40 protein-coding genes and 1 pseudogene are annotated in these 57,671 nt (G+C 66.3%); 18 read left to right on the forward strand and 23 right to left on the reverse strand.

The genetic code is table 11. The annotated features are described in order from the left end of the window. Positions 1 to 166: 166 nt before the first annotated feature. From JOL79_RS26580 to JOL79_RS26600, 5 genes are all read right to left on the reverse strand, one after another. The gene (locus tag JOL79_RS26580; RefSeq protein WP_210158633.1) at positions 167 to 472 is read right to left on the reverse strand and encodes a hypothetical protein; all 306 of its coding nucleotides are present in this window, start codon (positions 470 to 472) and stop codon (positions 167 to 169) included. Next, the gene (locus JOL79_RS26585) at positions 469 to 903 is read right to left on the reverse strand and encodes a hypothetical protein (protein WP_210158634.1); all 435 of its coding nucleotides are present in this window, start codon (positions 901 to 903) and stop codon (positions 469 to 471) included. The genes JOL79_RS26580 and JOL79_RS26585 overlap by 4 nt, the downstream gene beginning before the upstream one ends. 38 nt (positions 904 to 941) lie before the next feature. Then, on the reverse strand, positions 942 to 1,340 hold the full coding sequence (locus JOL79_RS26590; protein ID WP_210158635.1) for a hypothetical protein: 399 nt from the start codon (positions 1,338 to 1,340) through the stop codon (positions 942 to 944). Positions 1,341 to 1,807: 467 nt separating this feature from the next. Beyond that, positions 1,808 to 2,557 carry a hypothetical protein gene (locus tag JOL79_RS26595; RefSeq protein ID WP_210158636.1) on the reverse strand — a complete coding sequence of 250 codons (750 nt, stop codon included), beginning with the start codon at positions 2,555 to 2,557 and terminating at the stop codon, positions 1,808 to 1,810. A 1,090-nt stretch (positions 2,558 to 3,647) separates the two neighbouring features. Continuing rightward, positions 3,648 to 4,907, reverse strand: a complete 1,260-nt coding sequence (locus JOL79_RS26600) for an AlbA family DNA-binding domain-containing protein (RefSeq protein ID WP_210158637.1) — start codon at positions 4,905 to 4,907, stop codon at positions 3,648 to 3,650. 381 nt (positions 4,908 to 5,288) lie between these two features. Here JOL79_RS26600 and JOL79_RS26605 point away from each other — a divergent pair, with 381 nt between their 5' ends. Beyond that, entirely contained in the window at positions 5,289 to 6,050 is a 762-nt protein-coding gene (locus tag JOL79_RS26605) for a hypothetical protein (protein WP_210158638.1), read from the forward strand. Here the strand turns inward: JOL79_RS26605 and JOL79_RS26610 are convergent. From JOL79_RS26610 to JOL79_RS26665, 13 genes are all read right to left on the reverse strand, one after another. Then, entirely contained in the window at positions 5,978 to 6,295 is a 318-nt protein-coding gene (locus JOL79_RS26610) for a hypothetical protein (protein WP_210158639.1), read from the reverse strand. The genes JOL79_RS26605 and JOL79_RS26610 overlap by 73 nt on opposite strands. Positions 6,296 to 6,658: 363 nt before the next feature. Continuing rightward, entirely contained in the window at positions 6,659 to 9,268 is a 2,610-nt protein-coding gene (locus JOL79_RS26615) for an AfsR/SARP family transcriptional regulator (protein ID WP_210158640.1), read from the reverse strand. Then, the gene (locus JOL79_RS26620) at positions 9,269 to 9,685 is read right to left on the reverse strand and encodes a pilus assembly protein TadG-related protein (protein WP_142567692.1); all 417 of its coding nucleotides are present in this window, start codon (positions 9,683 to 9,685) and stop codon (positions 9,269 to 9,271) included. Next, positions 9,685 to 10,086, reverse strand: coding sequence for a TadE/TadG family type IV pilus assembly protein (locus JOL79_RS26625; protein WP_208762029.1), 402 nt, complete (start codon positions 10,084 to 10,086; stop codon positions 9,685 to 9,687). Before JOL79_RS26625 ends, JOL79_RS26620 begins: the two co-directional genes overlap by 1 nt. A gap of 107 nt (positions 10,087 to 10,193) precedes the next feature. Further along, on the reverse strand, positions 10,194 to 10,541 hold the full coding sequence (locus JOL79_RS34500; RefSeq protein ID WP_230985547.1) for a TadE/TadG family type IV pilus assembly protein: 348 nt from the start codon (positions 10,539 to 10,541) through the stop codon (positions 10,194 to 10,196). Positions 10,542 to 10,557: 16 nt separating this feature from the next. Beyond that, entirely contained in the window at positions 10,558 to 10,770 is a 213-nt protein-coding gene (locus JOL79_RS34505; RefSeq protein WP_182899775.1) for a hypothetical protein, read from the reverse strand. Between the two features lie 24 nt (positions 10,771 to 10,794). Next, positions 10,795 to 11,676 (reverse strand): type II secretion system F family protein, encoded by an 882-nt coding sequence (locus tag JOL79_RS26635; protein ID WP_210158642.1) that lies wholly within the window; start codon positions 11,674 to 11,676, stop codon positions 10,795 to 10,797. After that, positions 11,673 to 12,503, reverse strand: coding sequence for a type II secretion system F family protein (locus tag JOL79_RS26640; RefSeq protein WP_210158643.1), 831 nt, complete (start codon positions 12,501 to 12,503; stop codon positions 11,673 to 11,675). The genes JOL79_RS26635 and JOL79_RS26640 overlap by 4 nt, the downstream gene beginning before the upstream one ends. Beyond that, on the reverse strand, positions 12,494 to 13,795 hold the full coding sequence (locus JOL79_RS26645; RefSeq protein WP_210158644.1) for a TadA family conjugal transfer-associated ATPase: 1,302 nt from the start codon (positions 13,793 to 13,795) through the stop codon (positions 12,494 to 12,496). Before JOL79_RS26645 ends, JOL79_RS26640 begins: the two co-directional genes overlap by 10 nt. After that, positions 13,795 to 14,517: a CpaE/TadZ family protein gene (locus tag JOL79_RS26650; protein ID WP_210158645.1), complete on the reverse strand. Its 723-nt coding sequence runs from the start codon at positions 14,515 to 14,517 to the stop codon at positions 13,795 to 13,797. The genes JOL79_RS26645 and JOL79_RS26650 overlap by 1 nt, the downstream gene beginning before the upstream one ends. Beyond that, entirely contained in the window at positions 14,511 to 15,131 is a 621-nt protein-coding gene (locus tag JOL79_RS26655; RefSeq protein WP_210158646.1) for an SAF domain-containing protein, read from the reverse strand. Before JOL79_RS26655 ends, JOL79_RS26650 begins: the two co-directional genes overlap by 7 nt. 54 nt (positions 15,132 to 15,185) lie before the next feature. Next, positions 15,186 to 15,827, reverse strand: a complete 642-nt coding sequence (locus tag JOL79_RS26660) for a hypothetical protein (RefSeq protein ID WP_210158647.1) — start codon at positions 15,825 to 15,827, stop codon at positions 15,186 to 15,188. A gap of 197 nt (positions 15,828 to 16,024) precedes the next feature. After that, positions 16,025 to 16,414, reverse strand: a complete 390-nt coding sequence (locus JOL79_RS26665; protein ID WP_210158648.1) for a hypothetical protein — start codon at positions 16,412 to 16,414, stop codon at positions 16,025 to 16,027. Between the two features lie 632 nt (positions 16,415 to 17,046). Between JOL79_RS26665 and JOL79_RS26670 the strand changes: the two genes are divergently transcribed. Beyond that, entirely contained in the window at positions 17,047 to 18,438 is a 1,392-nt protein-coding gene (locus tag JOL79_RS26670; RefSeq protein ID WP_210158649.1) for an NsdA family TPR-like regulatory protein, read from the forward strand. On the opposite strand, the gene JOL79_RS26675 is transcribed toward JOL79_RS26670, so the two are convergent. After that, positions 18,432 to 19,643, reverse strand: coding sequence for a phosphotransferase family protein (locus JOL79_RS26675; protein WP_307848741.1), 1,212 nt, complete (start codon positions 19,641 to 19,643; stop codon positions 18,432 to 18,434). The two genes, JOL79_RS26670 and JOL79_RS26675, sit on opposite strands and share 7 nt — an antisense overlap. 451 nt (positions 19,644 to 20,094) lie before the next feature. On the opposite strand from JOL79_RS26675, the gene JOL79_RS26680 reads away from it, so the two are divergent. From JOL79_RS26680 to JOL79_RS26740, 13 genes and pseudogenes are all read left to right on the forward strand, one after another. Further along, positions 20,095 to 20,418, forward strand: coding sequence for a hypothetical protein (locus tag JOL79_RS26680; protein ID WP_210158650.1), 324 nt, complete (start codon positions 20,095 to 20,097; stop codon positions 20,416 to 20,418). Beyond that, positions 20,415 to 20,750 (forward strand): hypothetical protein, encoded by a 336-nt coding sequence (locus JOL79_RS26685; protein WP_210158651.1) that lies wholly within the window; start codon positions 20,415 to 20,417, stop codon positions 20,748 to 20,750. The genes JOL79_RS26680 and JOL79_RS26685 overlap by 4 nt, the downstream gene beginning before the upstream one ends. Before the next feature lie 268 nt (positions 20,751 to 21,018). Then, entirely contained in the window at positions 21,019 to 22,227 is a 1,209-nt protein-coding gene (fxlM, locus tag JOL79_RS26690; RefSeq protein WP_210158652.1) for a methyltransferase, FxLD system, read from the forward strand. A 58-nt stretch (positions 22,228 to 22,285) separates the two neighbouring features. Further along, positions 22,286 to 22,462, forward strand: a complete 177-nt coding sequence (locus JOL79_RS26695) for an FxLD family lanthipeptide (protein ID WP_142567707.1) — start codon at positions 22,286 to 22,288, stop codon at positions 22,460 to 22,462. 213 nt (positions 22,463 to 22,675) lie between these two features. Beyond that, entirely contained in the window at positions 22,676 to 25,591 is a 2,916-nt protein-coding gene (locus JOL79_RS26700; RefSeq protein WP_230985554.1) for a lantibiotic dehydratase, read from the forward strand. Beyond that, positions 25,588 to 26,823: a lanthionine synthetase C family protein gene (locus tag JOL79_RS26705; RefSeq protein ID WP_210158654.1), complete on the forward strand. Its 1,236-nt coding sequence runs from the start codon at positions 25,588 to 25,590 to the stop codon at positions 26,821 to 26,823. The genes JOL79_RS26700 and JOL79_RS26705 overlap by 4 nt, the downstream gene beginning before the upstream one ends. 18 nt (positions 26,824 to 26,841) lie before the next feature. Beyond that, the gene (locus JOL79_RS26710) at positions 26,842 to 27,669 is read left to right on the forward strand and encodes a thiopeptide-type bacteriocin biosynthesis protein (RefSeq protein WP_210158655.1); all 828 of its coding nucleotides are present in this window, start codon (positions 26,842 to 26,844) and stop codon (positions 27,667 to 27,669) included. Then, positions 27,666 to 28,757, forward strand: coding sequence for a hypothetical protein (locus tag JOL79_RS26715; RefSeq protein ID WP_210158656.1), 1,092 nt, complete (start codon positions 27,666 to 27,668; stop codon positions 28,755 to 28,757). Before JOL79_RS26710 ends, JOL79_RS26715 begins: the two co-directional genes overlap by 4 nt. An 805-nt stretch (positions 28,758 to 29,562) precedes the next feature. Continuing rightward, positions 29,563 to 31,074: a DUF3375 family protein gene (locus tag JOL79_RS26720; protein ID WP_210158657.1), complete on the forward strand. Its 1,512-nt coding sequence runs from the start codon at positions 29,563 to 29,565 to the stop codon at positions 31,072 to 31,074. Then, entirely contained in the window at positions 31,067 to 31,867 is an 801-nt protein-coding gene (locus JOL79_RS26725) for a DUF4194 domain-containing protein (protein WP_210158658.1), read from the forward strand. The genes JOL79_RS26720 and JOL79_RS26725 overlap by 8 nt, the downstream gene beginning before the upstream one ends. Continuing rightward, complete coding sequence (locus tag JOL79_RS26730; protein WP_210158659.1) at positions 31,864 to 35,274, forward strand: ATP-binding protein; 3,411 nt, start codon at positions 31,864 to 31,866, stop codon at positions 35,272 to 35,274. The genes JOL79_RS26725 and JOL79_RS26730 overlap by 4 nt, the downstream gene beginning before the upstream one ends. Further along, complete coding sequence (locus tag JOL79_RS35610) at positions 35,271 to 36,485, forward strand: Wadjet anti-phage system protein JetD domain-containing protein (RefSeq protein ID WP_210158660.1); 1,215 nt, start codon at positions 35,271 to 35,273, stop codon at positions 36,483 to 36,485. Before JOL79_RS26730 ends, JOL79_RS35610 begins: the two co-directional genes overlap by 4 nt. Before the next feature lie 35 nt (positions 36,486 to 36,520). Then, a pseudogene (locus JOL79_RS26740) lies at positions 36,521 to 36,691 on the forward strand (transposase); the annotation flags it as partial. 10 nt (positions 36,692 to 36,701) lie between these two features. On the opposite strand, the gene JOL79_RS26745 reads toward JOL79_RS26740, so the two are convergent. The 4 genes from JOL79_RS26745 to JOL79_RS26760 all read right to left on the reverse strand — a co-directional run bounded on the left by JOL79_RS26745 (position 36,702) and on the right by JOL79_RS26760 (position 45,140). Further along, positions 36,702 to 39,761 carry a hypothetical protein gene (locus JOL79_RS26745; protein ID WP_210158661.1) on the reverse strand — a complete coding sequence of 1,020 codons (3,060 nt, stop codon included), beginning with the start codon at positions 39,759 to 39,761 and terminating at the stop codon, positions 36,702 to 36,704. 79 nt (positions 39,762 to 39,840) lie between these two features. After that, positions 39,841 to 43,293, reverse strand: a complete 3,453-nt coding sequence (locus JOL79_RS26750) for a YhaN family protein (RefSeq protein ID WP_210158662.1) — start codon at positions 43,291 to 43,293, stop codon at positions 39,841 to 39,843. A 5-nt stretch (positions 43,294 to 43,298) separates the two neighbouring features. Further along, positions 43,299 to 44,534, reverse strand: coding sequence for a metallophosphoesterase family protein (locus JOL79_RS26755; RefSeq protein ID WP_210158663.1), 1,236 nt, complete (start codon positions 44,532 to 44,534; stop codon positions 43,299 to 43,301). A gap of 198 nt (positions 44,535 to 44,732) precedes the next feature. Next, entirely contained in the window at positions 44,733 to 45,140 is a 408-nt protein-coding gene (locus JOL79_RS26760) for a hypothetical protein (RefSeq protein ID WP_210158664.1), read from the reverse strand. A 289-nt stretch (positions 45,141 to 45,429) separates the two neighbouring features. Between JOL79_RS26760 and JOL79_RS26765 the strand changes: the two genes are divergently transcribed. The 3 genes from JOL79_RS26765 (at position 45,430) to JOL79_RS26775 (ending at position 57,651) form a co-directional block, all read left to right on the forward strand. Then, positions 45,430 to 50,544, forward strand: coding sequence for a DEAD/DEAH box helicase family protein (locus JOL79_RS26765; protein ID WP_210158665.1), 5,115 nt, complete (start codon positions 45,430 to 45,432; stop codon positions 50,542 to 50,544). Then, complete coding sequence (locus JOL79_RS26770) at positions 50,541 to 53,423, forward strand: DUF8741 domain-containing protein (protein WP_210158666.1); 2,883 nt, start codon at positions 50,541 to 50,543, stop codon at positions 53,421 to 53,423. Before JOL79_RS26765 ends, JOL79_RS26770 begins: the two co-directional genes overlap by 4 nt. A gap of 64 nt (positions 53,424 to 53,487) precedes the next feature. Continuing rightward, positions 53,488 to 57,651 (forward strand): Eco57I restriction-modification methylase domain-containing protein, encoded by a 4,164-nt coding sequence (locus tag JOL79_RS26775; protein WP_210158667.1) that lies wholly within the window; start codon positions 53,488 to 53,490, stop codon positions 57,649 to 57,651. Positions 57,652 to 57,671 lie beyond the last annotated feature (20 nt).

Below are 57,671 nucleotides of genomic sequence, written 5' to 3' on the forward strand. Positions count from 1 at the left end.
TACGGTAAGCGGCACGGGTGTGCCTTCCCGACCGACGTTGGCGCGTCGGCCTTATCTCGAAACCATGATCAGATGATTCGGGAAGGTACACCCTTCCCGGCAGATCCACAGGTTTCGATCATTGCTCCGGTCAGCCGAGGGCATTCGGAATGAGAAAGGGGCGCAGTCAGCAGCGCTCGATGCGCACGCCGCCGCACGGTCCAAGGAAGATCCGCCGATCGGGGTAGTCGAGCCCGTCAGCGGAGCCGTACAGCGTGATCTCGCAGTCGTCCCCCACGCATGGGGTGAGGACGTCGGCGGCCTCACGGCGGGTGAAGGCGAAGCGCGAGCGCTGCCAGTAGCCGTACCGGTGCCGATCGACCAGCGTGCGCCGGGCATCGGCCAGAGAAGAGAACTCCTCCAGATCATCCGGCTGCGGCGCGCCGTACCCGTTGCCGCCGTGCCAGAGCCCGTACCAACGCGCCACGCTCATCCCCCACAACGGGACGGACAGCCGGGCGAGGCGTGGTCGCCGCCGCAGTAGCCGCACCACTCGTCCATCGCGTAGATCGACAGTTCCTCGGCGTACCGGTCGCGCCACTGCACCTGAGCCCTGGTGTAGGAGTCGAAATAGTCGGCGTCGGTGTCGCCCGGTCGCAGTGTCAGGTAGTGCAGGACCGTCCGGGCCGCGCTGATCAGCTCATCAGGCGTCAGAACCGAGCCGACACCTGAGCAGATGTCGGACGCGGCGAAAATCGTGCGTCGGCGCCGAGACAGCCGGTATCGCCAGCGGATCCGGCCTTCATCGGTCCGCCCGGCGGCCTCCACCTCCAACAGGTGATCGGCGTCGATCTGCCACGCGGGCACCAGCCGAGAGCTGATGATCCACCCGGGTGGCAGGGTCAGGGCATGCGTCATCGCCATGGCGACTCCAAAGGTTCAGAAAGATGGAATAGCGGCCGTCAGTACCGGCGACGGCGGGCCAGATGATGCGGTCGTACGGTCGCGCTGACCGCGTGGATCTCGCAGTCCCGGAAATCCAGGGCATCGGTGTAGCACCGTGAGCAGCGGATCAGCCGCACACGCGCCCCGGAAGTCCGGTTGGTGTGCGTGGCGTCGATCCACAGATGGGTCTTGGCCAGGCAGCCCAGACAGGTGATGACCTCGGCATCCTTGGGCATCGCAGTGAGCGCCACCGTCACCACGTACTCACGCGCGCCGCCGGGATCGGCGGCGGGCACCAAAGTCGCGGTGTCCGGGCGCACCTCACCCAACGCGGCCACCCGCATCACGCGGCCCCCGCCGCAGACCGTCAGGTCTCCCACGGACCAGCCGGCCCGGACGGCAGAATTCACCTCCATACGGTTGCCTCCCTTTTCGCGGCGCCTGTCCGGCGGCCTTCGTACGGTCCGGCGGATGCGGGAATCAGGATGCGCTTTCACGTATAGCGGATTCCGCCGTGTCCGGCGCTCTCGCGGCGCGAATTGCGCTCACTTAAATACGGTGGCCGGAACGGCCCGACCGTCCGCACCCGGCGACGTTTTTACCAACGTCACCGCGCACTGTGCGAACAGTCGGCAGACTCCGGCCCGCAACCGTTCTGGGATGTGACAGCGCACAACGCAGAACAGAGGTGAGAGCGAACATCACACCGAACGCGTCAGAGACGCACCGGCGGATTCCGTTCTCACTTAAATACGGGGCGCGCATCGGTCCAAGCGTCCACCCCTCTCATGATTCTTTGTCGTCTTAGGTGGGCGATGATGCGTTCTCACGGCAATAAGAAAGGGCCCCAGAACGCTCTCTGGGGCCCTCTCGCGAGCTTTCCCTAGTCCTCTGCGCTGCATATGCCGCCGTGGACCATCGTGCTCCTGACGTCGTCAAGACGCTCCGACAGTTCCCGCCACTCCGCGCGTGCCGCCTCACGCACCCGGATCACGGCCCGGCGCGACCCGTACGCACCCCCGTAACGTGCCTGAGCAACGCTGCTGAAGATGCCCGCCCGCCCGAGGTCCTCGACATTGGACGCGACATCGATCATGCGCCCGATGGTCGGGAAGTCCCGACCATCCCCGAACGCCTGACGGAACATCTCCGCGCTGTGCTGAGACACACAGAACGCGACGGCGGCCCCCGTGACCGTCTCCGTACGCGGGACACCGCGCATGAGCTGAGCCCCCGGCGTGGCGTCGATCTCATCCGCCGGAACATCGATCCGGTAACCGTTGCGCGCGGCGGCATCGCGAACCGCCCACCGCTGCAGGGTCGTCCGCGTGATGGTCAACTCTCCGCCGTCCCGGCGAACGTAGACCCACGCCTGAGTGTCCCGGGTAGGGCCACTGTCAGGGGTAGGGGCGCAGGACGCGAGGACATCGCGCAGACGCTGAGCGAACAGAAGTACCGCGTCCTGCGTGACGTCGTCCGACACGTCGTCCGTCCCGTACGGCGCGTGCCCCTGCTTAACGATGGTCGCGCTTCCATCCATGCGCTTACGGGAACGGGTGGCGTCGACCGTACGGCAGTAGCCGCGTGCGAGCCGCTGAATCTCCACCCAATCGTCCGGCGTCACGCGCGCCATGTCTTCCGGCGTGAGCTTCTCCCCCGGAACGCTAGAAGGGACGCACTTACCGGGAACTCCGTTCGACATGTTTCCTCCGATCTCCGCGACGCATCATTCGCGCCGCCCTTCTCTTTTGGCAATTCAATTGAAACACGGGGCGGAGACCGGCGCAATGAAATTCCGCGCGCCTTTACCATATTTTCCCCGACAAAGAGGAGACTAGGCCATAGAGAAAGCGCCGAGAGCCACGAGGTAGCGGGATGGAGAATGTCGAGAATAGGCAATCACCCACACCAAAGCGACAAGCGAACAACAAAGCCAATCAGAGAGATGATGATGTCGAGGGGATACAGGAGTCCACCATCAGAAACAAATCAAGCAGCACAGCCCCCACCCAACCCATCGATCACAGCGATTACCCTTGCAGTCGGGTCGGCAAGATGCCGCACTATAAGCCCCTGACCAGGGCCAACACTCTGGGGATCATGACCAATCATGAGTGGCGGACCACTGGTCAATCATTGGCCATGCGATTGGCCACCCTCTGAACTCACCAATCGCATGACCTGATAACAATCACTTCGGATTTACGCACCCGAGCAGGCACGCATATCGTTCGAGCCCGAGGCCACACCCTTCTTAGAGTGGCGTCACCCAGATTTCGTGGACGACTCTCCCGGACAAAGCAGCCGCGGCGACCGTTCCCGCCACCACGATCCTGTCAATCACAGACCTTGTGGACCACGGCATCCGTGAGGGCCAGCTCTTCGTGTATCGGACGATTTGCTTAGTCGTATCGCAGAAGTCAGCGAAAGATCTGCGGGTGACGGCGCCGTTGATGTTCCACAAAAACGTATCCTTCCGGCACCACACGGTCAGGTCCCGCCGCACGGACAGCACGGATTCGCTGCGCCCGTCGCATCGCGTCACCCGGGAGATGCCGTCGCGTAGGACGTGCGCGAGGTCGACGCCTCGCTGGGCAACTCCCGCATTGCCGCCGAAGAGATCCCCCCGGTGAGTACGAGCCGTGCACGACGTGCGCGCGCCGCTACCGATGCCCGAGGCCGCGTTCGGCGCGGTCTACGCTTCGATCAGAAGGCCCGGTTGATCAGTCTTCAAACGCCGAGGAGAAGTTGTCCTCGACCCCCAAAGCCCTCAGGAGTCCTCCGGCAAGTCGTCGTGTGACGGTGCCGGGGGCCTTGTTGAGTTCAGCCCAGGTGGTCGCGGTGGTCCGGGTGTAGGCGTCCTCGTCGTAGCGGGCTCGGTTGCCCGACGGCCAGGTGTTCCGGGTGTAGGCGCGAAGCCCGTTCAGGCCGGTCGCGCCGAAGGCGAGCGCCCAGTTGCCGAAGTAGCCGGCCTCTTCTGCGGCGGCGAAGACCAGTGCGAGAAATCGGCGGGTGTGGCCCACTGCGGCGCCCGGCAGGATCATGGGTTCCTGAGAATCGTTCGTCGGGATGGTCGAGAGCCGACTGAAGAACAGGCGGAGGCCGCCGTCCTCGTGAACCTGCAGTTCGATGGCGTCTTCGGCGAAGTAGTCTGAGGGGTCGTAAGTGAAGATACGGCCCTCACCGAGGTTGCGCGTAGCCCTGGCGGCTCCGCGACCGCGTCGGAAGCCGTTAGCCGCTTCCCGGATGGTTGGGCTGACTTCTGTGATGCTGCCCAGGGTCTCGTTGAGGGCGGGGGTGTATGCCCGTTCGATGAAATTGGCGAGGTTGATGTTCCAGTTCGGCCCGCTGGCCAGGTCCATCAGCATGTCGCCGCGCCCAGCCAAGGGTTGGGCGACCAGGAAGAGGTGAGCCTGGTGCCGGTGCTCGCCGCTGATCGGATCACGCTCGATCTCGTGCTGGAGCAGGTCCAGCGCCGTGCGATCGGCCGAGCGGCGCCGTTCATGCAGTCGCGTGACCTCGGCATCGGACAGCACGTACTTGGTCTTGTCGCCGCGGCCGTAGTACTTCCCGTCGACCATGTGCGGCGCGACGGGGCTGGCTGGGATGTGGACGATGAGAAAGCCCCGGGTCGGGTCGGAGTCACTGGGGATCTCCTCGGTGAGGATGGTCAAAGCGGGATCGGGGATGGAACGGGCGATCTCCTCCGCTTTCTCGGCCAGTCCGTTGAGGGGCTTGGGCTCGAGGAAGAAGGTGCGCTTCTCCTTGTCCTCAGGGACACCCATGATCAAGGTGCCGCCATCGATGGCGAAGGAGGCCATGTCCTTGGCCGATTCCCGGTTGTCGCCCTTGGTGTCGGGGATCTTCTTGAGGTCGAGGTGGTGGGATTCCTTGATCAGGCCGTCTTCAAGGGCGCGCTTGAGGTCGGCTTCGGTCTTCGGAGTCCACCGAGGGTTTTCCGAGGTCAGGTAGATCGGCGTCACGACGTCTCCCCATTGATGACGGCTACGAGTCCTTCGCCCGGAGAGGGAAGGACGTCGGTAAGTCCTAGCCGATCGTCGGGTTAAGCGCATCTGGGTTATCTGGCTGGAGTCTCACCGCTCGGCGCCCGGGACCGTCGCGGTGCGTCCCGCGAAGTGCGGCTGCAGCAGCGAGCGCATCCGGTCGCCGCCGGCGAGAACGCGACCAGCACACTTGGGGTGGGCGGGCGGAGGCGATCCGCGAAGTGGAGAGGCTGCTCAGCGAGTTGCTGCCTTGTGAGCCGCCTGCACTGCACGACGGCGATAGCCGCTTCCCTCGGAGAGAGGCGACCGTCGCCCTTTCCACACCGGTACGGACGGCAATCGGCTGGCTACTCTGTCGGGATGCAGATCCGCAGCCAGGTCCTCAAACTGATGGCCACCCCTCACGCTGACACCCGCTTCCACGCCGCTTACCTGCCCCAGTCCATCCAGGCGGCCACCGGCTGCCGATCTCACGAGGCGTGGGAGGCGTTATGGGGACTGCTCGCCGACGGCCTGATCTATTTGGATCCCGAACGCCAACCGGCCAGTGACAACTGGCGATGGAAACTGTCCGATCGAGGCCGCAGAGCAGCCGAGGGCGGACCCTGGGAACCCTACGACCCCGAAGGCTACCTACGCCGGTTGCGCCGCCAGGTTCCGGACCTGCATCCGATCGCCTACCAGTACATGCAGGAGGCTCTGCAGTCCTTCAATGCGGGCTGCTACCTGGCCTGCTCGGTGATGCTCGGCGTCGCAGCCGAGCAGGTCTTCCTCGGCGTGGCCGAGGCCATGGTCGCCGCGCTGGGCAGCTCTGCAGAGAAGCTGCGCAAGGAACTGGACAACCCCAAGAGCTCCCAGAACGCACGTTTCCAAGCGCTGCGCGCCCGTTTGGAGCCGATGCGGCACACGCTGCCGGACGATCTGGGCGACAACCTGACCATGGACGCCGTGGCCGACCTGCTCAGGATCACCCGCAACGAGGCCGGCCATCCCCGAGGGCGAGCCGTCGACGAGGACACCGCCTACACCCACCTGCAGCTGGCTGCCCGCTACCTGGGCAAGATGACCGCCCTCGCCGAGCACTTCACCCGGCAAGCCGCTGCCCGATCATCCGGCAACTGATGGCGTCTGGGCGGCCAGCAGCCTCCTACGGCGGCGACCAGCAGCCGCGCTGCCGCCACGAGCGTGTCCGGCTCGACGCCGCACTGCACGGCGGGGCGCCCGCCCGCCCCGTCCGTCACCAGGGCGAGCATCGCGGCGTCCTGGTCGTCCCTGAACCCGGCGACGCCGCGCTGCTCGCACGTGCGGTCGACCTCGCCCGCCAGACGCTCGCCGAGCTGCCCGCTGGGCTGTTGCGCCGCGGCCACTGGCGAAGCCCACGGCCGCGGCCTGAGCCGAGCGACTCCTCTCGCCGCTCTCCCCTGGGGGAGAGCCCGCGGGCACGGGCGGGCAGGACCGGGCATGACGAGCATCGGTTCAGAGCGGCTCGGGAGGGCTTAGCGCACGGTTTGACTTCGTTGTTCCTCAACCCGTGGGACACAGCACGAGCGAGAACCGAAGCGAATGATCGTCACGGCCTCCCCCGGCGCCGGTTGGCTCGATCGGCATGCCCGCGCGCTCCAACGATTTCCAGGCCGTCGTCTACTTCGTCAAGTCACATATGCGACGCCGGCTCACCAGGGCGCGGCCGAGGCTGAGGAAGACGCAGGCGTGCTGCTCTGTGGGCCGATTCAGCCTCTGCTGTGAAGTCTCCCGAGGACCTCGCGGATTGCAGGAGATGGTTCGAGGTCGAGGCTGGCGAGGTGGGCGTTGAGGTGCTGGGCGCGCAGACGTGCTTCGTCCCGGCGACCGAGTCCTATGAGCAGGCGAATGACAGCCGCTGCAGCAGCCTCGTTGATGGGATCGAGCGTCAGCGCCTGTTCCATGACTTCCAGAGCCCGCTTGGGCCTGCCGGCCTTCTCGTGGATGCCTCCGAGCTGAAGAAGCCCCCGTACGGAGGCGAGGGTGAGCGGGTCTCTGTGATCGAGGTCGATCCAGAGATACGGCGCCCCGTCGGCGAGGTGGCCTCGGCAGACCTCGGCGGCTCTGTCCAGAGCGGCGGCCTTGGCCTCAGAGTCTGTGGCTTTTCTCGCTTCGGCAAGTGCGCGGTGGAACTCCCAGAGGTCGATCCAGACATGCTCACGGTCGATCCGGTAAGTCCCGCTTTCCGCTTCGATGAAGTTCGTCTCCTTGCGGGTCGTGCCCGTGGCGGCCCAGAGCCTCTTGCGCAGATCACTGAGTGCGGCGTGGAAGCGGTACCCGGCCTGGGGTTCGCCGACATCGGGCCATAGCTCGGCGCAGATCTCCTCCCGGGTCCGGCCGTTGGGATGAACCGCGAGGAGCACGAACATCTCCATGCCCTTGGCGGTCGGGATGTCGACCGGTTCTCCGTCGATCTCCACGCGTACCTCTCCCAGCACGAGCAGGCGGAGGCGGGTCGTAGCCGGGACGTTCTCTACAACGGGAATCTCGGCCGCGGGCTCGTCTTCAGCGGGCTCCCCATAACCGTGCTGCATAGCGATTCTGCGTTGAAAGACGATCGCCTCCTGCTGCGAGAGGTGGAACAGGTCCGCGCCGTCCAGGTCGCCGCCGACGGCTCGGAAGTCCGTCCCGACCTCCCATCCGGCCTCCGCGAGCCGGTCGCCGATCAGGATGGCGCCGATTCCGAGGCGCGGGGCGTATTCCATGAACGACTCGAGGTACGACGAGTCCCGCCCCGCCAGCCGGCCGACCAACACCAACTCCGGGACCAGCTCATCCGGCCTGCTGGCTCGAAACGCGGCGAGGTCGCCGACCTCGGCATCTTGCAGCAGTTCGGTGCGGTGGATGTGCTCGCTGGCGACGTGCGTGACGGCGTCGTCGAAGGTGGGTGTGAGTGTGAGGCCGGGCAGATGCATGGCGAGGGCGTCCCAGTCGTCGCCAAATAGCTCGGCCGCGTCGTCCCGAGATAGGACGAGTTCGACTCGATGTGCCTCAGCCTGGGCGATGAGCGCCGTGAACAGCGCCCGGACGACGTCTTCGGCGCCGTCCCCGTTCAGGCAGAGGTTCAGGCCGGGCAGATGCATGGCGACGACTTGGTCAGCGCGCACACCGACATCCAGCGTGGCAGGGGGCTCCGTCGTGAAGGAGTCCTTCACCAGGTCGTAGTCGGCCGGGACCGGGTCACTGGCTTGCCTGAACTCTTCTTCAACCGTCTGTACGGCCGACTCTAGCTTCGGCGGAGCCACTACCTCAACGGCTTCCGACGCCTCCGGAACCGGTCGCCGAACGCGTTGCCGGACCCGTACGGCGGCCAGGGCGACGGCGATGCCCGCCGCGAACGACAGGCCGACCACGCCGCCGTCAGGTAGAGCGATGCTCGCCCGCGGTGCGGCGTGTGCCGGCAGTGCCGCCAGGGTTTCGACGGCATGCGGTGTCACCGTCTCCTGAGGTGCAGGAGCGGGTTCTCTGACAATGGTCCGCTCGGCAGCCCTGTCCGCTGGGGCCTGCTCCGGCAGCCGCAGCCGCCAGCCAGTCTCAATCTTCCCTGGATGGGTGAACTGCCCGCCGTCATGCTGGGGTCGGCCCTTGTTGAGCTTGAAGATCTCCTTGTAGCGCTTGCCGTCCCCCAGGTGTCGTTCGGCGATGTCCCACAGGCTTTCGCCTTCCCGTACGACATGGACCCGCGTGTGCTGCGGCTCCGACTTCTTCGCGTCCGACGGCATCCGGATCACCCAGCCGGGCCGGATCCAGCCGTCGGAGGTGAAGGTGGCTCCGTCCGCCATCTGCCGGCCTTCGTTCAGCTTCACGATTTCCCGGTATCTCATGGGGTCGCCCAGATGTGTCCTGGCGATCTCCCATAGGGTGTCGTGCGGCTTGACTCGGTACGTCGTGTGCTGAACCGCCTCAGAGGCAACGCCCTCCTGCGCGGCCGTCAGAGCGTCCACGGGAGTGGCGGTGACGGTGACCGTGGCGGCGACCGCCTGGGGTGCCGGGGCGACAGCCGAGATCGCGATCGTCGTGATGAGATGCGCGGCGAGCCGCTGGAACGGCGTCCGGAGCACACCACGTTCATGCACATTCCGCAGACGGCGCACCACCTCGGCGAGCACCGACCAGGTGAACATCAGCCAGCACAGCCATGCCGTGGCCAGCAGCGCGTTCACGAGGAAAGCCGGATCGCCTGGCGTGGCCAGTTCCGCCCCCGTAGGAATATGCGGCGGATCGAGGAAGCCGAGCAGGACGACGGGCGGCCCGACGATCAGCGCCACCAGAGCCAGTGCCGAGTAAACGGCGGCAGCGGTCGGGCGATGGCTGTGCATCTACTCTCCTTGCTCGATTCCCTGCAGCATCCGGGCGGAGGCGCTCGCGGTGGCCGTCACGTCGCCGACGCCGATGAGTGACAACAGCACGGTCGGCCGGGACATGTTCACCGTGACCCGCAGCGTCCGTCCGCCCGCCATCGCGACGCTCCCCTGATGTCCCGCCGAGGCGAGGTACGCGCGGGCCGCAGCCAACGCGCTGGCGGTGTCCAGCTCGAACCGGCCGCCCTGGGCGTACGCGCGGTCGACGTCGAGGGCGCCAGCCCCCGCTCGTGCGGCCTCCTCCGCGACCGCGTACGCCTCGCGATAGGCGCGGATCTTCTGCCCGCCGTCCACGACCAGGCCCAGGCATACGAGGGCGGCCAGCATGACGACCACGACGAATCCCGAGATCGATCCCCTGTCGCCGTCGAGCATCACCGGTCTCCTCGGGCGCGGAACGGATCAAGGCTGCTGGTAAACCGGCTGGTCAGGACCTTGGAGCCGGGGATGCCGGGTAGGGCGAGGTCGCTGAGTTGTACCTCGCAGGTCACCGTCGCCGACACCGTGGCTTGCCGTCCCAAAGGAGCGGAGAACCCTTCCGTGTCCACCGAGACCGTCGGCGCGCATTCAAGCCCTTCACGAGCGAGTGCCGCTCGCGCGCTCGTCAGCGCCGCGATGCGCGCCGAGGAGGGGTCACGCGAGATGGACGCCTGCCGGGCGGCATCGCGGGCCGCCGCCTCCACCGAGCCATGCGCGATGACGATCCGCCCAGCAGCGACCATCGCCACGAGCACCAGGACCAGCGCGGGTGCGAGAACAGCCAGCTCTACTGTCATCGACCCGCGCTCGGCGGTGGCTCGGGGGCCCACGCGTACGTCTTCCAGCTCGGCGCGATGGACACGGCGCCGGGCTGGTCTCATTCGCGATCTGCCTCCAACGCGCATCAGGTGGGAGTCGACCATCGTTCGATCGGAGCGTGGGCGACCTGGGTCACCGTCAGCTTGAGCAGCGGCACCAACGCGAGCGCCTCCCCCTGCACGGTCACCGACACGGTGCCGCCCGTACGGCCGGCACTGGCGTGCGGTGCGAGCAGGAAGGACCCGCCGACCCGCTGGGCGAACCGCTCGGCGACGACCGTGCTGGCCGAGAGGTTGGAGCCGTACGCCCGGGCGACCCGTACGCCCTCCTGGGCGGCGGCGAGTGCGACGTTGCGGGCGTGGAACCACAGCGCCGTGTTGACCAGGAGCAGGGTCAGGGTGAGGACTACCGGGTAGAGGATGGCCGCCTCCAACGGCGCCGACCCGCGGTCACTTGATTTTCCCCATGTAGTCGTTGACAACCTGTGTGATCTTGGCTGCGACCGCGACGGCGAGCAGGAATATCGCCGCGGCGAGGACGATGAAGCCCAGCGGGCCCTCGCCGGCGTCCGCCCCGGCCTTGGGGCGAAGCCGCCGAAGGAGCGGGACCTTGGTGTTAATCCACGCGCCGACCGCCAACATGCGACCGTAGATGTGCAGCATGCGAAGGACCCTTCTCTCATACGGTCATCCACCACCGGTCATCCGGGCCAAGGCCGGGTAGCCCAGCAAGATCATGAAGCCGACGACGGTCAGGGACATGGGGACGGTCATGGTCTCGGTGCGGCTCTTCGCCCTCGCCAGCAGCGCGGCCATCTCGCTCTCGCGCAGGCTGGCCGCCCTGGCCTTGAGGGTGTCGAGAATGCTGGCGCCCTCGGTGCCGGCCATCTTGGCGATCGCGGCGACCTCGCCCAGCTCTGGTACGTCGAGCTCCCGCGACAGGCGGGCGAGCTCGTCCCAGGCGGAGCCGCTGCCGCGGAAGGCCGGATCGAGCGCGGACGACAGCCGCTTGAACGTCTGCCCCTTGCCGACCCGGGCGGCGGAGTCCAGCGCGTCGGCCGGCCCGCGCCCGGCCAGCCGACACAGGGCGACGAGGTCCAGGTAACAGACCAGCGCCCGGCGGAAGCGCCGCCGCTCGTTGGCGGCCTCCACCCGCAGCGACAGCTCGGGCGCGGTGAACATCACGGCGCCGAACACGGCGGACGCCGCCCACAAAATGATCGCGGGGAAGGTGACGCCGAGCAGCCAGCCGTACGTCCACAGGAGGGCCGGTCCGCACAGGCCGGTGGCCATGAGCAGCGCCTTGCGGCCAAGGTGGGTCTCCCGGCTCCTGCCGACAATCGCCAGGTCGGAATTCTTCGCCCGACTCCCCAGCCAGGACGAGCCGAGCACGCCGATGGCCGTGCGACGGACGCGTTCGGGCAGGCTGTGGACCTCCGCCGAGCCGCCGCCGGGCTGGAGGCGCGCCAGCGAGGCGGCCAGCTCGGGTGGGCCGGGCCGTACGGCGAGCAGGATCAGGAACAGGCCGAGGCCCATCGTGCCTCCGGCGGCGAGCACCGCCCAGGTCATCCCGCGGCCTCCTCGTTTAGGAAACGGTCCGTCTCCGGGGCGCTGCCGAGGCGGTGGATCCACCAGAACGTCACGGCGTACAGCCCGGCGACCGCAGCGAGGACGAGCTGTCCGAAGAAGCTGCCGAACGGTGCCACGTACTGCTGGTTCAACAGGGCGAAACCGGTGTAGCCGAGCAGCGCGCCGATGACCCAGCGGGCGGTGGTGCGGTGCCGCGACCGCTCGGCTTCGACCTCACGCTGAGCGGACACATCCATGCCGATGGTCCGGGCGAGCCCCAGGAGCACCTCCCGCAGACCGCGACCCCGGGACTCCGCGGCGAGGATCAGGGAGGCGGCTGCCATGTCGCCGACCAGGTCGTCAAGCTCGTCGGCGAAGGCGCGCAAGGCGCTGTCGGCCGGCACACGAAGGGCCAGTCGGCGGGCGAGCGCGGCGACCTCGGCGGCGATCGGCTCCGGTGCGTTGCGGGCGCTGATGGCCAGGGCCTCCTCGATGCCCGCGCTCCCGGACAGGGCGTCGGCGAGCTGGCGAATCCATGTCTCGATCGCCTCCAGCCGGGCGATCCGGCGCGCCACCTCCCGGCCGGACAGAACCCGAGGCAGGAGCAGTACGGCGGCCCCGGCGGAGAAGGCAGCGACCGGCCATCCCGTCAACCAGAACACGGTGACCGCGGCTCCAAGAGCCAGCGCAAGCGGAATGGTGGCGACCTTGGGCACGCGTCGCCGAGCGCGGGGGGACGGCCGCACCGGGACCTGGCGCAGACCCGCGACCACCAGGATGATCCCAGCGGCGAACACGCCTCCGGCGAGGGCTGCGATCAGTTCCACAGCCCACCCGCTCTCGGGACGAACATGGTGGCGTCGAAGCCCGCCTTGACCAACTTGTCCATGCACTGGGGAGTGACGTTCGGTACGGCCCGCCCGTCCGGCCCAGGTACGAAGACCCGGTTGACGGCCGGGACGACCGAGTCGGCCGGCGGCAGGACCTCGAAGATCTCCGAGATGTACCGGACGTTCATCGGCGCGTCGGGGTCGTGGCTCACCTCGTGCCGGAGGTAAACGATGAAATCGACGGCCTTGCCGACCAGACGGAACAGCGCGTCAGCGGGCATGGTCCCGGCCAGGATCTCCATACGGGGGAAGATCTCCTCCGCGGAGTCGGCGTGCATGGTGCAGATCGACCCGCGACCGCCGGAGTTCATCGCGACCAGCATCGGGACCAACTCGTCGCTGCGTACCTCGCCGACGAGGATGCGGCGCCCGTTGAAGCGGAACGCGTCGTCGATCAGCTGGCGCATGGTGACCGCGCCCTCGCCCTCGGAGTTGGCGGCACGCGCCTCGAAGCTGAGCACGTCGTGGTGCCGCTCGGGCATCAGGTGCAGGAACAGCTCGCGCTCGTTCTCGACGGTGATGAGCCGCTCGAACGGGTCGATATCGCCAGCAAGAGCGCGGACCAGGGTGGACTTGCCGGAGTTCATCGCCCCTGCGACGATCACGTTCATCGGGACGTTCATCACCGCATGCAGGAAGTGCCGGACGGGCCAGGACATGGTTCCCCGGGCCGCCAGGTCCGACATCGTGGCGTCGAGCATGCCGTGCTTGCGGATGGAGAACGCCGTGTGCGGGGTGATGCCGGTCGCCGCGGCCAGCCGTACGGTGTTGGACAGCGCCTTGTGCAGGATCGGCCTGGCGGTGGAGAAGTCCCTGGCGTTCTGCCCTTGGTAGATGCCCCAGCGGCGGACGTTCTCGATCAGCTCGTCTTCACTGTCGGCGGCCGGCGGGCCGGGCACCTTGCGTCCGTCGGTGTAGGTCACCCAGACCTGGTCGTACCGGTTGACGTCGATGTTCTCGACCTCGGGATCGTCCACAAGCGGCTGCAGGTCGCCCAGATAGAAAATCCGGTTCTCGACAGCCTTCTTGAGCTGCTCCTCCTCGTCCAGAGTCGGAGCGGACCGGCCGAGCAGGGCGAGGTTGTCCGCGTAGGTGCGGACGACGTTCGTAATGACGGCCTTGCCGTACTGCAGGGTCGCCTCCGCCCCCGTGACGCCCGACTCATCCAGCGCATTGTTGACCTGCTGCTGCAGTTCGCGTACGGCACGGCGGAAGTCCTGGTCGTCCATCAGGCCATCACCTGATCGCTCTGCTCCACGAGAGCGGCGGCGAACGCCCGTGCGCTGCGCATCAGGGGCGACATCGGCCGGATGCGACCAACCCCGTACGCGAGCGCCGGTGCGGACCACTTGTCGGACGGCAACCATGCCGCGACCGTGGCACCGAGCGTCTTGCCAATCTCCCTGAGCTGGTACTGGCCGTCCCCCACCACGATGAGCTCGGCGTCAGGCAGATGCCCGCGCAGTTCCTTCAGATCGCGGATCGCGGAGGTTGTGGCGTGCAGATGGACCAGCGTAGGCCTGGTGACGACGAACACCCGGTCGGCCCGGGCCAGCAGGTCATTCGGCGTGTCCGGCCGCCCCACCTGGCCCAGATCGACGACCACATCCTCACTCAGGGCGGCCAGGCAACCCGCGATCTCCGGCCAGAGTGGTTGGAGGGCCATGGCCTGCTTGGGCTCCGAAAGGCCGGGGAGAATCAGCCTGCCATCCTGAATGGCGTAGAGCTGGTCCCACAGCGCCTCGGCCGCGGAGACTCCCCTGCGAATCTTCACACCCCACTCGGCCAGGCCGCGATCGCGCGGCGTGCCTGCCAGGTAGCCGGACAGGATCGTGCCGCCTCCGGGGTCCGCCTCGGCCAGCAGTGCAGGGCGCGGCCACTCAAGGAAGAGCGCGAGCGCGCTGGTGGTCGTACCGGCGGCATGCCCGCCCGAGCACATCACGGTCAGCACGGTGCCCCCGGCTGACAGGCGGACGTGCGAGTTTGAGCGGCTCTCGACGCGAGTACCATCGCGACCTTCCCCTCCGCCGCCAGGCGGGCCAGAGCCGTACCGGTCGTGGCCGGCACTAGGAAGTCCACGACCACGGTCCCATCGGCGTCGGGTTGCCCGACCTTGTCGATCAGCGCGCGGTACTCAACGCCTTGCCGCCCTTCCTCCGGAACGGCTGCCGCGACGACCCGGTCGCCGGGCTTGAGCCCGCGTGCGGGGAGCTGGGTCGCCTTGAGCGCGATCGGTACGATCTGCTGGCCGTCATCGGGGGTGAGGGCCGCGCCCAACTGGGAGGGCGCGAGAAGCGTCCCAGCCTTGAGGTCGGCTGTGGCTCGCTTGCCGATCACGCCGTCCCGGTCCCGTGTACGGATCCACTGCATCCCCGGCACCACGCCCACCCCGAGGGTCGTTAGGTCCTGAGCCTCGATGACCTGGCCGATCGGCACGTCACGGGCCATGATCAGGACCTGCGTGCGATGCGCGGCCAGTTGATACACCTGCAGCACCGTGACCGCGCTCAACACGACCGCCAGAACGCCGACGACGGCCATCGCGGGGCGGCGCTTGCCTGGCACGGGCCGTGCGGTGGGTGGGCTGTTCGTGGCCGCTAGAGATCGCTGGAGCATGCGTCAGTCCTTGGTGATGAGTGCCTGGGCTTCCGCGACGCGGAGCGGGAACGAGGTCGATCGTGTGATCGGCGGCAACGTGCCACCGGTCCCGCCCGAGCCGGTCCACGTGCCGCTCCACGAGACCGTCACTGTGACTCGGTAGGCGTTCCCCTGCCCCTGACGGAGCGACGGCTGGAGGTACCTCACCGCGCAGGTCGGCTTCTGGCGGCTCGCGGGGAGCTCCGGGTTGTACGGCGTGCCGGGCCCCTGGCAGGTAACGGGTTTGCCGCCGTCACCCGGGTCAACGGTCATCTTCTGGGGGCGTGCTGTCGCCTGTGCCCAGACGCCGGCCGTCTCCACCCGCTTGCGCTTCGGGCTCCACTCCCCCTTGGCCAGATAGACCCACTCGTCCAGGCCGACCAGGCCGGTGGAGCCGCGCGGCGGAGCGGTGAGGACCTTCGGCTCACGCACCGGGATCGTCGCCCACGCCTGTCGAGCCAGTTGAGCGGGCGTCACGCGAGGAGCTCCGGGCGCGCGATCGGGAACCCAGCGGACGTCGCGGAAGCCGTCGGAACACTCGATCAGGTAATAGGCGCCCTTGCCCTTAGGTACGCCTCCGGGGCTCGACGCCGGATCGACCCATTCCAGGCCGCCGTTCTTCATGCCGTCGGCATGCCAGGGTGTGTAGGAACAGGTGACACCGGGCCCACGGTGAGCCGCACTCGCGCTTGTGACCTGCTGTCCTGAGTGCGGATCTTTGTCGGCCGTCAGGACATAGCCCAAAGGCGACGTCTGAACTCCGTTGTTGTCCAGTGGTGGCGAAGGCGTGAGCATCGGCACAGCGGGCAGCACGCTCGCGATCAGGATCCGGCTGAACACGACTCCCTCACATGCTCAAGAGTCGAGACCTTCCACGCCCCCTCAACCAAGAGCAGCGTCGCGACGAGATGGGTGTTCTCGCTCCCGTGAAGGACCCGCTTCGAGGTCTTCTCGTCCATCTGCCCGGTATTGCGGTTGTCCTGACAGTCGTGCAGCGTGGCCTTCTGCCCCTTGACCCTGATGTCGAAGGGGTGGAACACCGGCGTCCCCCACGTGAATCTTCCGCCGGCCCGAAGCGCGACGATGCCGCGGAGCATTCTGCTCAGCAGGGGTTCGGTCGCGAACGGGGCGATGATCGGCTTGCGCTGCCCGTCAGGGGTATGTTCGGCACGCCGACCCGCGGAGTAGATGCCCTTGTAGGCGGCAAGCACCGCCTCCTCCGCCTTCTCGGTAGGCGTAGTGCCCGGCTGCGGTGAGACGGTCGTCGAAGCCGTGGGAGACGGCTGCGGTAGTGCCCCCTCGTCTGCCGCACAAGCCGAAGCCGACAGCGCGAGAACGACCAGCGCAAGCCGTTTCGAATATCGACAGACTGTCGCCACCACCAGCGCCCTTTACTTAAAGCAATCAGATCATTGCGGAGAGCTACAGGCTAGATGGCGAATTTCAGCGAGGCCAGAGGAGAGAACTAACCAGTAGGACACATTGAGGTAGCCCCAGTGAGCGACCTCCACCAGGGAAAATGTCCTTATCGGCCTATGCCGTCAACTATCGTGCATCTGCCTCTGTGCCCGAGAAATAGGGGGTTCGAGGTGACCCTCGGTGCTCAGGTCCTGGGCGCTAATGGCGTGGGGCCGAGGCCGTGGCGTCAACAGCAGGGCCGGCACGCCTGCCGTGCCTGTTCAGCAGCGCTACTGTCCGTGCCGCCCATGAGCGATAGCCAACCGCGCGGCGACGCCGCCGGGGAGCGCTCACTGGGTCTGCATCTGTGCAAACCACTGTGCATTCCGCCCTGCTCAACGTCATGGCCTTACCGCAAAGACCTTGCACAACTACGCTGCGCTATATGGAGCGTCAGCCCAATACCCGGCTCGCGGACGTCATCGACCAGGCCGGTGTCTCCCACCTCGGCCTGGCCAGCCGTATCGGCCAGGTCGCCAAGGAATGGCGCGTGCCTGTACGGCCCTCCCATACGCAGATCGCACGATGGATCGAAGGCCAGAAACCACGAGGCATCACCGCTGCTCTGATCGCTGAGGCGCTCAGCCGCAAGCTCGGTCGCCGGGTCACCCTGGCGGACATCGGGCTGGAAGGCAGCACCACCTCACCGGAGATCGGGCTCAACGTCTCTGATGTCCCCGCCGATCTCGTCGACACGTTGGCTCAGTTGATTTCCGCTGACGCGCAGCGGCGAGAGTTTCTGCGAAGCGCGGTGAATGTAGGGGCCCTCACCCAGGCGGCCTTCGGATGGCTACTGTCCAGTCCGGCCCAGCCTCCGAGTGGATCGGCGGGTCGCAGGGTGGGGATGAGCGACGTCGAAGCGATCCGCTCCACCACGACCATGTTCGCCGATCTGGACAACCGTTTCGGCGGCGCGCACGCTCGCTCGGCCGCCCTTCAATACCTGCTCGACCAGATCGTCCCGCTGCTGAACGGCACGTACACCTCCGCCGTCGGACAGTCGCTGTTCAGCGCGGTTGCCGAGTTCTGCCTGTCCGTGGCGTGGATGGCCTACGACAGCGGCTGGCACGGCCTCGCCCGCCGCTACTTCCTGCAGGCGCTTTCTCTGGCCCATCACGCCAACGACCGGATGCTCGGCGCCAGCATCCTGTCTGCGATGTCCCATCAGGCCACTTACCTGGGCGAATACCGCGAGGCCGTCCATCTTGCTCGCGCTGCGCAGCACGATGTGAAAGGCCGAGCTCCCGCACTGCTCAGAGCGCAGTTCGCCGCGATGGAAGCCCGCGCCGCCGCCAACCTCCCCGACGGGGCTGGGGAGTGCCTCAAGGCTCTCGATACCGCCGCGAGAGCGTTCAACGAGCACAGGCCGGGCGAGGAGCCTGAGTGGATCGCGTACTTCGACGAGTCCGAGCTGGCGGACGAGTACGCGCACTGCTTCCGGGACCTGGGGGACGCCAGGGAGTCATACCGCCATGCCACCCACTGCCTGTCCGTCTACGAAGCCAGTCCGGCCGCAGGAGGCTACGCACGCAGCCGGATCTTCTCGCGGATCGTGCTCGCCACCAGTCTCGTCGATCAGGGTGACGTGGAGCAGGCGTGCCACATCGCCGTACGAGTCCTGCCCCGGATCCAAGAAACGGCGTCGACCCGCTGTACCGCGTACCTTCGTGACCTGCAAAACCGCATGAGTGCTCACAGCGATCACCCAGCCGTCATCGACTTCACCGAGCAGGCCCGGCCTGTGCTGCGAGGTCGTCGACTCCGCGCAGCTCAGTAGGGGTGCCAGTGCCGCGGCCTGTCCGGCTCCTTCAGGTCGGCGATCCTGCGCCGTACCTCGGCAGCGATCTCTTCGCTGTCGCCGGCCTTCTGCGCCAGCCAGCATGTCATCCGCAATTCTCGGACAGCGCGCAGCACCTGGTATCGAGGCAGTCGCGTCACGTCGAATCCGTACACCTCGCAGAACCGCTCGTACTCGGCGTCGGTGTGCCACCCCAGATCCCGGTAGACCGCCGTGATCGCCAGGTCCCACTCAGGCGGTCCCCAGCACAGCCCTTCCAGGTCGAACAGCACCACCTCGCCGGAGGATGTCCTCAGCACATTGCCGATGTTGGCGTCGCCGTGGATCACCGCTCGCGGTAGCACGTACGCTGCATCGGCGAGATCCTCGCGCAGAGTACGGGTCAGCGTCCGCAACGTCAGACGATCGGCTGCCGTGAGAGCGGGCGCGGACTCTATTCGCTCATCCAGTCGCTCAAGCGGTTCCAACTCGGGCAACGCGAGGTTAGGCGGAGGCCGAAGGGCGTGTAAGCGTCGCAACACCGCGGCGAGGTCAGCCGGGACAGTCCAGTCGCCCTCCACCGCGTGCCACAGAGACACCACCGTTCCGGCTGCGAGGTACGGTTGCTCACCCTCCAGGGGCCGGGTAACCGTGAGTCCCTCAGTCGTCAGCCACCGAGCGATCTCAACCTCACGGCGAGACGAATCCAGGCGATCGAGGCTCCTGGCAACGCGGGCGATGATGTGTCCGTCGGCCAGCCGCAACACGGCGCGATCCCCGATACGGACAATCTCCGGATCCTGATCATCGACGCCAGCACGCCGCGCAGCCTCACGTGCAGCCTCGACAGCGATATCAGCGAACAACCGGGGCCGACCACCCATCAGATGCTTTCCTTCGTTCCGCTCACCGCACGCACTGCTCGCGGCGACTGGCCAGGCCGAGGTGGGGACGCCAGCCATTTCGATGACGTCGGCGAGCCCGATTGCCGGGCTGACGATCCATAGGCCGCAGCGTAGTTGGGGCTCCGTCCCTGCAGTAAGGCCCTGGTGGCGGGCAGCTCGAATGCACAGCGGTTTGCACAGATGCAGAGTCGCTGAGCGCTCCCGGGCGCCGTTCCCGAGCGGTTGGCTGTGGGTCATGGACAACACGCACAGCAGTTCGCTGCTGGACGAGAACGGCGCGGCACTGCCCTTGCCGTTCACGCGGCGGGCTCAGCCGGCCCGTCGCCATCCGCACCCCACGGCCTGATGGGAGCAGAGCCTCCCCCCGGCGTCTGACACGCCCATCGGAGATCGTCTATGTCAACATCCCACCCCGCGGCGGAGCCCTTGGAGGCGCTGGCTGAGGAGTTGCGAAGCCGGAACTTCTCCGCTCGACTCGTCGCCCCTCTCAATCGCATCCCCCGGCTTCAGGTGATAAACCCCGCGGCTCCGGCGCTTACGGAGCAGGTTCTCGCCAAGCCCGATCCAGACGGAGCCTGGCACTACTGGTTCCCGTGGCCGGCGCTCATCGCTGCTGTCGACGACATCCCGACTGCGGCCGATCGCATCGAACGCGTCCTCGCCGAGGTCGGCCGAAACACCGGCGGCGCGCCTGGAGCCGACGCCCCCGAAGGCCTCGCCTCGTCCGCCCGTACCTGTTCAGGAGAACTACATGGCATACCTGACTGCCTCGAAACCACCGGGGCGTGAAGAGTCCGCCGCTCGGCAGGTGGACACCCACCTCGCGGCCACGCACAACATCCGTGGCGGGCAGATCCACACGTACCGAGGGGTCGCGCTCCTCCGCCTCGGCGACCTGTCCGTCTGGTTCCGTGCGGGGAAGATCTCCTGGAGCACCGGAGAGCTCGGTGCGGACGGCAAGCCCGAGACGATGACCTTCCTCCTGCACGAGACCGCGCAGGCGGCCGTCAAGATCGCCCAGCGCTACCGGGAACTTCGCGGACACGTTGGCCTTCACGCGGTACGGATCGGGTGAACGTGTCGCTGCTCTGGCTTGTGCTGTGCCTCAAGGGCATTTGGCCACCTCGGGCGGGTGCCACCACGACGCTGCGGTTCCGACGGGTGGGGGCCGACGGCCAGCCGCAGGAGTACCGGTTGAGTGTCGCCGATACCGGCGCACGCGAACGCTGGACACAGGGCGACGACGTACTGCATGACGGAGCCGCCCTCATGGACGACCTCCCGATGCAGTGGTGTGACATGCGCGTGCAGGAGCTGATCGACACTGGCTGGGAGTTCGCCGGCGTGAACGTCGACATCGCGTCGCTATCCAGCCGAGCCCCGACGAGCGAAATCGCCGCCCCATAGCCCTCGGCGGCGCGGTCGAGTGCCCCTCGCCCACAGGGCAGCCCCCGTCTCCCGCACCGTCGAGCATCCGGCCCGGCCCAGAACGTACCCGCATGCAACGCCTGGGCCGGGCCGTGGACGACGCGGCGTCAGCTCGTGCCGGCGCCCCCGCAAGACCGGGCGCGTACGGCCTCAAGGTTTGGCGAGAAGGCCACATGGCCCGTGCCGAGGGACCACGATCACCGGGGCGGCGAGCCCGCTGCCCCGTCAACCAGTGAAGGAAGCGCTGATGACTACACCGCCTATGGACCCGGCCGATATCGCAGCCTCGCTGCGGGCCGCCATGGTGCGCGAGCTGCGCGAGATGGACGCGGTCACATCCGAGTCCGTGGCCGCGGCCCTCGCCACCGTACCCAGGCATCTATTCGCAGTGGGGGAGCCGCTGGAGGCGGCCTACGCGGCGAACAGCGCCTTGGTGATCAAGCGGAACGCGAGCGGCCTGGCTCTGAGCTCTCTGTCGGCCGCCCACATCCAGGCGGTGATGTTGGAGCAGGCCGAGATCGAACCCGGCATGCGGGTCCTGGAGATCGGCTCGGGCGGTTACAACGCCGCCCTGATTCAGGAGCTCGTCGGCGCTGCCGGAATGGTCGTCTCGGTCGACATCGACCCCGACATCGTTGAGCGCGCCCGCACCTGCCTCAAGACAGCCGGCTACGACCGTGTCGAGGTGGTGCTGGCCGACGCCGAGAACGGTGTGCCGGAGCAAGCGCCGTACGACCGGATCATCGTCACCGCGGGGGCCTGGGACATTCCCCCGGAATGGGTGGACCAACTCTCCAAAGTCGGCAGGATCGTCGTCCCGCTGCGGGTGAGAGGGCGGACCCGCACCATCGCCTTCGACCGCAGCGACGACGTCCTGGTGAGCCGCAGCTACTGCCTTTCAGCCTTCGTACCGATGCAGGGGTCCGGTTCGTTCAGCGAGCACATCGTGCAGCTCGCCGAAGGGGTCGTGCTGCAGGTCGATGAAGAGCCACAGCGGTTCGACGTCGAGGCGCTGCGGCAGGCACTCGACTCCCCCAGGCTGGAACGCTGGTCAGGAGCGGCCTTCGACCTGCCCGATGAGCTGGAGCTGTTCCTCCTCACCAACGCGCCGCAGGTCGCCATGCTGCACGCCAGCGAGGAACTGGTTACGCAGGGGCATTTCGCCCCCTCGGTGACGAGAGGCGTTCCTGCCCTCATCAGCGGCGGCAGCTTCGCCTACCGGACGAAACGGCCGAACGAGGACACCGGCGGCTTCGAAAGCGGGGTCTTCGCTCACGGCCCCGAAGCCGAAGCCGTCGCCGCGGAGTACGTGGAACTGCTACGGCGCTGGGCGAGCGACCACCGCCGCCGCGGTGCCGCGCGCATCCAGTACATCCCGAAGACCGCCCGAACGAGCCTCCCCTCCCGAGGGCTCATCAGCAAGCGGCACGGAGCCGTCGTCGTCTCCTGGCCCTGAAGCGCCCGGCTCCAACAGGGAGAACCGGGAACCCTGCACCACCACGAAGGAGGTTCTCATGTCCATCCAGATCGAGAACGCACCGGCTACGCAGGCCGGAGAGGAGGACTTCGGGGAGTGGGACCTGGACGTCTCGATCGTCGAGTCCGGCCCGGCCGCGGACAAGCTCATCCGGATGACCGACGACGGCTGCGGAACGACCTGCCAGTCCGCCTGCTCGACCACCTGCCCGTAGGCGCTGACGCCCCGACCCTCTGAAACCCCGGGCGCCCGGTCGCCGCGCCGGCCGGGCGCTTCCCATCTCCGGGAGCGGCACATGTACGAGTATCTCGACGCTGTCGTGGCGCGAGCCGCCGTCTGGCCGGCGCACCGCACGCCCGGCTCATGGCCAGATATGAACGGAAAAGCAGCCGGACCAGCCTCCTGGCGGCAGTGGTTGCGAGAGACCATGCGGATACCCGGCTTCCTGGCCGGGTTGGAGCAGGCCAGCCCCGTTTTGACGCACCGAGTGTGCGAGATCTGTGAGGGGCGGGACGTCTCTGAGCCTGCCATGCGCCGCGCTGTGCTCTCGGTTATGCGCTACCTGCTTCGTGCCTCAGGACGCGCCACGCCGTTCGGCCTGTTCGCCGGTGTCGCCCCCGCTCGTATCGCCGCCCTGCCCACGGCCCACGTCGATACCGGCCACCGCGCCGTACCCAGGGTCGACGCCACATGGCTGGCGGGGGTGATCGAGCGTCTGGAAGCCGAACCGGCGCTGCGACCGCACCTGAAGGTCATGGCCAACAATCTCGTGTTCGAGCGTGACGGCCAGCTGGTGTTGGAGCACCGGCCCGCCGGGGCGACTCGCGACCAGCCGACGCATGTGAGCGTGCGGGCCACCGCGCCGATCCGGACGGCTATGAGCCTGTCACACAGCCCGGTCCGGCTGGGGGAGCTGGCGGAGAAGCTCGCGGCCGACTTCCCGGGGGTCCCTACCGCTGTCATAGACCGCCTGCTTGCAGATGTGGCGGCGCAACGCCTCCTCGTCACCAGCTTGCGCCCCCCGATGACCGCAGCCGATCCCCTCGGCCATCTCCTGTCTGAACTCGAAGAGATGGGAGCCGGGAGGCTCGCTGAGGTCGCCGAGACTGTCCGGCGTCTACGCCGGATCGCTCAGGAAGTGGCCCACCACGACGACGCTCCGACCTCGGCGATAACGCGCAGCCGTCACGCGCGCCTTGCCGCCGACATGGCCGCCGTCTCCCCCGTAACGGGGTCCGCGCTCGCAGTCGATCTGCGGATGGACCTGGACCTTGCGGTTCCGGAGTCGGTGGCCGCCGAGGCGGCGAAGGCCGCCGGCGTGCTCGTACGGCTCGCCCGTCGCCCAGACCTCGGCGCTGGCTGGGTCGCCTGGCATGGCCACTTCCTGGAGCGCTACGGGCCGCGGGCCCTGGTCCCCGTCCTCGACGCCGTCGATCCGGATATCGGACTCGGATACCCGGTCGGCTACCTCGGCGCACCGTCGCCGCCTTCGGCCGCGCTGTCCGAGCGGGACGTGAAGCTGCTGGCGCTGGCGCAGAAGGCCGCGCTGGGCGGCCAACACGAGATCCTGCTGGATGAGGCGACGGTGACAGATCTGGAGGTCGCGGGTTCTGAGGGGCCCATTCAGCCCACCACCGAACTGACCGTTCGCGTCCATGCTCCAAGCGTTCGCTCCCTGAGCGAAGGCGAGTTCACCCTCGCGATCGTCGGGGTATCGCGTACGGCCGGCACCACGACCGGGCGGTTCCTGCACCTGTTCGACGACGAGGAACGCGCGCGGATGTCCGCGCTCTATGCGGAGCTGCCCACCGCAGTCCGCGGCGCGCTCAGAGCGCAGATCTCTTCTCCCGCTCTGCACATAGAGACAGAGAACGTCGCCCGCGCCCCTCGCGTGGCGACACATCTGCTCCCTCTGGGCGAGTACCACGACGGCGGCGAAGGGCTCATAGCGCTGGAGGACCTCGCCCTCACCGCGGACATCCACCGCCTCTACCTTGTCTCTCGCTCCCAGCATCGACCGGTGGAACCCGTCGTGCTCAACGCGGTGGAACCCGTCAAGCGCACTCACCCGTTGGTCCGGTTCCTGACCGAGGTAACGAACGCGCTCAGCGTCCCATGCGCCTCGTTCGATTGGGGAGCCGCAGCCGGCCTGCCGTTCCTCCCAGCGCTGCGCTACGGACGTACGATCCTGACTCCCGCCCGCTGGCTGCTCACAGCCGCCGACCTGCGCGAAGGGCGGGACTGGGAGGCGGCTCTGACCTCCTGGCGGGACGAGGTCGGCCTGCCGCAGAGGGTTTACCTCGGCGATGGTGACCAACGCCTCGGCCTGGACCTGTCAGAAGCCGCCCACCGGGCACTGCTGCGCGCCCAACTGGAGCGAACCGGCACTGCGGTGCTACGCGCAACCCCCGGCGCCGACGCGGCGGGATGGATCGGCGGTCACGTGCACGAGATCGTCGTGCCGTTGGTCTCCGCTCGGAGGCCTGCGAGGACGCCGGAATGGCTCGGCAGAGCAGAGGTCGTCACTCGTGACAATGGACACCTACCCGGCTGCGAGGGACGCCTATACATCAAGCTGTACGGTCACCCGGACCGTCAAAGCAGAATCCTTATCCACCACCTGCCGTGCCTCCTCGAAGAGCTGGGTGAGCAGGCCCGATGGTGGTTCCTGCGCTACCAGGACCCTGAAGAGCACCTGCGCCTGCGGCTGACAGTGCCCGCCGACAGCTTCGCACTTGTAGGCGGCTGGACCCGTACGCTTCGCCGCGCCGGCCTGATCGCGCGGGTGCAGTGGGACACCGACTTCCCGGAGACGGCCCGTTTCGGCGGTCAGGCGGCACTGGCCGCGGCTGAGACGTATTTCGCCGCGGACTCGGCCGCGGCCCTCGCTCAACTGAGCGCCAGCGCCGAAAGAGGCGGCCCCGACGTGCGCGCTCTTACCGCGGCGAGCATGTTCGACATCGTCACCGCAATGATCGGCGACACTGCCAAGTCGCTGCGCTGGCTGATCGAACACGCCGCGGCTGAGCCCTCTGCCCCGCCCCGCGCGCTCTACGACCAGGCCCTCGCGCTGGCCAACCCCCACAATCACCGGGACCTGGCCGCTCAGCCCGGAGGCGTACAGGTCGTCTCCTGCTGGTCCCGGCGACGGCAAGCACTGGCCGCCTACCGGCGCGCACTCGAGGAAACCGGAACGAGCCCCACGGCCGTTCTGCTGCCCGAGCTTCTGCATCTACACCACGTCCGCATGGCCGGGACCTCCCTGAAAGACGAGCGCGTCTGCCTACATCTGGCCCGTGCCGCAGCTCTGAGCTGGACAGCCCGAGCAAGGAGACGATCGTGATCCGAACCCACTCCGACGTGATGGCCGTGGGCGAGGCCGTAGCCGACGCACTGTCAGACCCGGGAAACGTATGGACCACTTCCTCTCCGATCGGAGGGCGGGCGTGGCCGCAGTCGCTGGCCGGTGGCGCGGCGGGCATCGCCCTGCTGCACATCGAACGCGCTCGTTCCGGCCTCGGCGACTGGAGCACCGCCCACGACTGGCTGTCGGTGGCCGCCTCCGGCGAGCTGACCGCGGCGGCCAACGCAGGTCTGTTCTTCGGCGCCCCGGCCCTCGCCTTCGTCACGCACACAGCCGCCGACTCGTCGGGCAGGTACCGCCGGGCGCTGACCACCCTGGACGAGGCGGTCATCACCATCACCCGTACGCGCCTGGCGGCGGCGCACGCACGCCTCGACCGAGGCGACCAGCCCGTGATGAAGGAGTTCGACCTGATCCGCGGACTGACCGGCCTGGGCGCCTACCACCTGCGACGCCACCCGGACCACCCGATCACCCACGACGTACTGTCCTACCTGGCGCGTCTGACCGAACCGCTGCCTTCGGGAACTGAGCTTCCACCGTGGTGGACGAACGTCGCGCCGAACGGCGAACCGAGCCCGGAATACCCGCAAGGACACGGGAACTTCGGCCTGTCCCACGGCATCGGCTCGGCCCTGGCCCTACTGTCGCTGGCCGTACTGCGCAACGTGCCCGTCGCGGCGATGACCGACGCGATCGAGCGGATCTGCGCGTGGACGGATCTCTGGCGACAGCAGGACGACGCGGGACCGTGGTGGCCCGGCTTCATCAGCATGGACCAGGTCCGCGAGCAGCACATTAGGCCGTCGCTGCGGCCCCGGCCCTCCTGGTGCTACGGAATCGCCGGTACGGCCCGCGCTCAACAACTGGCCGGCATGGCGCTCGGAGACACCGCGCGACAACAGACCGCGGAGGACGCGATGCTCGCCGCGCTCCGTGACCCCACACAGCTCGATCTGCTCCCCGAGATCGGGCTCTGTCACGGGAAGGCCGGGCTACTTCAAGCCGCCTGGCGAATGGCCGCCGACGCCCTCACCCCACACATCGCTGCCGAACTCCCCCACCTGGCAACCCAGCTCGCCGCTCAGTTGAGCCGTCCGCTGTCCGACCCCGAACTCCTCGATGGGGCCGCGGGGGCCGCACTCGCCCTGCACACCTTCGGCTCCGACGCCGTCGCGTCGGACTGGGACGCCTTCCTCTTGCTGGCCTGATTACAGGAGCCAATCCGGATGGACCCCTACCCCTGGCGTCAGGTCAATGTCGTCTTCCCGAACTGGGCCGCGGCCGAGCAGACCGCCGCAGCACACCTCGCTCCCCTGATGACCGAGGCGGAGACCGAAGGGCTTATCACCGCCTGGTTCTTCATCCGCAAAGCACCCTGCTGGCGCCTGCGCTACCTGCCCGGCCGTGACGCTGCTCAGGCCGATGCCCACCTACGTCGTCGTCTCGAGGACCTCAAGAGCAAGCGGCATATCAACGACGTCAGGCACCTCGTCTACGAACCGGAAACACATGCCTTCGGCGGCCCAGAAGCCATGCAGGTCGCCCATGAGCTGTTCCACCGCGACAGCCGCAACGTACTGGCCCAAGCCGTCCAGCCCTCCCCCGCGCTGGGACGCCGGGAGATGGCCGTTCTGCTGTCCGCCATGCTGATGCGCGCCGCCGGCCTCGACTGGTACGAGCAGGGCGACGTCTGGGTCAAAGTGGCCGAGCACCGGCCCGACGAGGCTGTCTGGCCGCCGGAGCGCGAGGCCCATCTGTCCCAGGCCATGCGCCGCCTGCTGACCGTGGACGTGCGAGCGATGTGTGACGCCGAGGGCGCTCCGCTGGCCGCCTACCGCCCTTGGGTGACCGCCTTCGAGGATGCCGGCCAAGCCCTGGCCGACCTCGCCGCTCAGGGCCGGCTGCTGCGCGGCCTCCGCGCTGTCCTCGCCCACCATCTGACCTTCCACGCGAACCGGGCGGGACTACCGAGCAGCGATCAATCCGCTATCGCCGCGCTCGCGATCCACACGGTGTTCAACAGGTTCTACCAAGACGGGGATAAGCAGGAATGAATCTCACAGAGACCTTCGCGCGGTTTCCGCTCGTCGCCCGGCCCCGCCCGGCCTGCGCCCCACTCGAAGCACGCGTACGTCACCTGTGCGATTTGGCCCGCTCAGCCGAACGCAGCAGCGATCGATCGACGGCCTCGGCCGTCTTCAACCAGGCCGCCCTCCTGGCCAGCGACCTCGGCCTCCCCGACCTGGCCCGGGACTGGTGCCACCAGCACGCCGACATCTACCTGCGTGTGCGCCCGCTCGACGGCACCGCCGCCCGCCACGCCCTCGAACCCCTCGTGAACCTCGTCCGTCTACGTATTCGCGCCGGCGACGGCGCCGACGCGTTCGAGATGCTCAACAACCTGTACGAGGCAGTCACGACGAGCACCGACACCGTCATCGATGGGCTGCACGTGCCCGTGTCCGAACTCACCGCCACCGCGGACGATCATCGGGAGCTCCTCCGGTGGCTGTGGACGGTCCACCTCGCTGACGGCACTCGCGCCCTGACGGCCGCAGGCCGATGGCAGGACGGCCTCGATCACCTCCGCCACCGCAATGGCATCGGACAGCGCATGCTCGACGGCCGCCAAGTCGCGGTCATCGCGCACACCATGGCCGGCGAACTGGTTACGGCCAAGGACCTGTTGGAGGCCACCCAGCCCGGCGAGCCGTGGGAAGACGCGGTAACTGCCTGCCTGGCCGCGCTTTGCCGACCTCAAGGTTCGCAGAGCGAGGTCCTCTCCACGCTGCTGGACCGCTATAGGAGGCTCGATCACGCTGCGCCCGGCCTGGTCGTGTTCCGTACCCGGCTGGGTTTATCAGTAATCGAGGCTGTCGGCGGCATGGAATGTTCGGAGGGACGCACAGTCGCTGACGCACTGATCTCGCGAGTGGTGGCGTCCCAAGACGGCTATGCCGCCCGGGAACTGCTCGCCCAACCCAGTTGCACGTCCCTACTGGACGAGAACACGACTGCTGCTCTTACGCACATACTTGACATGAGCGGGTTGGGCCGCGGACGACTACCGGAGGCGCTCATGAATGACCTTATAGCCACGCTGGCCAGCAGTAGCTCATTGATCGCGAGCAACTCGCCATAGTCACGTTGGCAATAGAATCGGGGACCATCCCTGTGGGCGCGGGGTTACATTTACTGGGCATACCGCGCGGCGATGGCCTGGCCCGGGCCGCAAAACCTGAGCACGAGCTTGACCTTCTCGGGGGCCCAACGTGAGCGGGTACCGACCGTCGAGCCGTGCCGGGTTCCAAATTCCTCTTGCTCAGGGCCAACAGCTCCATAGCCACCTCTCGGGGACTGTGGGTCAGCTGCGCAGGGCGGATGCCAATCGAATGCGGCACATACATACCGGGATAGGTGGAGTAGAACGCGATGGCGTCGCCCGTGTAGAGCGCGTGTTCGACCGAACCGAGAGTGCTACATCGACCAGACAACCATGCTGACCGATTTGGGGGGAACGGACGTGGACGCGGACCGCAGCACCCTGCTGAGTGGCGTAATCAGTGGCCGCCCTCATCCTCCCCCGCCAGGGCTGGTCGGAGACCATGGCCGGGCAACCGCCTGCGCCGGCCGAGTCTCAACGCGTCGGCTGCGGTGCCCTGGCAGCCGTCCAGGAACTCACCGCTGCCATCTCCCGCGTCGACCAGCGGCGCGGCGGGGCCACGGCAGGAAGGCGCTGGTGCACTACCTGCAGTCGGACGTCGCCGGCCGCAGCTATAGGCGTGCCTCACGATTCCGGCCGAATCGAGTAACCACGATGGCGCAGCTCTCACCGATCCGCTATTCGCCGATCGCGAATCGTAGCGAATGCGACATATCGATATGCGATCTTGACCGTGACTTACCCTGTGACGGAAATCCGTGCGGAAACTATGGCAGGTGGGTGAATGAGTGGAGTTGTCGGCGAGCTAGCACGTGCCGGAGATGCCCTAGCTCGCCCTACTCTGAGGCTGCTTGATGGTAAATGGGGTCCGTTCCGGGTTGCTGTGCTGCGCAGCGCGTTCTCCCGAGACCAGCGCTCGATTCAGGTGGACGCACTCCACGCTCAGGTTGACACGTACCTCGGCGAGATGCTCGGTGAAGGCATCGAGGTGCCGGCCTCGGAGAGCGGCCGGGCGTTGTGCAACGCGTGGGTGAAGAACCAGTGGCTGTTCCGCGACAACGCCCCGGACGGCAGCCTGGTGTACTCGCTGACATCGTCGTCGCTGGAAGCTCTCGACCTGATCCAAAACCTGTCGCGAGATCGGGCGCTGGTCTCCGAGTCCCGCCTGACGATGATCCTGGACACGGTCCGGCGCTGGGCGACCGAGGCCTCGGCGGATCCCCAGGATCGCATCGATCGCCTGAACGCGCAGATCCGCGAGTTGGAGATCGAGCGTGACCGCATCGCCGGCGGCGGCGCCGTGGCCGCGGCATCCGAGGATCGGATGCTCGACGGATACGCCAACCTCATGGACCTGATCGGCCAACTGCCGTCGGATTTCAAACGCGTCGAGGAATCCATGCTTGATATGCACCGCCAGATCCTGCGGGACCTGCGTGACGAAGAGCGAGTGGTCGGCGAGGTTCTGGATGAGTATCTGGAGAGCCAGGACCGCCTGCTGCGGACCACCCCTGAGGGACGGGCTTTCGACGGCGCATTCGAGCTGCTGCGAGACGCAGAGCTGATGAACGAGCTGCGCGAGAACATCCAGGTCCTGCTCGGCCACCCGGCTGCCGAGGCGCTTGACGGGCGGGACGTGAGTGAGCTGCGCGGCACGGTCACAGTGATCCGCCAGGGCACCAGGGACGTTCTGGACCAGCGGCACCGGCTGTCCAAGACCCTCAAAGAGCACATCGTCAACAACGACCCGCTCGCCGAGCGCGAGCTGGAGCGTGTCCTTCGCGGTATCCAGCGGGAGTTGATGACCTGGATGGAGACCGCAGGGCCCAGATCGATGGTCGAGGTTGACCTGCTGCCGCCGGTGGCCAAGATCGGCCATTTGCGGGAGAAGATGTACGACCCGGCCGCAGCTGCCCCACCGCCTCCGCTGCGGCAGGCCGACGACGACATTCCGGCCCCGCCGAGCGTGGAGGAGTTGAGGGCCGCGGGCGGCCCGTCGCTCGACCAGATGCGAGCTGCCCTCATCAATGCGCTGACGGAGTCCGGCGTGGCAACCGCAGCACAGGTATTCAACGCTCTCCCGACCGATCTTCGCCGACCGGTGGAGATCCTGGGACTTCTGCACATACTCTCCGGCCTCGACGACTCCTCCATCGCCGACGGGACCACCGAGGAGTTCCGCGCCATCCGCCCTGACGGCCATCGCCGCACCTTCCTGGCCCCTACCGCCTTGCTGTCCTCCCACCATGCGGGACGACTCGCCGCCGCAGCCGATGAAGGAATCACCGATGCTTGAGCCCAATCCGCCGGAGACCGACGACAGCCTCGGGGAAGCGCCGAGCGGATACGACGAGCGGTCCTCGGCGACAGGCGAGGATCTCGCCGACGACAGCGACGCCGACCGGTCCACCCTCGCCCTGTTCTCCGGCGACGAGGGCGGCCTGTCGCTGGAGCAACGGCGCGCGCTGGTGTGCCTGATGCGGAACAAGTTCGTCTCAGCCACAGGCAACCCCGCCGAGTGGCGCGTCATCCGCGAACACAGCCAGCTGATCAAATCACGGCTCAACGACATGTTCCTCGACCTGCACTTGGACCTGCAGCACGAGGTCGCCTACAAGCGGAAAGTCATCTCCGATGGCGCCGACTTCCCCACCCTGCTGCAGAACACCGCCTACACCCGCGAGGAGACGATCCTGCTGGTGTATCTGCGGCACCGGTACCGCGCCGAGCAGCAGGCCGGCCACGACGACGTCACCGTCGAGCGGCAGGAACTGCTCGACTACATCGCCACCTTCCGGCCACCGCATGCCACCGACCGGTCGCGGGACAAGGGGCGCGCGGAGAAAGCTGTCGACAACATGGTCGCCAGCCGGGTCCTGACCCGGACCAACGACGTTGACCGGCTGCGAATCTCCTCCGTCATCGCCGTCCTGCTGCCGCTTGCCCGTCTGGCCGAACTGCACGAGTGGTTGATCGCCAAGAACGGCGTCCGGGGCTCGACCGCCGAGGGCCTCGGCCCCGACATCCACAATGACCTGCAAGACGTGGAGGACGCGGACGACGTGGTGGAGATGGAGGCACTGGCGTGACCGTGCATCAGGACTCGATGTTCTACATCCCCGGGGCTGCCGCCGGCATCACACAGTGGAAGGTGGAGACTCTTCAGCTGGTCAACTGGGGCGGGTTCACCGGCCATACCAGCGTGCCGTTCTCGCCCACCTCGACGCTGCTGTCGGGGGCGTCCGGCACGGGCAAGTCCACACTCCTGGACGCCTACATCGCCGTGATGATGGACTCCTCGGTGCCGTTCAACGGCGCCTCCAACGACGCGACCGTCGGCCGTGCCCGCAGCCCGGACCAGCGCAGCCTGCTGTCCTACCTACGCGGCAAGAAGGACATCGGGCGGGACCGCGCCACCGGGGAACTCGCCGACCAGGTGTTGCGGGGACAGAACAGCGCCACATGGGGCGCGATCGCGCTGACGTTCATCGATGACAGGCAGCGGCGCTACACCGTCGCGCGGCTGTACTACGTGCCGCGCTCGGCGGCGCGCGACAGCGACCTGGTCCGCAAAATGTGCACGATCGACGGCGCCATCGACCTGCGTGCCCTGGAACGGTTCGCTGCCGACAAGTTCGATCGGCGTTCGGTGACCGCGGCGTTCCCGAACCTGAGCATGCACGATACATACAGCGCGTTCTCGCAGGCGTTCTTCACCCGCCTGGGCATCGGCGTCGGCGGCGACGGCGCCCGGGCGCTGCGGCTGCTGGCCCGTATCCAAGCCGGCCACCAGGTCAGCTCCGTCAACGATCTGTACACCGCCATGGTGCTGGAGTCGCCCGGCACCTATGCCGCAGCGGATGCGGCGCTGAAGCACTTCGGCGACCTGGAGGACGCCCATAGAGCGATGGCCACCGAGGAGGCCAAGGCCAGCGTCCTGCAGCCGATTCAGGAGCTGAACGACATCCGTGAAGCCGAGTTGGCCAAAGCCCGGCTCGTCGACGGCTTCGGCATCCACATCATGTCTGGTGATTCCCCGTTCGGGCTGTGGAAGCTCACGTGCGAGGAGAAGCTGCTGGAGACGGCCGAGACCACAAACCGCATCCTGCACGGCGAAGCCCAGACCGACAAAGCCACTGCGGAGAACTCGCGCATCGAGCTCACCGGCCGCAAGACCAACTTGGAGGCCGACCTGAGCGGTAACGAGGCCAACGCCACGATCACCGGCCTGGATCGAGCCATCGAGCAACTCGGACAGGATCTCGAGGCTGCCCGGTCACGGCGGAAGACCTTCGACACCAACACGCAGCGCCTACACCTGGCGCTGTCGGGGGAATCCGATTTCGCCGACGCGCAGGCCGCTGCCACAGCATTCCTGGACGGCTACGAAGACGCCGCGAAGGTCGCTCGCGAGGAGCGAGACGCGATCAGAGACGAGGCCCGCGAGCCGCTGGGGCTCAAACGTGAACTGCTCGAGGAACAACGGTCCCTGTCCGGCCGCGCCGGCCGTATGGACCCCAAGCTTCACGCGATCCGCATGCAGATCGCCGAAGAAACCGGCATCGATGCCGAGATGCTGCCGTTCGTCGGCGAACTCATCGACGTCCCCGCCGATCAGCAAGGTTGGCGCAAAGCCATCGAGACCACCTTGTTCGGACTGGCCAGGGTGATGCTCGTCGACGCGGATCGGCTGGACCATGTCTCGAAGATCATCGACCCGCTGCGGCTGCGAGGGCGGATCAGCTTCGAAGGCGTCGACCTGGCTGCCGCGGCACGGCCACGTACCCGGCAGCCCGACCGGATCTCGGGGAAACTCGAATACAAAGACTCCCCGTTCACCGCGTGGGTCCAGAATCGCCTCGCCGCCGACAACACCGACGCTTTGTGCGTGGACGGTCCGGAAGGGCTGCGCGGCCCCGGCCTTCGCGTCACCGCAAGCGGCCAGACCCGATCAGGCACCTCCGGCGCCCACGGTGAACGAGGTGCCCCTAACGTCATCGGCTTCACCAACACCGAACGCCTCGCCGAGATCGCCGAAGACCTCGGGGAGATCGAGAAGATCCTGGCCTGTCATGATCGAAAGCTGTCTGATGCCGACCGGAGGATCGATGCACTGGCCGAGGATCGAGTGGCCCATGGCCACGTCCTGGCTGTCGCCCGCTTCAGAGACATCGACCCCGACGGCATCGAGAACGACATCCGGGCCAAGCAGCAGCTGCGTGATCACATCCTCGAAGGCGACGACACGCTGCGTAAACTCCGCGCCGACCTGGAAGGCGTTGAGCGGGAACTGGGGGTGGCGAACAGGGCCTACTACAGTGCCGACGCCCGAATGACAGAGCTCGACGAGGCGTGGAACGAGCTGGTCGAGCGGAAAGACGCCGTCACCGGCGCCATCGACCGGATCAACGCCCAGCAGGCGGTCGCCCTTACCGACGAGCAGACCGCCTACCTGAACACAGAGTTCGCCGAGGTCGCCACTGCCGACGATCTCGACGGCTTCGCGACCGGCGTCAAACGCCTCGAAAAGCGCCTGGCCGCATCCGCCGAGGACGCCCGAGCCAAGGCACGGCAGGCCACCCAGGGCCTGGAGACGGTGTTCCGCCACTACCAGCACAACTGGAACGACCCGAACCTGTCCGACTCCATCGATGACTACCCCTCCTACCGCAAGATCCTCGACGGGATCCTGACCACCGGACTGCACAAACGCCGCGAGGAGTGGACCAGGCGCCTGACCGACTGGTCCGGCCAGGACCTCGTCCCGCTCGCCGGAGCATTCGGCAACGCCATCGACGAGATCATCGACCGGCTCACGCCCATCAACACCATCCTGGCAGGGCTGCCCTTCGGCGCACGCCGCGAGCGACTCAAGATCGAACTTCGGGTCCTGAACCGCGACGACATCACCAAGTTCAAACGCGAACTCAACGCTCTGGCGCGCCTGAACGTCGACGGCATGACCGACAGCCACGTCCAAGCCGCCTTCGCCCGGCTTCAGGAATTCATGAAGCAGATCCGCCCTGAGGGGCGGGGTAAGAACAGCCGTGACTACTTCCTGGACGTCCGCAAGCACATCAACGTCACCGCCGTCGCCTACGATGCCGAAGGCCGCGAGCGTGCCACCTTCGACAGAATCGGCGGAAAGTCCGGAGGCGAGGCCCAGGAACTGGTCGCGTTCATTGTTGGGGCCGCGCTGCGCTTCCAACTCGGCGACGACGAGAACGTCCGGCCCCGCTACGCCCCGGTGTTCCTCGATGAAGGGTTCGTCAAAGCTGACAGCGAGTTCACCGGCCGCTCCGTCGATGCGTGGAAGGGCCTGGGATTCCAGCTCATCATCGGGGCGCCGTTCGACAAGTTCACCTCGCTGGAGCCTCACGCCGACCGCGTCCTGCTGATGGTCAAGAGCCCCAAGGGCTACTCGTCGGTCAACGCGATCGAACCGGGTCGGCAGATCCCCGCCCAGCAGACCTCTGACGATGAGGGGCCGACGTGAAGACTCCGGATCAGGTTGTCGCCGATGTCTCACGAAGGCTGGAGAGCACCTGGCACGACCAGGCCGTCGAAGCCGGCCAGGCGTGGCCGCACAAGTTCCCACTGAGCGTGCCCGACAAGAAGGACGCGCTGGAAAGCGAATGGCAGAAGATCATTCACCCGCTGATCCGCACCTGGCGCGACTGGGCCGCGCAACACCCCGCCCGACTGCACACCGCATCGCGGCAGGTTTTCACCACCGTCCAAGCCATCCCCAGCCACTTGGAGATCTGCACCGCCGACGATGCCGCCGTCGTCGTTGGCGGCGACTGGGCCGAACGACTCGAACGCGGCCGACACCGAGCAGCGTTGCTCGCCGATGTCTTCCCCGCCGCGCCCGAACCACAACGCATCATCCGCGCCGCGGACGGCTACACCGACACCGACTTCGCCCTGCTGCTGGAAGTCGCCACTTGGATCACGCGCAACGACGCCTCCGGATACACCCCACGGCAGGTCCCCATCCCCGGCATCCACGCCAAATGGCTCAACACCCACCAGCCACTGATCCTGAACCTCGCAGGCCGGGAAACCCTCGGCCTGCTGCCGGCCCACCCCTCACGGATCCACTTCACCTACCTCGACCCCGGCCACCGCGCGACCGGCGGGCGCCGCCACGACAGCGCGACCGTCGGCGACACGTTCGCGCCGGCGTACCAGCCGGACATCGTGATCGTCTCCGAGAACAAGGACACCGCGATCCACTTCCCGCCGCTACCTGGTGGCATCGCCGTGGAGGGGGACGGGTTCGGCGGCAAAGCTGCAGCGGCCTTCAGCTGGCTCACCAACGCACGCCACCTGTTGTATTGGGGCGATATCGACGCCTACGGCTTCGAGATCCTCAACGGCTGGCGCGACGACGGAGTCCTGGCCACCAGCATCCTCATGGACCAGGCCACCTACGACGCTTACGAGCCCTTCGGCACCAACACCGCCCGCAATGGCAAACCACTACAGCCCGGGGTCCCCAAACCCTTGCCACACCTGACCAACGCCGAGCGGGCGCTGTATCAGCGCTTGCTGGACCCGGCGCTGCAGGGTCACCGGCGAATCGAGCAGGAACGCATTTCCTTGAGCGTTGCAAACGCAGCGGTACAGTCGGCCATCAGGGACTCTTGTAGAGGGCGTTTTGGGGCGTCTCGTGAGCCGAAGTCGCCTATGTCTGCTGACTGATGCGTGCGGCATCTGCATAACTGGGGGCGCAAACCCGCTGGATCATCGAACACACCCTTGGATGGCTGATGCTGCACCGCAGGCTCGCCCGCGATTACGAGACTTTGCCCGCAAGCTCCGAAGCTGTGATCCACATAGCGATGATCGACATCGTCAGCAAGCGCGTAACCGGCGAAACTACACCAACCTGGAGAGGGACGTACTAGGACGAAAAGCTCAAATCAAACGCCCTCTCAGAGCTACTCTGACGCTATACGCTGGGTCCGTAGCCAATTGCCCACGCACTGTAGGATGTGTTGTTTCAGGCTGTTGGGCCAAAGCGTGGGCGAGTGCGCGGCGAACGCGTACGTCGTGATCGGCGGCCAGGCGGTTGCCCAGATGTGCTGGATCCGCGAAGTTAACCCACAAGGTTGCTGCAAGGCTCCGGATGGCCCATCCTTGGCTGGCGAGGAAGGCGAGATCGTCCTTGATGGTGTCGCCGAGGTACTGCAGAGCTCGGGTGGGCCAGTAGTCGGATTCTTCACCAAGCAGCGAGTATGCCAGGCGCCGCACGCACGCTCGTTGATTATCGTCTTCGGCAAATGCGGCCGCGAGCAGGACGGCCTGACCGCGGCTGTCGCGCGGTGTCCCGTTCATGCGGAAGCCGCCAAGTTTGTGGGTGAACTGCTCGTTGAATTTGTCGTGCTCCGAGGGTGTGGGAGAAGTTGCCAGCCGAACCGCGGTGTCGAAGAACTCCTCTCGCTCGGACTGATCAATGTGGCGACTGAGGTTTGCGGCAGCGACGAGGTACTCGCCCCGATCGCTCGAACTGAGATAGGGGTCGTCGGCTCGTACGAGGAGTTCGGCCACAACCGCCTCGACCGCATCGGAGGGGAGATGACGAACGAGCAGCGAGTCGCTGATCGCGTTCGTTCCAACGGAGTAGACGCCGTCCGTGTGGATGAGCGGCGTGGTGAGTCTTGCCAATGCTTCAGCGGTGACGCTGGCGTTGAACTCTTTGGGGTCCTCGAACGATAGCGTTTCGCTTGCCCAGCGGTTACCTGCTCCAGCAAGGGCGGTGAGAGTTTCGTGGGCGAGTTGCCGATTCTTATCGATCGCGTCGAGGGTCGTGCTGTTGCGAGCTCCTTGAGAACGGCCGAGCAAACTTGCGAGGTGCGGGACGGCGCGCGCCGCGAGTGACGGGTGGGTGATTGCGATCTTGGCTAGAACAAGGGCTTCGTCCTCGTCGTGATACCGGTAGTGGTTCTCTTCCACAGGCGGCTGCTTCTCGAAGTGGCTCAGTGCCTTGTTCGCGTGATCGGCATCGAGGCGGTCAGCGATTCCAGCCAGGGCCTTGACCGCATTGTTGTATCTGGACGTGGCGAATGCCCGTAGGTCTGGTCTGCTCCCCGTCTCGGCGGCCGCCAACTCACCGAGGAGATGGTCGGACACCGTGTCGACGAAGTCGTCGGGTATGAGATCCGCTTGCGTGGCGAGCAGTCGATAGACTGTGCCGACCGTCCAGTAATTTGGTGCGGCCAGGTCGTCGAGGACGTCGATGAACTCGCGAGGCAGAGCTTTGCCGAGGGCCTCGATAGCCTTGATCGCGCCCGCTCGGGCGAGATGGCGGGCAGCCAGTGCCGGCTCGTCTGATTCGATGAGAATCGTGGCGAGCGCGCGTCGGGCGCGCTCCTCGCCGACCCAGTCGCCGACGGTGACAGCGTCACGCAGTGCTCGTTGAGCCGATATCGCCGCGGACCGGAGCTTCTGATCGCTCAGGGCCGCCAATGCGTCCTCGTATGCGCCATCGGCAGCGGGCACGATTGGGGAGGAGGTCCCCATTCCGCGGATCGCTGTTTGCAGGGGCAAGAGATCGTCGCTGGTGAAGGGGTTCCAGTGCGTACGGAACCCTCGACGACTGAAAATCCATGTTGAGGCCTCGCCCCATTGCCGGGCTAGCGTTGCGTACCCCGAAGCTTCCTCCCATGCGAGATCGGCCTCCTGGAACTTTTCACGCAGGGCGCAGTGGCGTGCGTAGCGCGCCGTCACCAGCCCGAGCAGATCGTGTCCGAGTTGCAACCTGCGTGCATCGGTGAGCAATTCGGACCAGTCGCCGGTGGCTTCGGCAAGAATCAACCTAGATCGAGTACGGAGGACCCGGTCGATTGACGAGATTCCTGAAAGCTCCGTGAACACCGGAACGGCCCTAGAGAGCCAATATTGGTCATCATTTGACAGCGCTGTCTCACCGGCGAGCAACGCGAGCCGGACTTGGTCGGCGGAATCCCCAATTCGCAGACTACCGACGTCGGGAACGTAAGCGACGGGGTTCAGGTAAAGACCGATCGCGACCTTGCCGACCCGCCGGTAGAGCTCTACCTGCTCGTTCTGTTCCGCGAGTTTCGATAGTTCCTCCAGTCGAGACTGGGTAATCCGCGCGGTCGCGGATAGTCCTTGATCGAGCGCAGCCCAGAAGTCGTCGAGTACGTAGCGTGCCGCCTCCCCGGCCCGGCCGACGCTCGCGAGCAAGCGAATTCGGTCCTTGTCGTACTGCGCTGCATGTGGTCCGAATCCGGCGTCCCGCAGTTTGGCTTGCCCTGCCTCGATGAGCAAGAGTGCTTGTCCCGGATCGCTCGTCGTCACCGCGTCATCGAAGTACTGTTGCGCGCCGGTGGCAACTTCGGGAGTACGCGCGATTGCTTCTCGAATGGCAACGACCTCGGCGGCGGGCACGCTGGGCACGTTGAGCTTGAACGGGAGGCAGAATGCCTCGGCGGTCGGCATTCCGAAGAACTCGATGACGATCTCGGGTCTTCCCCTGAGGAGGTAAGACAATCGCTGCGCGTCCCACAGCTCCAGGCTGATCGGTTGAAGTGTCTTGCTCTGCTCGCAGAGCTCTTCCATCGCTCCGGTACGCCGGACTGTACTAGCCACGCCGATGATGAGACGGTCGACCAAAAAGGGACGCTCTGTTGTGCGGAACTTCTTGACGGCGGCCCTGATTTCTACCGCTCCAAACTTTGTGTACTTCTTGCTTTGAAGTGCCACCCCGATGCCATCCGGCGCTAGCGCAACAATGTCGAGCCCATACTGAGCCTGGCCACGATCGCCGTAAATCTGAGCATGACGTAGCCCTTCGACATCGTGCATGACACGCCATTGGAGGCGCTCGAAGTCCTCCCATGACAGTGCGGTGAACGGGAGAATCTCGAGCTTCCCGATCACCGGAGCGGGGGCTGGAGCCGACGGCGCGCCGTTGAGCGATGACCCGAGCGGCAGGGGGCGCCACTCCGTCAAGGTGTCACCTCGAACTCCCGTATGAGATTGAGCCGCCAATTGGCCATCGCTGGCGGGCTCGTGTTCCCACCTGTCGAAGTCAGCGTGGCAGGAGATGGACGTGGACGCGGTCTGGCGGAAGCTCCTTCACGGCGGTGGCCACGACGTGCTGGTGGTGGGTGAAGACGATGACTTGGAATCGGCCGGCCAGGTCGTTCAGCACGCGCAACCCTGCGGCTGTCCGCTCCTCATCGAACGTTATGAAGATATCGTCCACGGCGAAGGGCAGGGCGTTTCCTGCGTCCGCGTGGCGTTCCAGCGTTGCCAGGCGAAGCGCGAGGTAGAGCTGGTCACGTGTGCCCTCGCTGAGCTCAGCGCCTGCCAAGAGGGCTCCATCGTGCGCTTTGGCGAGAATACTTGGGCGCTCCTCATCCGAGAGCTCCAATCCCGTGTACCGATCGCAGGTCAGTACGCGGAAGACTTCGGCCGCCCGTGCCAGGACTGGGGCCTGGTCGGCGTTCCGATAGTCTTCCATGCAGGTGAGGATGGCGCGGCGGGCGACTTCGAGGCGGAGGTATTCCTCTGCATCGTCAGCTAGTTCTGCGCAGATCTGCGCGATATCGGCTGCTACTCTGGCCGCGTCTGGCGAACCGTTCAAGCGTCCCAGGTCCTGGCGCTTCTCGGCGGCCCGTTCGGTCCACTGCGATTTATGTTCTTCCAGCTTGCCAATCTCATCACGGAGTTCAGCTAGCTCGGCTTCTACTTCAGCGTCGGATGTGACGGCGGCTTGTTGGCTCAAGGCGCGCAATTCCTCCCCCTGAGGCAGGGCCTCCTTCAGAGTAGCTAGCTTCGCCAAGTCCTCCTTCACTCTGCTCGCTCGTTCCACCGACAGCTCCAGGTCCGCGGCAGAAGAAACGCCGAGCTTCACAATGAAATCGTCCAGGAAGCTTTGGATTTTAATAACGCTGGCGTTCGCCTCGGCGATCTGAGCCGTAAGCTCGCGCTGTTGATCAATGAGCTGTTCCCGCAGTTCGCCCGCTCGCCGTTGTTCCGTCAATGCCTGAGCCAGCGGCTCAACCACCAGGTGCCATACAGCAGGGCTGGAGGGAAGGTCATGTCCACAGGCGCGTGCTGTGGCGTCCAGCAGATCCCTGAACTCAGCGATTCGCAAGTTATCTTGGCGTGCCGTGCGGTCAGCCTCGTCGGCTTCGTCGACGTTCTGCGCTACCTGTCCAAGGCGTTCCAAATCAGCTAGGGCGGTGTCAGCGTCGCGGTCGGTTGGTAGGCCGACGCGCTGCAAGAACTTCTCCCACTCCCGCTCATGGTCTGCCGCTGTCTGCTTCGCCGCTGCCAGTGAAACCTCTGCCTCAGCGAGGTTGGCCTCGGCATTTTTCAACGTAGCCTCTGATGCGGCACGTATGTCAGCGATCCTGCGATGCTCCTCGAGACGGTCCTGCGCCACCTCCACGAGCTCTAGCAGCCTACTCAGATCAGTGGTTTCGCCTGGCAACAGCTCTGGATCGGAGCTGGGCATTCGAAGGAGCTTACGCAATCTGGCCGAGTGCTCTTCGATTCTCCGCTGCTGATGGGTCAGGGAGACATGCGTGTCTTGTAGTTCCTGAGCGAAGGCCCGAAGTTGATCGATCTGGTCCAGGACATGAGATCCTTCGATCATCGTCGGCGTTTTGGCAGGGTAGGTGTTCCACAACGCTTCCCAGCTCCGCTGAGCATCGGCTTCGGCGGTGTCCAGAACCTCCAGTCGGGTCTGGTACCCGGGGATCGTATCCTCGAGTTCGGCGATCTCGCGCTCCAGAGCCATGCGGTCTGCGACCTTCTTGGCGTGTTGAATCATGGCGTCGGCGGTCCGGTCCGCTTGCTCGATGGCTGAAAGTGCCGACGCCTTCTGAGTCGGGTCCTCCAACAGTCGTGTGATCAGTTCATCGCGCCGGCCCCGAATCTCATCCAGCTCCCTGCGAGTCGGGGGCGCGTCGTTGGCGATGAACCGAGCCAGCTTTCGTCGGCGAGAATCCAGGCTCTGCTGGTCTTTGTCGCGATCCTTGAGGAGGTCGCGCCTGGCCTGCTCAAGCTCATGCGTCTTGGCCGTGGCCTCCTCGATCTGCTGCCAAGTCGGTACGCGCATTACCAGAGCCTCAGCGGGTGCAAGATCGGGAAGTCCGAGGAGTTTCAGAAGCTGCCCGAAGCGTTTAGCCGTCTGCTCCGCCGTCGTCTCGGTCTCGACAAATGTGGACAACAGATCGTCGGGAACGGCGTTATGAGCTGTGCGGAGCTCTGACGCATCCTCCGGAAGCGGGAGTTCACTCAACTCCTTGTCACCCTGCTCCCGCTTATGCCGCCACCTGTCCACTGTTTCGGCCGCCCGCCGACAGTCATCGGCCACAGTGCGACCGCGATCTCGCAGACCACGCGCCTGTTCTACCAATGCCCGCGGAATGCGGAACAGACGAACGTCGGCGAGCGAAGCCTCCGGATGCACCATGCGAAGCCGCCGCTCTGCCTGCTCGCGAATCCGAGCCGCCTCGCCGGACGAACGGACCTGACGCTCCACTGCGTCCTGAATAGCAGCCAATTCCTTGACCAAGCGGTCGATCGCGTCGGCGTGCCGTAGCACCCGCTCATCGAGCTCGATCTCCGAAAGCTGCCTTTCGAGGCTCTCAAGGCGCACGTGGTGGGCTCGCAGTTCTGCGGCGAACTCTCTCTGCTCACCGAGCAGCTCGGGCAGCTTCTCACGGATGTTGCTGGGCGCGATCACGCCTTCCGCTTCTATCCCGGCGATCCGTTGGCTCAGGTCACTCTGCTGCGCGAGCATCGGCAGCATGGTGCTCAACCGCTCCAGCTCGGTCAGGCGGCGCTTCTTCTCTCGAAGGACTGCCTCGACGGTGGCCAGTTCCCTCTCAGCTTCGGCCACCGCCCGGTCCGCCTCGCGGTAATCCTGGGGGCGCAGGACAGCGAGATGAAGGCTCTGCCGGGCACCCTTCAGCTGCGTCAGGTTTGCATTGATGAGTGGCTTTTGCCCGCCTTTTAGGTAGAGGTCGCGCTGGCGCCGCTCGATTCCCTGCAGCGCGGCGTTCAATTGGGTACCGGATCGGGCGGCGGCCAGCAGCTCGGTCATGCCGCCATCGCCGGAGGCCAGCAGCTCACCGCCCTTACGCAACTCCTCGCTGTCGAGGGCGAACTCGGTGATGAATGTCCGCCGGTCGATACCTCCGAGGAATGGGGCGAGCGCCTCCTGGTTGATCGGCCTGCCCGAACTGTCGAGCAGTGGATTCTTGCGCCTCTTATAGCGAGCGATGTCGATCACTGTGCCGTCGGCCGACGACAGGCGCGCGCCGAGCTGCAGATTCCGCAGGCCATGCTTGAATCCGTAACGTGAACGTTCGTCGATTCCGTAGAGAAGCTGGTCGAGCGCACCGCGCGTGGTGGACTTGCCCGCCTCGTTCGAGCCGAACACCAGATGCACCCCAGGTGCGGCGAGGTCCAGGGAGAAATCGGCGAACGCGCCATAGGCTATGAGGTCAAGCCGTTCGATGCGCACCTATATCACCGGATTTCCTGCAGGAGGGATTCTACAAGCTGGAAGGCTTCCTCAGACACCCGTTTCGCCCAGGCGGGGTCATCGAGGTCGATGCCGTCTCTGCCCTTGATCTCAGGCGGGATTACCCCAAGCAGCGGGCTCTCTTTGAGCATCGCGGACAGACGATCAGGGTCGGCGCCAAGACCGGTGATGGTGCGGCGTAGATCCGCAATGACTCCGCCGCTGCCAGATTCGGCTACGTACTCGGTGGATGTACGGATCTTGAGCTTCTCCATCCACAGGTGTGTATAGTGTCCGGCGGCTGCCCGCAGTTCATGGAGTAATTGATCGCGCTTTCCCCAGAGCGTCGAGTTGATGGAGGTGCGGCCGGTCAAGGTGACTCGCACCGCGTGCAGTCGGTCGGTCGGAAAGTTCTGGAACTGTTCCTGTGCCCGGCTAAGCACCTGATCGGTGTCCTCGACGCCGGAGACGTCCACTACGATGTTCTCCCAGCGGGCCGTGTCCAAGTCGTGGTGCTCAACCGAACGGACCTGCAGGTCGTTTCCGCCGACTGTGACGACACTGCAACCCTTGCGGCCAGTCTCACGAGCGTGACGTCCCTGGATGTTGCCGGGATAAACGATCCATGGATCGTTCCGAACCACCTTGCGGGCGTGGATGTGCCCGAGCGCCCAATAGTCATAGCCCTTGGATTCCAGGTCCGCGAGCGTACACGGTGCATATCGCTTGTGCTCGGGATTGCCGCCGTCCAGGGCAGTGTGCAGCAGTCCTATGTTGAAGAGTCCCTCGTCCCTCTGCGGGTAGGCGGCAGCGAGGTTGTCGGTGAGGTCCCAACGGCTGAATCCCTGACCGTGAACGGAGATGCCCACCTCCTCGTTCCGTTCGGTCTCCGGCTTGTCGGTGGCGAGGACGTGCACGTTGTCAGGCATTTGAAGACTGCGCATCGTCCGGTTCTGCGCGTCATGGTTGCCCGAGACCATGTACACGGGGATGTCGGCTCGCAGCAGTTCGGACATCTGGCTCACGAAGAACAACCCTGTCTGAAAGTCGCGCCAGTCGCCGTCATACACGTCCCCCGCCAATAGCACCGCATCCACGGGCAGTTCGAGCGCTAGGGAGACGAGGTTCTTCAGGGCTCCGCGCGTCGCCAACCGCAGGTCTTCGACTGGGGCGCCTTCGTAACGGGACAGCCCCCGCAGCGGACTGTCGATGTGAAGATCAGCGGCGTGCAGAATCTGCATGCGGTTCCTTCCAAGGAAGCGGAAGCGGTGGGGGCGCAGGAGACCTGAGTGACTTTTGCTAACGATAACGAGCGTGCGGTGCCTGGCTCACCGAAAGTGACGAAACAGGGGCAGTGAGAGCCATGAACACCAGAGCGTCTCGCGCACCACGCAAGATCAGTCGCCAGAAACGACAAGTCCGATAAATTTCACGACGCATCAGTTCAGTTCGTCGGCGAGGCCGGCCTTCTGGACCAGACGGCCCCACCGGGAGCTGCGATCGAAGGCTCGGGCGATGGCGACGCCGGTGGGCAGATCTCCCTCTGCCGCATGGTTCTGCTGCGTCCATCGCCAGGCCTCTCGCTGCAGCGTCCGACCGTCCCCCTTGGGCTCAGCCGCGACGGTGTCTTTCTCCTGATCCTCTTGTAGCTCGACAGGGTCAGCTTTCGCGTCGACGGCAGGAGCAGGATGAATAGTCTGGGAATCTTCAGGCTCTGCTCGTCCTCCCGCATAGTGACGGATCTGAGACATCAGGAGCTCGTAGCTGCCGAGCAAGGCCAGCGACGGCCAGGCGGCGATGACACCACACTGACCGATCTCTGGAGAACGGACGTGGACGCGGACCACAGAAACCTGCTGAGTGGCGGGGTGTACTCAGTGGCCGCCCTCACCCTCTGAGCAGGGTTGGTGGGAGACCATGGCCGGGCAACCGCCCGCGCCGACCGAGTCTCAACGCGTCGGCCGCGGTGACGTGGCAGCCGTCCAGGAACTCGACGTGGGCTTTACTTGCACGTGTAACGGCACGTCATGGATTACGGATGTCCCAGAAGGCGGTGACCTTCGACGAGCATGTACCGCTTGAGGGTGATGAGCGATAGCGTGCCCACAGGTTTGAAGATCGCGGAATATGGGCGGGATGGACGTCTTCAAGGTTCACGAGCAGCTGATTGCCGACTACGCTGCGTTCACATCGGGTTTCACCGAGATCGAGGACGAGCGGATCAAGGAACACGTCCAGAAGCGGCTTGGTGAGGGCGAGCAGTGGCCTGATCCCTACCTGTCGCTGAATCCGAACTTCGCGCCCGGCGGTTCTATCACCCAGCTCATCGGTCAGGGCCTGCTGGTCGAAGAGTGCGAACGCATCTTCCGCGTCGGCAAGGACGACTCCTCCGAGGGCCACGTCCTCAACCTGCACCGTCACCAGCGTGAGGCTGTGGAGATTGCACGGACAGGCGCAAGCTATGTGCTCACCACCGGGACGGGATCGGGTAAGAGCCTCAGTTACATCGTGCCGATCGTGGACTGGGTGCTCCGCCAGAAGGAGAGCGGCGCCTATCAGCCGGGCGTGAAGGCGATCATCGTCTATCCGATGAACGCGCTTGCCAACAGCCAGGTGCACGAGCTCGACAAGTTCCTCAGAGAGGGGTACGGACCCGGCCGTGAGCCGGTGACATTCCGCCGGTACACGGGGCAGGAGAAGGGGCATGAGCGGCAGCAGATTCTGGCCGACCCTCCGGACATTCTGCTGACCAACTACGTCATGCTCGACCTGGTCCTGACCCGGCCGGGTGAGCGGGACAGCCTCATCACCGCGGCGCGGGGCCTGCGCTGGCTGGTTCTCGACGAGTTGCACACCTATCGCGGCCGGCAGGGCGCCGACGTGGCGATGCTGGTCCGCCGCGTACGGGATGCATGCGAGGCCGATGAGATCCAGTGCGTCGGCACGTCCGCCACGATGACAACCGAGGGCAGCGAGCAGCACCGCCGCGAGAAGGTGGCGGAGACCGCGACCCGTCTGTTCGGTGTTCCGGTGGCGCGGGCGCATGTGATCGGCGAGACGTTGGAGCGTGCCACAACAGCGGATCCGGACGCCGTGACCGGCCTCAAGATCCCCGAACAGGACTACGACAGTTTCATCGCCGACCCGCTCGCGGCGTGGGTGGAGGCGCAGTTCGGCGTGGTCGCCGATCCGGCCACGGGTGCGCTGACCCGTCCGCCCCGTCCGCGTACGGTCCCGGAAGCAGCTCGCGATCTTGCTGCTCGCACCGGATACACCCCGGAGGAGTGCGCGGCGGCGATCCAGGAAACGCTCAAGCGAGGCGCGGCGATCAGCCATCCGCGGACGCAGCGACCCGTGTTCGCCTTCCGGCTGCACCAGTTCCTTTCCAAGGGTGACGACGTCTACCTGAGCATCGAGCCGGAGGACGTCCGTTACATCACCAGCCGCTACCAGAAAGTGGTTCCCCAACCCGGCAAGGACGATCACATCCTGCTTCCTGCGTCGTTCTGCCGGGAGTGTGGTCAGGAGTACCTGACCGTGCGGCGGGTGGACGACAAGGGGACCATCCGGTTCAAATCCCGCCGTGACGTCGATCAGGCCGGTGATGAGCTGGACGGCTACCTGTATGTCTCGAGCGATTTCCCGTGGCCGGACACTACACAGATCGCGGTCGACGATCAGCGGGTGCCGGAGTCGTGGCTGGAGACGTCGAGCGACGGATCCCCCAACGTGATTGCGGCCAAACGGAAGTACCTCCCCGAGATCGTCCATGTCGCCCCGAATGGCTATGTGGACGAAGACGGCACCCGCGCCGCGTATATCGCTGCCCCTTTCACCTTCTGTCTTGCCTGCCGGACGTCGTACGAGCAGGTGCGCGGCAGTGACTTCGCCAAGCTGGGGTCGCTCGCGGTGGAGGGCCGCAGTTCGGCCACGAGCGTGATCAGCTCCACTGTGGTGCGGACCCTGCGCGAGACCCCGGAGACTGAGAAGCCTCAGCGTAAGCTGCTGGCGTTCACGGACAACCGGCAGGACGCCAGCCTGCAGGCCGGCCACTTCAACGACTTCGTGCAGGTCGTCCAGCTCCGCGGCGCTCTCTACAGGGCCCTTCAGGCGGCCCCCGACGGCCTCACCCACGAAGTGATCGCGCAGCGAGTCACCGAAGCACTGAACCTCGCCTTCGCCGACTTCGCACAGAAACCCGAGGCCAGGTTCACTGCGGAGCGCAACACGTGGAAGGCACTACGCCAGCTCATCAACTACCGGCTCTATCTGGACCTGGAACGCGGCTGGCGGATCACGATGCCGAACCTGGAGCAGACGGGCCTGCTGAAGGTTGATTACTTGGACCTTCCAGACATCGCCGCGGCGCAGGATCTCTGGGACGGCGCGCACTACGCGCTGCGGGACGACCGGCCGGAGTTACGTGACGAGCTGTTGCGGACTCTGCTGGACGAATTGCGCCGGGTCCTGGCGATCGATGCCGACTGCCTGACCGAGCCCGGGTTCGAGCAGATCAAGGAGGAGAGCCGCCACTACCTCAAAGATCCGTGGGCCATGGAGCCGACGGAGAACGTGGTCTACGCTGCCGTCGCTTATCCACGCGCTGGTCGGCATGGTGGGCTGCGATCCAGCAAGGACCTGCATCTGACGGGGTTCGGCGCGTACGGGAAGTACCTGCTGCGCGAGCACACGGGTCTTTCCCGGGACGACGCGCACGCGATGATCCGGGACATGCTGTCGGTCCTGGAACGCTGCGGCATCCTCGTCCGGGAGCGGGATGGTTACCAGCTCAAGGCTTCGTCGATCATCTGGCGGCTCGGGGACGGCAAGGCGGGAGCGGAGGACAGGATCCGCAAGCATGTCGCGGCCGATACCGGCCCTCGGATCAACCCGTTCTTCCAACGCCTCTACACGGAGAAGGCGGCCAACCTCGCCGGCCTGCAGGCCCGGGAGCACACCGCCCAGGTCATGAACGAGCTGCGCAGCATCCGTGAGGAGCTGTTCCGCGCGGGTGATCTTCAGGTCCTCTACTGCTCACCCACGATGGAGTTGGGCATCGACATCGCCAGCCTGAACGCGGTCGCGATGCGCAACGTCCCGCCCACACCGGCGAACTACGCCCAGCGGGCGGGCCGGGCGGGCAGGTCCGGGCAACCGGCCCTGGTGGTGACCTACTGCGCTACCGGCAATGCCCACGATCAGTACTACTTCCGGCATCGTGACCAGATGGTGGCGGGGTCGGTGGCCGCGCCTCGGCTCGATCTCACCAACGAGGACTTAATCCGTTCCCATGTGCATGCGATCTGGCTGGCCGAGACCGGGCTGCCCCTCGACAGCTCGATCAGCAAGATCCTCGATGTCGACGCCCCTGGGTTCCCCCTGCTGCCGAAGGTGCGTACGGCGGTCGCCAACGCGCAGGCGCAGATGCGGGCAGGCGAGAGGGCCCGCGTGGTCCTGGCGGAACGCGTCAGCGAGCTGAACCTGACCTCGTGGTGGCACGACGACTGGATCGATCGGACCGTTCAGGACGCGCCGAAGGAGTTCGACGCCGCATTCGACCGCTGGCGAGAGCTTTACCGTACGGCACAGGCCGAGCGGGAGGAACAGCACCGCATCATCGGCGACCACTCCACGGGTAAGAAGGCTCGCGACCTCGCGACCGCCCGCCGGCGCGAGGCGGAAAGCCAGCTCAAGCTGCTCCGCAACGAGGATTCCGAGGACTTCCAGACGGACTTCTACTCCTACAGGTACCTCGCCTCTGAGGGGTTCCTGCCAGGTTATTCGTTCCCCCGGCTGCCGCTGCGTGCCTACATTGCGGCCCGCAAGGGCAAGACCACCGAGGTCGAGTTCATCCACCGGCCGCGCTTCATCGCCATCCGCGAGTTCGGCCCGGACGCCCTCATCTATCACGAGGGCTCGCGCTACCAGGTCAAGGAGGTCCAGCTCGCGCCCAACGAGCAAGGAGGCAGCGGGCTCGACACCAAGTCGGCGCGACGCTGCGAGTTCTGCGGTTACCTGCATGACTCCGTCGTCGGCATCGACATGTGCGAGTCCTGCGGCGGGCGACTCGGCAAGACCATGCACCGGCTGCTTCGGTTGCAAACCGTCAAGACGGTCCGCCGCGATCGGATCTCCTCCGATGAGGAGGAGCGGCGCCGTGCCGGATACGACCTGGTCACCTCCTACCGCTTCAATGACCACGGCGTCCGTCCCGGTCGTCTTGACACCGCGGCCGTGAACAAGGGCGCCGTGCTGCAGCTGCAGTACGGTGACACCGCGACGGTGCGGGTGACCAATATGGGACGGCGACAGCACACCAGCACCGGGTTCTGGATCAACGTCCACACCGGCAGGTGGTTGTCGGAGACAGATGCTCTTACCCCGGAACTCGAGCGCATCGACGACGCTGGCCGGGTCCAGGCCAAACAGCAGGTCATCCCGTACGTCGAGGACCGCCGCAACATCCTCGTCACCCGCATGGCCGCAGCGGTGAGCGAGGAGACGGCGATCAGTTTCATGTACGCGCTGGAGCGCGGTATCGAGGCCGAGTTCCAGCTCGAAGACAGCGAACTGACCAGCGAACCCCTGCCCGACGAGGCCCACCGCGGCCGGGCGCTGTTCATCGAGAGCTCCGAGGGCGGCGCGGGGGTGTTGCGCCGCCTGGTCATGGAGGACGACGCCCTCGCCAACGCCGCCCGACGGGCCTTGGAGATCGCCCACTTCGACCCCAACACCGGGGAGGACACCGGTGGTGCGATCAACGGCGAGCGCTGTGCCAAGGCTTGCTACGACTGCCTGCTCTCGTTCAGCAACCAAGGCAAGCACGAGCAGATCGACCGCCACCTGGCGCGTGATCTGCTGCTGGCCCTCTCCCAGGCCCGCGTACCCCTGCCCCCGGCGACGAAGCCTCAGGACACCTGGGAACCGGTTCGCTCCGACGCCGAGTCGAACGATCCGCTGCACGCGTTCGTGTGCTGGTTGGAGGAGTGGGAGTACCGTGCGCCGGACGCGCTCAAGGCGCACCTGAACGGCATACGGGTTGAAATGGTCTACGACACTCCGCACGGGCAGGCGGCGGTGTTTGTCGATGGCCCGGACAACGCTGACGATCCCGGCCGTGACGAGGACGCCGAAGACGAGCTTCGCGATCTTGGGTGGAGTGTCGTGCGTGTCCCCTACGGTGGGGACTACGCGCAGATCGTGAAGAAGTACCCGAGTGTGTTCGGAACGAGCCGCAGGGAGCAGCATTGACCTCCGTCTACAGCCCCGGATCACTCGTCCACGCGCGTGGCCGCGATTGGGTCGTGCTCCCAGAAACCACAGACGCGTTGCTGGTCGCCCGGCCGCTGGGCGGTGGCGATGACGAAATCGCTGGCATTCTGCGCGGCGTAGAAGCCATCGCCCCGGCCACGTTTCCGCCCCCGCAGACGGCCGAGGCCGGCAATGCGGTGAGCGCAGGGCTGTTGCGCACCGCGTTGCGGGTCGGGTTCCGCGCGACGGCAGGACCGTTCCGATCCTTAGCCGGGCTCGCGGTGGAGCCGCGGCCGTACCAGCTCGTGCCCCTGCTGATGGCGCTGCGACAGGAGACCGTACGGCTGCTGATCGCCGACGACGTCGGCATTGGAAAGACGATCGAGGCATCCCTGATCGCCGCCGAACTGCTCGCCCAGGGCAGCGCTACCGGCTTGACCGTACTCTGCAGCCCCGCACTCGCCGAGCAGTGGCAAGAAGAACTGGCCAGCAAGTTCCACATCGACGCCGAATTGGTCCTGCCGAGCACCATCAAACGACTGCACCGCAACGCCGTCCGGGCCGACGACGAGTCGATCTTCCATTACTGCAAGCACACAGTCGTCTCCACGGACTTCATCAAATCGCCCATCCGGATGAAGGAATTCATCCAGTCATGCCCGGACCTGGTCATCGTGGACGAGGCCCACACTTGTGTCGCGGACGGCTCGACCAGTGGCAGCCGCACTCAGCGCTACAACCTCGTCCGGGAGCTGGCCGCGAACAAGGACCGGCATCTGCTCCTGGTCACCGCGACCCCGCACAGCGGCAAGAACGAGGGTTTCCACAACCTGATCGGCCTGCTCGACCCTGCCCTGCCGGGCCTCGACCTCGATGATGCGAAGGGCCGCGACGAGCTGGCCAGATACATGGTCCAGCGTCGCCGTGGTGACATCCGGAAGTATCTGGATGAGGAGACCAAGTTCCCCTCGGATCGCGAGACCCATGAGGAGCGCTACTACCTCACCGACGACTACCGGAAGCTGTTCCGCCAGGTCCTCGCGTACGCCCGGGAGACGGTACGTGACGCCTCGGGTGGACAGCTCCGCCAAAGGGTCCGCTACTGGTCGATCCTCGCGCTGCTGCGTGCCCTGGCATCCTCCCCGAAGGCCGCGGCTGCCACGCTGCAGACGCGGGCCAAGAGCATGGACTCCGAAACGCCGGAGGAAGCCGATCGGATCGGCCGCGCCACGGTGCTGGACATGGCCGAGGACGAGGCCGCCGAGTCGATCGATGTCATCCCCGGCGCCGACGACCTCGACGATGACGACCAGAGCGAGCGGGCGCGGCTTCTACGGTTCGCCAAGCAGGCGAGCGCGCTGACCGGGAAGGGCGATGCGAAGCTCACGAAACTCACCGATGTCGTGCAAGGGCTGCTCGCCGACGGCTACGACCCCATCGTGTTCTGCCGATTCATCGACACGGCCGAATACGTGGCCGACCGCCTGCGCAAGACGCTCGGCAAGACCGCGGAGGTTGGCTGCGTCACCGGCACTCTCCCGCCGAGCGAACGCGAGGCCCGTATCGCCGAGCTGAGTGCGATCGAGGGCCGCCATGTCCTCGTCGCCACCGACTGCCTTTCCGAGGGCGTCAACCTGCAGGAGGCATTCCAGGCCGTCGTCCACTACGACCTGGCGTGGAACCCGACACGGCACGAACAGCGCGAGGGACGTGTCGACCGGTTCGGCCAGCCTGCCGACACCGTCCGCGCCGTCACCATCATCGGCGCCGATAACCTCATCGACGAGGTCGTCATGCGGGTCCTGATCCGCAAGCACGAGGAGATCCGCAAGAGCCTCGGCGTGAGCGTCCCTGTCCCGAACTCCTCGAACCAAGTCGTCGAAGCGCTCATGGAAGAGCTGATGAGCTGCCCCAGCGAGAGCTGGCAGCAGCTGCCGCTCGACGGCTTCGGTGCGGGCGACCTGCACGCCGAGTGGGAGAGCTCCGCGGCCAAGGAACGCCAGTCACGCACCAAATTCGCCCAGGTCGGTATCAAGCCCGACGAGGTCGCCCGGGAACTGGCGGAGGTCCGCGCCAGCCTCGGCTCCTCCGGCGAGATCGAGGCATTCACTCGCGAGGCTCTGGACGCGCTCGGCGCGTCGATGACCGACCAGGAGGATGGTTTCAGGGCGGTCACCGCGACTCTGCCGAGCGGCCTACGGGACACGCTCCCACCGGGGCAGGCTCAGCCGCTGCCGTTCCATCGCGTCCTTCCCGTGCCTCGCCGGCATGCCCATCTCGACCGTACGGACCCCTCCGTCGGCGCCATCGCCCGCTACGTGCTCGACGCGGCGCTGGACCGCTCGGCGTCCTGGCCGACCTCGAACCGCCCGAGCCGGTGCGGTGTCATGCGCACCGCCGCCGTGCAACGCCGCACGACCCTCCTCCTCGTCCGATTCCGCCTGCACCTGGAACTGCCGGCCAAGGGCGGCAAGAAACTCCTCGTCGCAGAGGAGGCGCGAGTGCTCGCCTTCCGCGGCAAGCCGGCCGCACCGGAGTGGCTGCCGCAGGAGGAAGTGGAGACACTGCTCACGGCCAAGCCGAGCGGCAACGTGGCCTCCGACATCGCCCGCGACGACCTCGACCGGCTGCTCACACTTCAAACAGGAGTAAATCAGGACGGCGAGGAGCAGACCTGGCCTCGTTTGATGTGGGAGCTGGGAAGCGCCCTCGACGACGAGGCGCACGCGATGGCGGAACGACTGCGCGAGTCACACGCCCGAGCGCGGGCCGCCTCGCGGCAGAGCGGCGCCAGCAAGATCGCGGTCACCCCGAACACCCCCGCCGACCTCCTCGGCGTCTACGTCTACGTCCCGGTCCCTTCCGGAGTCACCAAGTGAGCGAGCGAGACATCAACCACGGCGCCCAGGTTGTGGCGGCACCGGCCAGTCGTGAGGGCAGCGCATGAGCCGGTCCCCCTTCCCCTCGGTTCGTACGGCCGGCGGACTGCTTCCGGCCGACCTGTTCAATCGGATCCTGGAGGCCAAATCCGGGGAGAGCACGCTCCCCGGCCGGGAACCGGAGACGTACGGCCTGCTCCCGCACGAGAACGTCCGCGAAGCCGCCGCGCGTGCCTTCGACTACCTCAACGGCGCCTGGCAGGCATTCACGAAAGAGCGAGAGAAGGCCGCCCAGGAGGGCCGCACACCGCGTACCCGCGACCGATGGCTGGTGCCGCTGCTACGCCAGCTTGATTACGGCCACCTGACCGCGGCGAGCGGCATCACCGTTGATGGTGTCTCCTTCCCGGTGAGCCACCGCTGGGAGCACGTGCCCATCCACCTGCTCGGATGGAACGTCGACCTCGACCACCGGACTCCCCGTATCACCGCCCAGGCTCCGCAGTCGATGGTGCAGGAGCTGCTCAACCGTAGCGACGACCATCTGTGGGCGATCCTCTCAAACGGAAGCAAGCTCCGGCTGCTGCGGGACTCACGGGCGCTGGCCGGGTCGGCGTTCGTCGAATTCGATCTCGAACTGATCTTTTCCGAACAGCTCTTCGCCGACTTCGTGCTGCTGTTCCGCATGGTCCACGCGTCGCGCTTCGCCGTACCGCTGGAGAAGACGCCCGCCGACTGCTGGCTGGAACGCTGGCGCGCCGATGCCGTCCAGGTAGGCGAGCGAGCGCTGGCCCGGCTGCGCGCCGGCGTCGCGCAGGCCATCAACACCCTCGGCACCGGTTTCCTCAGACACCCGGCGAACGACGCGCTCCGCGCCGCCCTAGAAGGCCACCGGCTCAGCAAGGAGGACTACAACCGGGCGATCCTGCGCCTGGTCTACCGGCTGCTGTTCTGGTTCGTGGCCGAGGACCGCGACGTCCTGCTGATCCCGCTCCCTGACGGCCCGGAACGGGCCCACGAGCGCAAGCTTGTCCTGGCCGCGCGAGAACGCTACACAAGGTACTTCTCGGCGCAGCGCCTGCGGGAAAGGGCCATTCGCGGGGGCACGGATCACCACGACGACCTCTGGGAGGCTGTCCAGCTCGTGCTCCAGGGCCTCGGCGAGGAGAACGGACGTTCCGAGCTGGCCATCCCCGGTCTCGGCGGGTTGTTCGAACGCGTCACAGAGGACGACGACGGCACTCCATTGGAGCACAGCCAGCCGGACGCACTGGACGCCCCGCTGGAAGGCATGCGGATCGAGAACGGACACCTCCTCAAGGCCATCCGCCATCTCGCCGTCGTCAACTCGGAGTTCCAACGCCGGCCGGTCAACTTCCGGGAGCTCGACTCGGAGGAGCTAGGCAGCGTCTACGAGTGGCTGCTGGAGTTCCACGTCGAGCTGGACACCGCCGAGCGCACCTTCACGTTGAAGAAGGCAGACGGGAACGATCGCAAGAGGTCGGGTTCCTACTACACGCCCTCCTCACTGACCGAGGCGCTGCTCGACACCACGCTTGACCCCGTTCTGGATGAGGCCGCCGGCAGCGCAGACACGGTCGACGCCAAGATCGAGGCCCTGCTGAACGTGACCGTCTGCGACCCGGCCTGTGGCTCCGGTCATTTCCTGGTCGCCGCCGCCCGCCGGATCGCCCGCCGCCTCGCGCAGATCCGCTCCGGGGAGGACGAGCCCTCCCCCGATCTCGTACGGCACGCCATGCGCGAGGTGGTGTCACGCTGCATCTACGGCGTGGACATCAACGATATGGCGGCGGAGCTGGCCAAGGTGTCGCTGTGGATCGAGTCGGTCGAGCCAGGCCGGCCTCTGGCGTTCCTCGACACTAACATCCGCGTCGGCAACGCCCTGCTCGGCGCCACGCCCGCCCTGATCGACGCGAGTATCCCCAAGGAGGCGTTCAAGCCGATCGAGGGCGACGACCGCGCGGTGGCGTCGGCGGTGGCCAAGGAGAACGCGACCGAACGGGATCATCGGTCGCACGGTCTGACGCAGGTCAGCCTGTTCGACGAGGCTCAGCTCGATCGGACCAACGCGGCGATCGCCGAGGGCACCCGTGACATCGTCACGTTCTTACCCGAGGACCTCACCAAGGCGGCGGTACAGCGGCGCAGGCTGCGTCTGGTTGACGAGGAACGCCGCGGGGCCAAGCGCGTCGCCGACGCCTGGTGCGCCGCGTTCGTGCAGGAGCTCACTCCCAGGGCCCGGACAACGGCTATTACCCAATCGGCCCTGGGCTGGATTGGCGGCGAAGAGCTCGACGAGCACCAGGCGCTGATCGCCAATCGGGTCGACGAGCTCACCAAGCAATACCAGTTCTTCCACTGGCACGTGGAGTTCCCGCACGTGTTCCGGGTGTCGCAGGACGGCCGGGAAGACCCGCGTACCGGCTGGAACGGCGGTTTCAGCTGCGTCATCGGCAACCCACCCTGGGAGCGGGTGAAGATCCAGGAGAAGGAGTTCTTCGCCTCCCGCAACGAGGACATCGCGAACGCCAAGAACGCGGCCGCCCGTAAGAAGGCCATCGCCGCGCTCAAGGACAGTGACGAAGAGTTCGAGCGCGACCTCTACGCGGCGTTCATGAAGGAGCTGCGGCAGGCAGACGGCACCACGCTGCTTCTGCGTGACTCGGGCCGCTACCCGCTTACCGGCCGGGGGGACATCAACACCTACGCCGCGTTCGCCGAGACCGGCCGCATGGTCATCTCGCCGTACGGCCGGGTCGGCATGGTCCTACCCACCGGCATCGCCACCGACGCGACCACGCAGTTCTTCTTCAAGGACATGGTGGAGACCAAGACCCTCGCCTCGCTGTACGACTTCGAGAACGAAGAGAAGCTCTTTCTCAACGTCCACCACTCCTTCCGGTTCTGCCTCTGGAGCGGGTCCGGACGTCGTGCTCCACAGCGACGGATCAGCTTGGCGTTCCGGCTTCGGCAGGTGTCGCACATCGCCGAACGACGGTTCGTCCTCACCCCGGAGGACATCACCCGCCTCAACCCGAACACCGGCACTGTCCCGGTATTCGACTACAAGCGCAACGCCGACATCACGATCGGCATCTATCGCCGTGTCCCAGTGCTCTGGCAGGAATCCCCTGAACTAAACCCGTGGGGCCTGTCGTTCCTCCGCATGCTGGACATGGCCAACGATTCCGATCTCTTCCGGCCCAGTGCCGCTCGGGATGAGAGCCTGCAGGACATGCTCGACGACGGATGGACGTTCGACGGCAACGTGCTCGTCTGCGACGGTGAGCGGCTGCTGCCGCTGTACGAGGCGAAAATGCTCCACCATTTCGACGATCGGTTCGGCACCTACGAAGGCCAGACCGAGGCCCAGGCCAATGTCGGCACAGTCCCTCGTCCAACCCCGGATCAGAAGGACGATCCCACCTACGCCACGATTCCTCGGTACTGGGTGCCGGAGAAGGACGTCGAGGAGCGGCTGTGCCCGGAGGAGGTTCTTCGAGCCCGCAGAGTCGTTAAGTGGACCCGTGGCTGGCTGCTCGGCTGGCGCGACATCTGCCGTAGTTCCGACGTGCGGACGCTGATCATTTCCGCATTGCCCCGGACTGCGACGCCAGACACCACCCTGCTAATGCTTCCTGAACGCGGTCCAGCGGCGTGCCTTCTTGCCAACCTGTCAGCGTTTGCCTTGGACTACGTGGTGCGTCAGAAAAGTAGTGGAACGCACCTTAAGTACTTCACGATGCGCCAACTTCCCGTGCTGCCGCCTTCGGTTTACGAAGAGAGGTGCCCCTGGGATGGAGGGGAGCGGCTGGACGAGTGGGTGCGGGCACGGGTGCTTGAACTCACCTACACCTCCTACGCGATGAAGCCGTTCGCCCGGGACCACGGTGATGACGGCCCGCCGTACCGGTGGGACGAGGAGCGGAGATTCAAGCTGCGGGCTGAGCTTGACGCGGCCTACTTCCACCTCTATGGCGTCACTCGTGACGACGTGGAGTACATCATGGACAGCTTCCGCGCGTTCCGGAACGTCGGCCCGGATCTGTTCGCCCGCACCAAGAACGCAATCTTGGAGATCTACGAGGCCATGGCCAAGGCCATCGCGGATCGCACACCATACCGATCCGTCCTCACTCCCCCGCCCGGCCAAGGCCCCCGCCACCCTGAGCGGAGGCCCGACCCTTCGGAGTCCGATCGTGGCTGACAGTGTTCGCATCGAGGCGA

It is taken from the genome of Microbispora oryzae, assembly GCF_017896165.1.
GTDB classification, from domain to species: domain Bacteria; phylum Actinomycetota; class Actinomycetes; order Streptosporangiales; family Streptosporangiaceae; genus Microbispora; species Microbispora oryzae.

Coding starts and splice junctions, on each gene's coding strand:
- JOL79_RS26580 (WP_210158633.1), bottom strand. CDS start 472: ATGAGCGTGGCGCGTTGGTACGGGCTCTGGCACGGCGGCAACGGGTAC.
- JOL79_RS26710 (WP_210158655.1), top strand. CDS start 26,842: ATGGACCCCTACCCCTGGCGTCAGGTCAATGTCGTCTTCCCGAACTGG.
- JOL79_RS26615 (WP_210158640.1), bottom strand. CDS start 9,268: ATGCACAGCCATCGCCCGACCGCTGCCGCCGTTTACTCGGCACTGGCT.
- JOL79_RS26670 (WP_210158649.1), top strand. CDS start 17,047: ATGGAGCGTCAGCCCAATACCCGGCTCGCGGACGTCATCGACCAGGCC.
- JOL79_RS26595 (WP_210158636.1), bottom strand. CDS start 2,557: ATGGCGCGCGTGACGCCGGACGATTGGGTGGAGATTCAGCGGCTCGCA.
- JOL79_RS26725 (WP_210158658.1), top strand. CDS start 31,067: ATGCTTGAGCCCAATCCGCCGGAGACCGACGACAGCCTCGGGGAAGCG.
- JOL79_RS26695 (WP_142567707.1), top strand. CDS start 22,286: ATGTCCATCCAGATCGAGAACGCACCGGCTACGCAGGCCGGAGAGGAG.
- JOL79_RS26605 (WP_210158638.1), top strand. CDS start 5,289: ATGCAGATCCGCAGCCAGGTCCTCAAACTGATGGCCACCCCTCACGCT.
- JOL79_RS26590 (WP_210158635.1), bottom strand. CDS start 1,340: ATGGAGGTGAATTCTGCCGTCCGGGCCGGCTGGTCCGTGGGAGACCTG.
- JOL79_RS26625 (WP_208762029.1), bottom strand. CDS start 10,086: ATGACAGTAGAGCTGGCTGTTCTCGCACCCGCGCTGGTCCTGGTGCTC.
- JOL79_RS26680 (WP_210158650.1), top strand. CDS start 20,095: ATGGCATACCTGACTGCCTCGAAACCACCGGGGCGTGAAGAGTCCGCC.
- JOL79_RS26645 (WP_210158644.1), bottom strand. CDS start 13,795: ATGGACGACCAGGACTTCCGCCGTGCCGTACGCGAACTGCAGCAGCAG.
- JOL79_RS26620 (WP_142567692.1), bottom strand. CDS start 9,685: ATGCTCGACGGCGACAGGGGATCGATCTCGGGATTCGTCGTGGTCGTC.
- JOL79_RS26715 (WP_210158656.1), top strand. CDS start 27,666: ATGAATCTCACAGAGACCTTCGCGCGGTTTCCGCTCGTCGCCCGGCCC.
- fxlM (WP_210158652.1), top strand. CDS start 21,019: ATGACTACACCGCCTATGGACCCGGCCGATATCGCAGCCTCGCTGCGG.
- JOL79_RS26635 (WP_210158642.1), bottom strand. CDS start 11,676: ATGACCTGGGCGGTGCTCGCCGCCGGAGGCACGATGGGCCTCGGCCTG.
- JOL79_RS26720 (WP_210158657.1), top strand. CDS start 29,563: ATGAGTGGAGTTGTCGGCGAGCTAGCACGTGCCGGAGATGCCCTAGCT.
- JOL79_RS26700 (WP_230985554.1), top strand. CDS start 22,676: ATGCGGATACCCGGCTTCCTGGCCGGGTTGGAGCAGGCCAGCCCCGTT.
- JOL79_RS26660 (WP_210158647.1), bottom strand. CDS start 15,827: ATGAAGAACGGCGGCCTGGAATGGGTCGATCCGGCGTCGAGCCCCGGA.
- JOL79_RS26755 (WP_210158663.1), bottom strand. CDS start 44,534: ATGCAGATTCTGCACGCCGCTGATCTTCACATCGACAGTCCGCTGCGG.
- JOL79_RS26585 (WP_210158634.1), bottom strand. CDS start 903: ATGGCGATGACGCATGCCCTGACCCTGCCACCCGGGTGGATCATCAGC.
- JOL79_RS34505 (WP_182899775.1), bottom strand. CDS start 10,770: ATGCTGCACATCTACGGTCGCATGTTGGCGGTCGGCGCGTGGATTAAC.
- JOL79_RS26765 (WP_210158665.1), top strand. CDS start 45,430: ATGGACGTCTTCAAGGTTCACGAGCAGCTGATTGCCGACTACGCTGCG.
- JOL79_RS26775 (WP_210158667.1), top strand. CDS start 53,488: ATGAGCCGGTCCCCCTTCCCCTCGGTTCGTACGGCCGGCGGACTGCTT.